Source organism: Mycolicibacterium sp. TUM20985 (genome assembly GCF_030295745.1).
Taxonomy (GTDB): domain Bacteria; phylum Actinomycetota; class Actinomycetes; order Mycobacteriales; family Mycobacteriaceae; genus Mycobacterium.
Genome location: NZ_AP027291.1, coordinates 3069239 through 3126909 on the forward strand (window position 1 = coordinate 3069239; position 57671 = coordinate 3126909).

Consider the following 57671-nt stretch of genomic DNA (forward strand, 5'->3'; position numbering starts at 1 on the left):
CCCACTGCCACGCCCGTCGGTACGCGCCGTCCACCCATGGTTCCTTGCCGTCCGCGTAGTCCGCGGTGGTGGGATGGCTTGCCGCTGCCTCCCGCTTGACCTCGAGATACTCCTCGCGGACAGCCGGCTCGGCGACGAGCCAGTCGCGGAACAGCAGGGCGAACTGCTGCCCGGGCCAGCCGTCGACGCGGAGATGGACGTTGGTGGGCCGACCCGGGTCAGCTGAGGCGTGAAAACGCTTGCGCCACATGGCCTGGTCCTCGGTGTGCGCGACATCCGTGGTGACGTCGGGAACCTCCGGATAGCCTGCGGTCAGAAGTGCGTCCCGCAGTTCGTCGGCTACGTCGAGCGAGGACACCGTCACCTGGACGTCGATGACGTCCTTGGCGTCCAAACCCGGGACGGCCGTCGAGCCGATGTGGTCGACGCGCACGGCCCGGTGCCCGCAGGCCGTCTTCAGACGGTTGACGATCCGGCTCGCTTGGGCGGGCCAGGACGGATCTGCGGCCACGACAACGGGTTTGGTCGCGGCTGGCGTACCGGCGTCGAGGTTGTGTGCGAACGGTAGGATCCGGTCGCGCCACAGTGCGAGGGCGCGTTCCTTGAGCTCGTCGGGGCTGCCCGAGTTCTCTAGCCAGACGTCGGCGACCAACCGACGATCAATCTCCTTGGCCTGCGCCGCGATCCGCGCCCTGGCGTCGGCTTCGGTGAATCCCCGGTATTCGATCAACCGCGCGATCCGGACGTCCTCGGCGGCATTCACGATGACGACCAGTGGGAACATGGAGGCCATTTGCGACTCCACCAGCAGCGGGATGTCCTCGATGATCACCGCGTCTGCGGGCGCGGCCTCGATCAGCTCGGCGCGCCTCGTGCCGACTAGCGGGTGCACGATGCCATTGAGGGTGGCCCGCTTCTCGTCATCGCTGAACGCGACCGCGGCCAACGCCGGGCGATTCAACGCACCGTCGGGTTGCAGGATCTCCGGGCCGAACGCCTCGACGAGCGCGGCCAAACCCTCCGTGCCGGGTTGGACGACCTCCCGGGAGATGACGTCGCCGTCGACGACGATGCCGCCGCATTCGGCGAACGCCGTGGACACCGTGGACTTGCCGGCGCCGATACCGCCGCTGAGGCCAATGCGAAGCACCGCCCCATCCTGTCAGGGGCCGCGCCGAGACGACGAACGCCCCGGCTCAGCGGCGGGTTCACACGGTCGTCGCAACACTCTCGATGTGAGAGGTTGCGGCGATCGTGTCGTTTTCGGAGGACTGTGGTGAGTTTGGGGATCGGCTAGCAAAGCTCGTTGATGCTGGTGTGCCGGTCGTGGATGCGGCGGGCGCGCTGGGGATCTCGCGGCAGCGGTGTTATGCGATTCTGCGTGCAACGGGCCGGCCGATGGGGCCGCCGCGGAGTCGGCCGACGGTGGATCCGCAGCAGCTGGTGGCGGTGTTCACGGCGACCGCGTCGGTCAATGCAGCGGCGAAGTCGTGCGGTGTCTCGCATTCCCTGGCCAGGCGCCTGCTGGTGGCCGAGGGCCTGGTAGGCGATGTGCGTCAGCCGGTGGGCAAGCCCGATGCCAAGAGCCGGTTCTTCGAGCTGCTGTCGACGGGCTGGTCAGCCAGTAGGGCTGCGCGCGAGGTCGGGGTCAACGAGCGCACGGCCCGCGATTGGCGCGATGGGATCCGCCGAGTGGGCAAGACACGTGTTCATCCCGATGGCACGGTCACCGATTACGCGACCGGCACGCGGTACACACGGCCGGTGAATAGCACCATGTCCCGCAGGATGGGCGAGGCCCACGCACCTGAAGTCGACGACCGGTACCTGTCGTTGCAGGACCGTCTCGCGATCGCCGACGGTCTCCAGGCCGCCCTGACGCTGACGGTGATCGCTGCCGGGATCGGCAAGCACACTTCGACGGTGTCGCGTGAAGTTCGTGGACGCAGCATCGGCGGGTTGTATCTGCCGTATCGAGCGCATAACGCCGCCGCGGTCGACCGGGCCCGACCCAAGCAGTCCAAACTGGTCACCAACCAGAAGCTGCGCCAGGCGGTGGACGATGGGCTCTCGCTGCGCCACTCGCCCGAGCAGATCTCCCACCGCCTCGTCAAGGACTTCCCGGACGACGAAAGCATGCGGGTGAGCCACGAAACGATCTACCAAGCGTTGTACTTCCAAGCCCGCGGTGGTCTGAAACGTGAAGTGGCTCAGGCACTTCGATCAGGCCGCACACGTCGCAAACCGCACCGCGCACCGGGTGCGCGTACCCACCGGTTCACCGACCCGATGATCATGATCTCCGAGCGGCCGGCCGAGATCGCCGACCGCGCCGTGCCGGGGCATTGGGAGGGAGATCTCATCGTCGGTGAACTGAACAAGACCGCGATCGCCACCCTCGTCGAGCGAGCGACTCGCTACACGCTGCTGGTGCACCTGCCCGACGGCCACGATGCCGAAGCCGTCCGCGACGGCCTGATCGCCACCATCTCGACGCTGCCAGCACATCTTCGAGGATCGCTGACCTGGGACCAGGGCGCAGAGATGGCTCGGCACAAGCAGTTCTCGATGGCCACCGACATGGCGGTCTACTTCTGTGATCCGGCCAGTCCCTGGCAGCGCGGTACCAACGAGAACACCAACGGCCTGCTGCGTCAGTACTTCCCCAAGGGCACCGACTTGAGCGTGTTCGGGCCCGAGGACCTCGAACACGTCAGCCAGCAACTCAACGGCCGCCCACGCAAAACGCTCGGCTGGGATACTCCAGCCGAGCGTCTGCGTGATCTACTAATGACCACTTAACCAGCAGTGTTGCGACGACCCCTAGAAAACGCCCGCGAGCCGGGGCGTCCTTCGGAACTACGTGCTAGGCGTTGCCCGCGAGCTTCTCGCGCAGCGCGGCCAGCTGAGCATCGCTGGCCAGCGTTCCGCCGGTGGAGGGCTCGCCCGAGCTGGACGAGGTCGACGAGGAGCCATTGGCGGTGGCGGGCCTGCTGGCCGCCTCCGCGTCGGCTGCCGCGAACTTCTCCATCTGAGCGGTGTGCATCTTGTGACGGCGCTCGGCCTCGGCGTACCGGGCCTCCCACTCGTCACGCTGCTTCTCGAACCCCTCGAGCCATTCGTTGGTCTCGGAGTCGAAGCCCTCGGGGAAGATGTAGTTGCCCGCCTCGTCGTAGCTGTCGGCCATGCCGTACTTCGACGGGTCGAACTCCTCGGTGTAGTCCTCGTTGGCCTGCTTGAGGCTCAGCGAGATGCGACGGCGATCGAGGTCGATGTCGATGACCTTGACCATCGCGTCGTCGCCGACCTGGACCACCTGGTCCGGGACCTCGACGTGGCGCTCGGACAGCTCCGAGATGTGCACCAGGCCCTCGATGCCCTCCTCGACGCGGACGAACGCACCGAAGGGCACCAGCTTGGTGACCTTGCCGGGCACGATCTGGCCGATCGCGTGGGTACGCGCGAAGTGGCGCCACGGATCTTCTTGAGTTGCCTTGAGCGACAACGAAACCCGCTCGCGATCCATGTCCACGTCGAGCACCTCGACGGTGACCTCGTCACCCACGGTGACGACCTCGGAGGGATGGTCGATGTGCTTCCAGGACAGCTCGGAGACGTGCACCAGGCCGTCGACGCCACCCAGGTCCACGAAGGCACCGAAGTTGACGATCGAGGAGACGACGCCCTTGCGGACGGCACCCTTCTGCAGCTGGTTGAGGAATTCGCTGCGCACCGCGGACTGCGTCTGCTCCAGCCAGGCACGGCGGCTCAGCACCACGTTGTTGCGGTTCTTGTCCAGCTCGATGATCTTGGCCTCGATGACCTGACCGATGTACGGCTGCAGATCGCGGACGCGTCGCATCTCGACAAGCGATGCGGGCAGGAAGCCACGCAGGCCGATGTCGAGGATCAGGCCGCCCTTGACGACCTCGATGACGGTGCCCTTGACGGCCTCGTCCTTCTCCTTGAGCTCCTCGATGGTGCCCCAGGCGCGCTCGTACTGGGCGCGCTTCTTGGACAGGATCAAGCGGCCTTCTTTGTCCTCCTTGGTGAGGACCAACGCTTCGACCTCGTCGCCGACGGACACAACCTCTGAGGGGTCGACGTCGTGCTTGATCGAGAGTTCGCGGGAGGGGATGACCCCTTCGGTCTTGTAACCGATGTCGAGCAAGACTTCGTCGCGGTCGACCTTGACGATGGTGCCTTCGACGATGTCGCCATCGTTGAAGTACTTGATGGTCTTGTCGATTGCGGCCATGAAGTCCTCGGCCGAGCCAATGTCGTTGATGGCTACTTGCGGCGAGGTGATGGACGGACTTGGCATGTGGTAGGTGGCTCCGGACAGGTTTATCGTAGGGACAGATGGGATTGTTGTGTACTAGCGATACACGCGATCGTGCGCGCACACGGGTACCCGATGAGACTACTCGACGGGGTACACGCTGGACAAACCCGGGTCTCGGGGGCTGAAGGCAGCCAACCGATACGCTGCCCTCGTGTCACACCCGTCCGCATTGCCACGGAAGGTCCGCCAGGTGGGCGCGCCACTCGGCGCGATCATCGCGATGGGCGTCGTCGCGGGGCTGTCGGTGATCTTGCTGACGGCGGTCAACCCGGTTGGTACCTCCATCGGATTCGTGCTCGCCACCGCGGCGGTGATCGTCGTGCTCCTGGCCTATCTGTGGCTGGATCGGTGGGAACCGGAGCCACCACGACTCTTGGTGCTTGCCTTCGCGTGGGGCGCGTCGGTCGCGATCGTCGTCTCGGTGATCTTCGAGGTGGTGTTCGGATCGCTGCTGGCCACCGGTGAGGCCGCGACCGACGAGTTCGTCACCCTCGCCATCGTGGCGCCAATCGTCGAAGAGGCCGCGAAGGGCGTCTTCCTGCTGTTGATGATGACCGGCCGACGCCGCAACGAGCTGAACTCACTCACCGATTGCCTGGTCTACGCCGGCCTCGTGGCCGCGGGCTTCGCCTGGCTGGAGAACATCGGCTACATCGGCGGCGGGGAGCCGCTGGGCGGGTCGCTCGTCACCGCCGGGCTGCGGTTGATCATGGGCCCCTTCGCCCATCCGCTGTTCACCACGATGACGGCGATCGGCGTCTACTTCGCGCTGCAGCGTCGCGGTCTGCTCGCGAAGACGGGCTGCGTCCTACTCGGGTACGTCGGCGCCGTACTCATGCACGCACTGTGGAACGGCTCGTCGTTCTTCGGCATCGAGACGTACTTCCTCGTCTACTTCCTCTGGATGGTTCCCGTCTTCGCACTGGCGATCGCGCTCGCCGTCGGCAGCCGGCGCCGCGAACAGCGGATCATCGCCGGGAAGCTACCGGGGATGATCGCGGCGGGTGTGGTGACGCCGAACGAGGCGACCTGGCTCGGGTCGATCCGCCATCGGAAGGCCGCCATCGCCGAGGCGAATCGGTTCGGCGGACGACCGGCTGCCAAGGGCGTCAAGGACTTCACCGCCGCGGTGATCGAGCTGGCGTTCGTCCGTGACCGCATCGACCGGGGCTTCGGTGACCCGAGGGTCCACGCGCTGCTGCAAGACGAGACCTACGCCGTGTACGCGACCCGCGCCGCGGCGCCGGTGTTGCAGGCGGTCGCCGCCTACCGCGCGCCAGGGAGCTAGTGCGCGAACCGTGGGTAAGACGGGATGCCGCGAACTAGAGTCGCTCGGCGTCGGCACTTCAAGATTGGAGCCCAAGATGCGGGTCGTAGCGTTTGCCCCGGCACTGAGCACGACGCAGGAGGATGCCGGCGGGGTGCTCGCCAAGGGGTTTCCGATGACTGCGTGCTACGTGCGTGACTTTCCAGATCAGATCGTCGTCCCCGTGGTGGTGGCCGTCGTGGCCCAGGGCGGCAGTGAGTACGACGTGCGCCGCTACATCGTGGCCACCGCGGCCGACGGAGAACGAGTGGGCGCCCTGGAATTTTCCTGGCACTGGCCCGACAACCCACCCGTACCAGTGAAGTTCAGGGTCTTCTCCCACAACCTGTCGATCCACGTGCCGTCCGCCGGTGTCTACACCCTGGGTCTCTACGAGACCCTCGACGGGACTGACACCGATCACCTGTTTCCGCTGCCGGTACTCAAGTTCAACCCCCTGACGCAGACCGCTTCCGGCTGACGCGGCGCATTGCGGCGGGCCGGCACCATTCACACCGGGTGCATGGGGCGAGGCGTATCGACGATGCTGTCAGTCGACGGGCGATGGACGTTGCATGTCGTCAGAAGCCAGGGAGCTAGTGCGCCGCCGCATCCCAGCTGCGGCCGTACCCGACCGACACCTCGAGTGGCACGTCGAGCGGATAGGCCCCGCCCATGTTGTCGCGCACCAGTTCGTCGAGTTTCTCGCGCTCGCCGTCGGCCACCTCGAACAGCAGTTCGTCGTGGACCTGCAGGAGCATCCGCGATTGCAGTCCCGAGTCGCGAATCGCGTTGTCGGTGTTGATCATCGCCACCTTGATGATGTCGGCGGCGCTGCCCTGAATGGGTGCGTTGAGCGCCGCCCGCTCGGCCGCCTCCCGGACGTTGCGGTTGCTGCTGTCCAGTTCCGGGAGATAGCGGCGCCTGCCCAGCACCGTCGACGTGTACCCGTCCTTGCGCGCCTGCTCCACCACCGACTGCAGGTAGTCCCGCACCCCGCCGAAGCGTGAGAAGTAGGCATCCATCTGCACCTTGGCCTCCTCGGTGGAGATCTTCAGTTGGGCCGCCAGGCCGTAGGCGCTCAGCCCGTACGCCAGCCCATAGGACATGGCCTTCACCCGGCGGCGCAACTCGGCGGTGACCTCGTCGATCGGCACGCCGAACGCCCTGGAGGCGACGAAGGAATGCAGGTCCTCCCCGGTGTTGAACGCCTCGATGAGTCCCGCGTCGCCGGACAGGTGCGCCATGATCCGCATCTCGATCTGGCTGTAGTCCGCCGTCATCAGCTCGGCGTAACCCTTGCTGACGACGAAACCCTCGCGGATCTGCCGGCCGGCTTCCGTCCGGATCGGGATGTTCTGCAGGTTCGGCTCCGTCGACGACAGCCGCCCCGTGGCCGCGATCGTCTGGTTGAACGTGGTGTGAATTCGCCCATCGGAGCCGACGGCGTTGAGGAGCCCGTCGACGGTGACCTTGAGCCTCGTCGCGTCGCGGTGGGCGAGCAGATGCTGCAGGAAGGGGTGCCCGGTCTTGTCGAACAGTCCCTGCAGGGCGTCGGCGTCGGTGGTGTAGCCGGTCTTGGTGCGCTTGGTCTTTGGCATCTCGAGCTCGTCGAACAGGACCACCTGCAGCTGCTTGGGCGAACCGAGGTTGATCTGCTTGCCGATCACGGCGTACGCGGCCTCGGCGGCGTCGCGAATGAGGTTCGCGAACCGGCTCTGCAGCTGGCCGAGCAGCTCGAGGTCGATGGCGATGCCCGTCGTCTCCAGCTGTGCGAGCACGCGTTGCACCGGCAACTCCATGTCGCCCAAAAGCGCCGAGGAGTCGATTCGCTCCAGTTCCTCATCGAGTGCGTCGGCGAGGTCGGCGACTGCCGACGCCCTCAGTAGCAGCGTCTGAACGGCCTGATCGTCGACGCCTTCGTCGTCGTCGAGTAACGAGAGCTGCTGCTGCTCAGGGTTTTCCGCCCGTAGCTCACGTTTGAGATACCGTACCGCGAGGTCGTCGAGCGCAAAGCTGCGCTGACCTGGCCGCACCAGGTATGCCGCCAGCGCGGTGTCCGAGGTGACGCCCTTCGTCTCCCAGCCACGGCCGGCGAGATCGTGCATCGCGAGCTTGGCCTCGTGCAGCGCCTTCGGCACCGCGGGGTCCGCCAGGAACGCAGCCAGTGCGGCCTCGTCCTCTTGGCTCAGCGACGAGGTGTCGAAGTAGCAGCCCTCGCCGTCGGCCGAGACGATCGCCACCGCGGTCGCATCGGAATCGAACGCAAGATGCGTGCCGACGACGGCGAGCCCGAATCTGCGACCGGCGCCGTGCTCGGCCAGCCACGACGCGAGTTGGCCGCGCTCCAGGACGCCGCCCCGCACGTCGAAGCCCTGCTCCACCTCGGGATCGGCCGACGCGAGCGTTTCGAAGAGCCGATCGCGAAGGACGCGGAACTCCAGGTCGTCGAAGAGTCGGTGGATCTGGTCGCGGTCCCACGGCATCATCCGTAGGGTGTCCGGTGTCTGAGCCAGCGGCACGTCCTTGACCAGCTCGGTGAGGTCGCGGTTGAGGATGACGTGGGAGAGGTTGGCGCGCAACGATTCTCCGACCTTGCCCTTGACGGTGTCGACCTGGTCGACGAGCGCCTGCAGTGAGCCGTATTCGATGATCCACTTGGACGCCGTCTTCTCCCCCACTCCGGGTATGCCGGGCAAGTTATCGCTCGGGTCCCCACGCAGCGCCGCGAAGTCCGGGTATTGAGCTGGCGTCAACCCGTACTTCTCGACCACCGCGTCCGGGGTGAAGCGGGTCAGCTCCGACACACCCTTGCGCGGATAGAGCACGGTGACATCGGGGCTGACGAGCTGCAGTGCGTCGCGGTCGCCGGTGACGATTAGGACGCGGTAGCCCTCGGCCTCGGCCTGCGTGGCCAAGGTCGCGATGATGTCGTCAGCCTCGAAACCGGCCTCGGCCAGCGCCGTAATGCCCAGTGCGACAAGCACTTCCTTGGTGATATCGATCTGACCGCGAAACTCGTCGGGGGTAGCGGACCGGCCTGCCTTGTACTCGGGATACTTCTCGGCGCGGAAGGTCTGCCGGGAGACGTCGAAGGCGGCGGCAATATGCGTGGGCTGCTCGTCGCGAAGCAAGTTGATCAACATGGCCGTGAAGCCGTAGACCGCGTTGGTGGTCAATCCGCCCTGAGTCTTGAAGTTCTCCGCGGGCAGCGCGTAGAACGCACGGAACGCCAGCGAGTTGCCGTCCAAAAGCATCAATGTGGGCTTGGTGTCGGTCTTGGCAGGGCTCACGCCCTCACTCTATTCACCCCCGCCGACATGCAGCAGGCGCCGTGCCATCTGCCCGAGCATGGCGCCGGCGGGGTTCATCGGTCCGGTGGACCAATAGGCCACGACCGCGACACCGAGCTTGGCAGGATCGCGACCCCTGCTCGATCTGGCTAGGCGCTCATGAAACTGCAACACGTTTCAGTTCAGGGGCCGACATCGTTTACGCTGACCCCGTGCCAGGATCTACGGACGCCCAAGCGCAACTACCGGCCATCGACGGATGGTTCGTCACCGACGACGCCGGAGTCGCGTCCCTGATCGCCGGTAAGTGCCCGCAGTGCGGCACCTACGTGTTCCCGCCGCGGGAGAACAACTGCCCCAACCCCGCCTGTGAAGGCAACGACTTGGAGCAGGTGCCGATGTCTCGGCGGGGGACGCTGTGGTCCTACACCGAGAATCACTACGCCCCCCCGCCCCCATACCCGTCGCCGGATCCGTTCGAGCCGTTCGCCGTGGCCGCGGTCGAGCTGGCCGCCGAGGGAATCATCGTGCTCGGCAAGGTCGTCGAGGGCACCCTGGCCGCCGACCTGAAGGTCGGGATGGAGATGGAGCTGACGACCATGCCGCTCTACACCGACGACGACGGCTTCGTCCGCACCGTCCACGCCTGGAGGATTGCATGAGCCCGGATACATCCCCCACGTCGCTGCGCTCCGGCCCGCCGGACCCTCTCTACATCCTTGGCGCCGGCATGCACCCCTGGGGTAAGTGGGGTCGCGACTTCACCGAGTACGGCGTCGTCGCCGCCCGCGCCGCGCTGGCCGAGGCCGGCCTGGACTGGCGCCAGATCCAACTGGTCGCCGGAGCGGACACCATCCGCAACGGCTACCCCGGCTTCGTCGCCGGCGGCACCTTCGCCCAAAAGCTCGGCTGGAACGGCGTTCCCGTCAGCTCGAGCTACGCCGCCTGCGCCTCGGGCTCCCAAGCACTGCAGTCCGCTCGCGCCCAGATCCTCGCCGGCTTTTGCGACGTCGCCCTGGTGATCGGCGCCGACACCACGCCCAAGGGCTTCTTCGCCCCCGTCGGCGGGGAGCGCCGCAACGATCCCGACTGGCAGCGCTTCCATCTGATCGGTGCGACCAACCCGGTGTACTTCGCGCTACTGGCGCGCCGGCGCATGGACCTCTACGGCGCCACCGTCGACGACTTCGCCCAGGTGAAGGTGAAGAACGCCCGCCACGGCCTGGCCAATCCCAACGCCCGCTTCCGCAAGGACGTCACCGCCGAGGACGTGCTGGCCTCCCCCGTCGTGTCCGATCCGCTGCGCCTGCTCGACATCTGCGCCACCTCCGATGGCGCCGCTGCGCTGATCGTGGCGTCGAAGTCGTTCGCCGAGAAGCATCTGGGTTCCCTCGCCGGCGTGCCGTCGGTACGGGCGGTCTCCACCGTCACCCCGCGCTATCCGCAGCACCTGCCCGAACTCCCCGACATCGCGACCGACTCCACCGCGGTGGTGCCGGCACCCGACCGGGTGTTCAAGGACCAGATCCTCGACGCCGCCTACGCCGAGGCGGGGCTCGGACCCGAAGACCTCTCCCTGGCGGAGGTGTACGACCTCTCGACCGCGCTCGAGCTGGATTGGTATGAACACCTGGGCCTGTGCGCCAAGGGTGAGGCCGAACAACTGCTGCGCAGTGGCGCCACCACCATCGGTGGCCGCATCCCGGTCAACCCGTCCGGCGGCCTGGCGAGCTTCGGTGAGGCCATCCCCGCCCAGGCCATCGCGCAGGTGTGCGAACTGCACTGGCAGCTCAAGGGGCAAGCCACCGGCCGCCAGGTCGAGGGTGCGACCGTCGGCATCACCGCCAACCAAGGACTCTTCGGCCACGGTTCGTCGGTCATCGTCGCCCGGTAGCCTTCCCGCGAGCGTGCGCGAACTCCGATTCGCGCACGGCGTGTCGCCCGCAGACGCGCACGCTCGCGGAGGTGAGGTGAGGTGAGGTGAGGCTAGGCGACGCCGAGGTAGGCGGCGCGAATGCTGTCGTCCGCCAACAGGTCTCGCGCATTGCCGGTCCGCGTGACCGAACCGGTCTCGAGGATGTAGGCGCGGTCGGAGCGACTCAGCGCCTGCTGCGCATTCTGCTCGACCAGGAGCACGGTGGTCCCCTGCTTATTGATCTCGGAGATGATCTTGAAGATCTGCGAGATCACCATCGGCGCCAGACCCATCGACGGTTCGTCGAGCAGGAGCACTTTGGGCCGGGCCATCAGGGCCCGACCGATGGCCAGCATCTGCTGCTCGCCGCCGGAGAGGGTGCCGCCGACCTGACTGCGCCGCTCGGCGAGCCGCGGAAATGTCTCCAACACCCAGTCGAACGTCTCGTTGTGTTCGGCCTTGGTCGGGAACTTCCGCCCATAGCAACCCATTTCGAGGTTCTCCACCACGGTCATACCTGGAAAGACACCCCGCCCCTCCGGAGCCTGGATGAGCCCGTCGGTGACCCGACGGTGTGCCTTCACCCGCGTGATGTCCTGGCCGTCGAACCACACCGAACCCGACGTCAACGGCCGCAGGCCGGAGATCGCGCGCATCATCGTGGTCTTGCCCGCGCCGTTGGATCCGAGCAGCGTGACGAGTTCACCCTCGTGCACGGTCAGCGAAATGCCGTGCAGCGCTTCGATTCGGCCGTAGTGCACGACGGCGTCGCGGACTTCCAGCAGAACGGGCCGTCCGTCAGAGCTCGTCATCGGGTACTCCCAGGTAGGCCGCGATGACCTTCGGGTCATCGCGGATCTCGGCGGGCAGACCATCGGCGATCTTGCGGCCGAACTCGAGCACCACGATTCGGTCGGTGACCCCCATGACGAGCCGCATGTCGTGCTCGATCAGCAGCACGGTGTAGCCGTCGTCGCGGATCGCCTGGATCAGCTCGATGAGCGCCGACTTCTCGCTCGGGTTGAACCCGGCGGCGGGTTCGTCGAGGCACAGGAGTTTCGGCTCCGTCGCCAATGCCCTGGCGATTTCCAACCGACGCTGATCACCGTAGGGCAGGTTCTTGGCCTTCTCCTCGGCGCGCTGCGAGATACCGACGAATTGCAGTAGGGCGACGGCCTTCTCGATCGCCGACTTCTCCTCGCGCCGATGCCTCGGCGTGCGAATCAGGGCCCCGGGTACCGACGTCTGGTGTCGGGCGTCGGTGCCGACCACCACATTCTCCAGCGCCGTCATCTCACCCCACAGCCGGATGTTCTGGAACGTCCTGGCGATGCCACGGCGAGTGATTTGATGCCGCTTGATCTTTCCCAGCGGCGCACCGTCGAAGGTCACCGTTCCCGAGGTCGGGCGATACACGCCGGTGATGGCGTTGAAGCAGGTGGTCTTGCCCGCACCGTTGGGGCCGATGAGTCCCAGGATCTCGCCGCGCTTGATGTCGAACGTGACCGAGTCGAGCGCGGTCAAACCGCCGAACTTCACCGTCAAGTCCGTGGTGTGCAGCAGCGTCTCGCCCTCGGCCACCTTCACGTCACGTTGCAGAGAGGCGAGGTCCTCGTTGATCACGGGCTCGTTGCTCGTCATGCCGCCGCCTTCGCATCGTCGGCCTTGCTCAACAACTTTCGTGCGGACTTGCCGTACGCGAGCAGCTGCTGCCGCACCGGGAAGAGGCCCTGCGGCCGGAAGATCATCAACACCACCAGAGCGAGGCCGAAGAACAGGTACTTGAGGTCGCCGAGATTGACACCGAACAGTTCCACGCCGAGCAGCCGGTTGGGTAGGTAGACGATGATGAACGCCCCGAAGATCACGCCCAGCTTGTTGCCCTGCCCACCGAGCACGACGGCCACCAGGAACAGCATCGAGTTGATGATGTTGAAGTTGGTCGGTGCAACGTATTGCACCTGACCGGCGTACAGCGCGCCCGAGAGACCGCCGATCCCGGCGCCGATGACGAACGCCCACAGCTTGAAGCGGAACGTGTCGACGCCCATCACCTCCGCGGCGTCCTCGTCCTCCCTGATGGCCACCCAGGCGCGGCCGACCCGGCTGCGCTCCAAATTGCCGACTAGCAGCAGGATCCCGATCATCAGCAGCAGCCCGAGCCAGAACCACCAGGTGCCGTAGTTGGCGTCACCCCCGGAGTTGCCGCTCGAGAAGACCCCGTTGGGCAACCGTTCGCTCTCGCCAATCCGCGGGTAGGCGATTTGGTTGAGGCCGCGCGACCCGTTGGTGACGTCGGAGAGATTGTCGGCGAGCAGGCGGATGATCTCGCCGAAGCCGAGCGTCACGATGGCGAGGTAGTCACCACGCAGACGCAGGGTCGGGGTGCCGAGGATCAGCCCAGCGAGGGCCGTGACCGCCATGGCGATGGGCACACAGGACAGCCACGCCCAGTCCTTGCTGAAGAAGCCGGTCGCTCCCATCTTGTTCCACGGACTGTCGGGGCTGGTGAGGAGCGCGACGGTATAGGCGCCGACGGCGTAGAAGCCCACGTAGCCGAGGTCGAGCAGACCCGCCTGACCAACGACGACGTTGAGGCCGATGGCGATGATCGCGATCATCACGAAGGCCGCCATCGTCCCGCCGAAGCTGATGCCCGGGGTGTCGATGAACCCGGGTGTGTACAACGGCAGCAGCGCCAGCAGGCCGAAGCCGATGACGCCGAAGATCCACTTCTGCGGTCTGCTCAGCCGGTCCCACCAATGCCGCAGACCGTCACCCGGGGCCAGGAGGCGCTGCGCCGACGTGCTGGCCTTGGGGTCCGGTTCCGCCTGATGACTCATGCGCGCGCCTTTCCGAGGCTCTCACCGAGTATCCCGGTCGGGCGGATGAGGAGGACGAGGACGAGGAGCACGAAGGCCACCACGTCGCGCCACTGGGTGCCGAAGAGCGCTTGGCCGTAGTTCTCCATCACCCCGAGGATCAGACCGCCCAGCAGGGCACCGCGAAGGTTGCCGATACCGCCGAGGACCGCCGCCGAGAACGCCTTGATGCCCAGCAGGAACCCACCCGAGTAGATGATGCCCTGCGGCACCTTGAGGGTGTAGAGCAGCGCAGCCGCACCCGCGAGCAGTCCACCGATGAGGAAGGTGGTCATGATGATGCGCTCACGGGACACGCCCATGAGGGTGGCCGTCGTCGAGTCCTGGGCGACGGCGCGGATGCCGCGGCCGAACTTGGTGCGGTTGATCGCGATGTCCGTCAGCAGGGCGAGCACCGTCGCGGCGACGATGATCACCAATGTCACGTTCGACACCGTGGCTCCGAACATCGTGAACTGAGTCTTCGGCTGTACCAGGATGATCGGCTGCTGGGCGTTGGATCCGCCGTAACCGTTGATGATCCGCGGCAGGATGAAGTGCACGAACTCCTGAAGCACGAACGACATGCCGATGGCGGTGATCAAGAACGTCAGGGGCCGCGCGTTGCGGCGGCGCAGCGGCCGGTAGGCGATGAACTCCAAACCGACTGCGGCCGAACCCGATACCAGCATCGCGAAGATCATCGCGATCGCGAGATAGAGAATCGTCAGCGCAACACCCTTGTTGTAGGCGTTTCCGCTGGGCGTGAACCCCAGGATTAGGTCCAGGCAGAAGTAGGTGCCGAACATGCCGAGCATGAAGATCTCGGAATGCGCGAAGTTGATCAGTCGTAGAACGCCGAAGACCAAGGTGTAGCCGACGGCCACCAGAGCGTAGATGGCACCCCACGACAGACCGTCGATCGTCAACTGCCAGAAGCCATTCAGCAGGCCATCGACGTTGAAGTTGATGTTGGCAGCCAATAACACTGGCGGCGGACTCCTTGCAGCTAAATGGAGACGAGGCGCGCCCGGACCCCTCGGCCTCGGACGCGCCTCGCCTCGTGGACTACTGGACCTTGAAGATCCAGATCAGGTTGGTGGTCAGCTCACCGGTGGGCGACCACTGGTAATTGCGGGCGTTGCCCTGACCGTTGTAGTTCTTCACGTAGTCCAGCAACGCGGGCCGTGTGATGGCACCCGAGTCGATGCCCTTGAGCATGATGGTCCCGAGGTCGTAGCCCTCGGTGCTGTAGGTACCGGGCTCCTGGCCGAACTTCTTGGTGTACTCATCGGCGAACGTTCCGGTGGCCGGACCACAGGGGCAGGACAGGATGGCGTCCTTGGATGCTTCGCCCGCCTGCTTGACGAACTCGGGGTCCTTCGTGCCGTCGGCGCTGACGAACGTGGCCTCGACTCCGCCGTCCTTGAGCTGCTGGACGAAGGGTGCCGCCTCGGAGTAGTAGCCGCTGTAGAAGACGGCGTCCGGGCTGACTCCCTTGATCTGCGTGACAGCCGCGGAGAAGTCCTTGTCACCCTTCTTGACCTGGATGTTGCAGGCCGAATCGGCGACGGGGCCGAGCGTTTCGCGCACGGGAACGGCCAGACCCAGACCGTAGTCGGTGCTGTCGTCGACGACGCAGATCTTCTTGTAGCCCAATGTGTTCTTGAGGTAGTTCGCCACCGAGGGACCCTGCACGCCGTCATTGGCGAGTCCGCGGAAGAAGGTCTTCCAGCCGTTCTCGCTGAGCGTTGGGTTGGTCGCCGAGGCCGTGACGGCCACGAGGCCGGCTTGATCGAACACCGTGCCGGTGGCCTTGGTCTCGCCGGAGAATGCCGGTCCGACCAGTCCGATCGTGTACTGGTCGTCGACGATCTGCGGAGCGACGGCCGTGGCCTTCTGCGGATCGCCCTCGGTGTCGAAGGGCTTCAGCTGCACCTGGCAACCCGGGTTCGCCGCGTTGTGCTTGTCGATGGCCAGCTGCACACCGTTCTTGATGTTGATGCCAAGGGCGGCGTCAGGGCCGTTGAGCGCACCCGCCATCGCGATCGACACGGGCGGGCAGGTCGCCTTCCCATCACCGGTGGGGTCGGCGGGCGTCACACCCTCGGCCGGCTTCACCTCGCCACCGTTCTCGTCGATCTGTACCTGCTCGACGATCTTCAGGTCAGACTGCGACGAGCTCTCCTCCGGTGTCGACTGGTTGCAACCAGCCATTCCCAGCACGAGCAAGCCCGCGCTCCCGAGAGCAAATGCATTACGTGCCATGCGACCGCGCACGTTCACCTCCGTGTCAACGTTGTCATTGGCGCCGGCGACGCGGGTTGCGTTGCCCGGGGCCGCCGATGCTTCGGGTAGAACATAGCCAACACATGGCGCCGGTGCGTCGTGTTGACCAACGCGGACTGAGTGTCGCCGGTACGAACGGGCGAAACAGCGCGCGCGGAAACGCAGTTGTTACGTCTCCGGCGCGTCGAGGGTCTCGACGACGACCTCCGCGACCCGCCTCATCGTGGTGCGGCGGTCCATCGCCGCGCGCTGGATCCACTTGAACGCCTCGGGCTCGGTCATCTTCTGCTTGGCCTGCAGCAAACCCTTTGCGCGTTCGACGAGCTTGCGCGTCTCGAGCCGGTCGGCCAACGTCGCGACTTCCTGCTCCAGCGCGGCGATCTCGCCGAAGCGACTGACGGCCAGCTCGATCGCAGGAATGAGGTCGGTGATCGAGAACGGCTTGACCAGATACGCCATGGCGCCCGCGTCGCGCGCCCGCTCGACGAGCTCGCGCTGTGAGAACGCGGTGAGGATCAAGATCGGGGCGATGCGCTTGCTGGCGATCTCGGCGGCCGCGTCGATGCCGTCTCGTCGCGGCATCTTCACGTCCATGATGACGAGGTCGGGCCGAAGGCTCTCCGCGAGCTCCACCGCCTCCTGGCCGTCGCCGGCCTCACCGACCACCTCATAACCCTCTTCGCGGAGCATCTCGGCGAGATCCATCCGAATGAGCGCCTCGTCCTCCGCGATGAGGACACGGTGCGGCTTGGCGGCATCTGTCAGTGACCCGGTCATGAGCTCATTGTCCCGTGAGAACCGCAGAACAGCGACCGCGGGGCCATGACCGCTCCCCGTGCCCATCCTCTATGGTGGGTAACCGCGCAGCGAACGCCCTCGTATCCCAATTGGCAGAGGAAACGGATTCAAAACCCGTGCAGTGTGAGTTCGAGTCTCACCGAGGGCACCAGTAGATTGCAGGTCAGACGCGGTTCTGGTCTGTGGCAACCCTTTTCAACGGGGTAACCGTCCGCAGTAGCCACGGCGGCCGCGTCGAACGCGTCCGCGATCTTCCCCAGGTCGTCCGGGAACAGGTGGCCGTACCGGTCCAGCGTCAGCGTGGCGGTCTTGTGACCGAGCAGCGTTTGCAGCACCTTCACGTTGGCGCCCGCCGCAATGGCCAAGCTGGCGCAGGTGTGCCTCAGTTCGTGAGGCGTCAGCCCGGCCTCGTCGATTGCCGTCGCCGCCGGGTCGAACACCCAGCGGACCTCACCAATGGTCAAATAGTCGCCATCGTTGCCGGAGGGAAACAGCCGCTCTGAACAATCCCGCTCCCCTATTTCCGTCTTGAGCAGTGGGATAAGGAACTTCGGGATCGGCACCGAGCGAGACGTGTGATTCTTCGTCCCGCCCTCCACCAGGCCCGTGCCCGTGACATAGGTGACCGACCGGGAGACGCGGATACGACGGGTCTCAAGGTTGACGTCGCCGATTCTCAACGCCGTCGCCTCACCGAAGCGCAAACCGCAGTAGCCGAGCACCAGGACGAAGGTCCTGAAGCGGCCAGCCGCGACGGCCAGACGGTGCAGTTGCTCATGGCTCAGGTACCGCTGTTCGACGTCGCTCTTGCGCGGCAGCTCCAGGCCGTCGGCGGGGCTCGCGGGTAGGTGCTTCGCGCGCACCGCGTACCGCAGCGCCTGTGCGACGACCTGGTGGGCCTGGATCACGCGTGAAGCGCTCAATCCCTTGCCTTCGAAGCGGGTGGACCCGTTCACCGACAGGCCCGTCACCCACTCCTGCAATCCATCGAAGGTCACTTCACGGAGTGGAACGTCCCGCCACCGAGGCAGGACGACGACCTCCAGCAGTGACCGGTAGCCCGCGACGGTCTTGGGCGCCCTGGTCGCCTTCGTCGCCAGCCACCGTTCGGCCATCATCCCGAACGTGACGCCCGACAGCTTGGGGTCCGTCCACGTCCCCGTCACCTGGTCGCTGACTTGCTTGTTCAGCCACGCTTGAGCGTCGGACTTCCGCCCGGACCCCTTGGCGTGCTCTTGGCCGTTCTCGTCGACATACCTTGCGCGCCAACGACTGCCCTTGCCGTAGTTGGTGCTCTGTTCGGTGCTGGTGTTGCCGTTCGCGTCCCTGACGGATCGGTGCCAACGGTCCTCGACCCCGGCGCGCCTGTTGCGCTTGTTCACGACGGTCACTGCTCCCCCTCGTCGAGTGTCGCGATGAACTCCTTGTTCGCCGCGCGGGTGATCTTGTCGACGAATTGTTTGGTGTCGGTGCTCACGCCGGTGATGGTCGTCCACGTCTCCTCCTCTTCTGGAGGACGGATGGTTGCCTCCGCAGGCAGGTCGAACCCCGCGATCCGTCCGAGGGCCAAGCTCGCATGGTGCAGGGTCTTAGCCACCTGCTCGCCATCACCGAGCAGTGAGTCACGACCCCTGAAGTCGAGTTCCTTGGCGTCGTCCATGCGTTCGGCGAGCGCGGCGGCGACGGCCGTCACCTGCCCCTCGGCCTGCCGCGCGGAGTCCTTCAGCAGCCGGAGCGGGTACAGCCCCCGATCGTCCTTCCCCTGGCGACCGAGGAGGGAATCGACAGACACCTCGAAGAGATCGGCGATGACGACGGCCTCGTCGATCTTGACCGACCTGTCGCCTTTCTCGATCTTGGCGATCGTCGTCCAATGCATCCCTATCCCGACGCCCTGGTCGGTGATCATCTTCGCCAACTCGGTCTGCGTCCAGCCGCGTTGGACGACGATGTGATTTGGGCCATCTCGCAATTGCACTCGCTGGTCGTGATCCGCGAGGACGTAGAGACCGAAGTCAGCGACCAGGTCTACTTCACCTCCGATCGCGTCGCCGTGAAGACGACCATGCGCGTTGGGTGGGGATGGCCGCACCCGGGCGCTGTCGTGAAAATCAACGTCAGTGAAGGTTCGTAGGGGACCGCCTTGGGCACCAACTAGGCGTGCTGCGCTAAATGTGCACTCCATCTTTCAAGACCCTTTGGCCATCGCTCTGCACCATGAAGCGGTGCGTGTGCGCGCGAAACAGCCCACCGCCGTTTACCCTTACCGAGCAATCCAGGCCCTCCGAGGAGGGTTCCGCGCGGGTCCGTGCCCCGCATCCAGCTCTGACGTTGGCTGGCGACCGGGGCCGGTCTGACACGAAGGGTAAGCAAGCGTGGCTTCCTCAAGTCCGTGGTTCCCCATCGTGGTTACCGCTATCGGAGCACCGATCCTGGCGCTTACATTGCTGTTTCTTGTTCCGTTAGCGGGGTGGTTGCGCAGTCCTCCTTGGTGGTTTCGCGACGTAGTTATTGCTGGTTTGATCGCCACCGTCCTTCTTTTTAGCCAGAAGGCCGTCGATGACGAGCGGGCCATTCGTGATCGCGATATCGCAGCGACCCAAGCGAGCCAAGCAGAGCGTCTCGAGAATCTGAGGTTCGTTCGCGACCGATCATCAGGACAAGATCAAGCGGGGTTTCGTGCCTTCGGAGGGTTTGACCTGACGGACATGAACTTGTCCGGGCTGATCCTGCGGGGCGCAGACTTCAGCGCAGCGGACCTGGAGGGCTCGAATCTAAGCGGGACGGACTTGAGTTGGCCCAGATTGGACCTAACCGGCGAAAGTCGGTTCCTGAACTTCGGTACACGATCAGACTTGACGGGCGCCAATCTTTGCCATGCAAAACTCTCACGCGCAACCTTCGACTTCGCACTTCTCACGCGAGCAAATATGACGGGGGCGGACGTTCGAGGAACTGTTCTGGACTGGGCCGACTTGTCCGGCGCAGACCTGAGCGGAGCGAATCTCGACGGTGCTTCGATGAAGGGCGTTTACTACGACACAACGACTGTCTGGCCGAAGGGATTTCGGCCGCCCGAGCTGCCTCGCTACCACGACCGCGCTTACGCACAATACGATCAAACGCGGTCTAGCAATCTCGCAGGTCTGCGCAACGACCTTCAACGTCCCCGATGCCGCCAGGGCGGCTAGGGGTGGGTGGGGAATGTCCCCCGCCCATACTTAGCTGCGCGAGCGCAAGCTCGCTCGCTGCCGTTTTGTACGGGTCTGGGGCTTGGGGCCCTGAGGCTACTTAGCTGCTGCCACCTAAGGGCTGTACAGCGCCCAGATCGGCTGCGGCGGGTCGTTGACCGTCACCTTGCCGGGTAGCAGCAGATGCGTGCCCTCGGCGCACCAGATCATGTAGTCATCGGTGGACCTGGCGAACGTAAACAGGGGCACGCCAGGGCACGCTGAACCAGCGTCGTGGACGCCACCCGGCATCGGTCCGGCGGGAATCCAGTAAAAGATTTCGGCGGGCGAGGTGTTGGCACCGCAGACCTGTTCCTCACCAGTCGCGGGGTCGGTGCGCAATTTCATCCAGTCGTAGCAGACCTCGCTGGGGGTAGCGGCAGGTGCGGGTGCCGTGGTAGCTGACGGCACTGGTGCAGGCGCCGGGGTGTTGGGGGCGGGCACGAACGGGGCGGCGGGGACGTACCCGCCTCCCGAACCCGTCTCGCAGGCCACGCCGTCACCGTCACGGTCCAAGTTCTGTGAGTAGCCAGGCTGACCCGCGTACAGCGGCGCAGCACCAGCCGCCCGCGCCTGGGCGCAGCTGGTGTATGCGTTGGCGGCGGGAGCGGCGATCAAAAGGCCCCCAACGCCAACTCCGGTTGCCGCCAACGTTGCGCATGCTTTAGCTGCTCGTCGAAACATCACTAACCCCCAGATTGTTCACGGTCCCCCGACTATCAGCTGCGAGCATAGCGATTTGCTAGCAGCGACCTGCCAGGCGGTCAGCAGCAAGCGCGCCTATGCCCGTAGTGGGAGGCACCTTCGTGAGCGGGAACGTCACCCCGGCGTGCTCCCATAGAGCGCCGCCCAGTTGGAGATCGTCGGTCGCAGGCTGTCCGGGTGAAGCTGCTGACGGCTGGTCGGTGCGCCCTGTCGCTGAGCCTGCGCTTCGTACAGCGCGACAGCGCACTCGGCCATACCAACCGCTGCACCCAGACCATCAGCGACCATGGCGAACGAATCTAGCTCGCGCTTCACATAGTCCATCGCCCATTTGTAGCCATGAACAAAGCCAGAACCGAGCGTGTAGAACCGGTCCACGGCCGATGCAAAACCGTCTCGGAACAACCCGCCATGGTCATGGACCGGCGGGTGCGAATCGACCCATTTCCCGGCGCTGGTCACAAAGCCCGACGAGTTCGGAGCTTTATCCCGTCGCTGTCGGTTCATCAGCGCGATTCGTTCGTCAAATAGCCGAACGTGCTCGACGAATTTCGGGTAGGTCGGGTCCTGCTCGTATCCCGGCTGAGAGTGAAAGCGCTTGCGCTCGGCTGCGTGGAATCCGCGCTGTGCGTCTAGTTCTGAGTAGGTGAAGCCGATGCAACGGGCTTGCCTGTCGGCGCGGTCGGTTGGCGAGAGTAACCAGATTGTCTTGGCCGCCGACTCCAACGCTGTCCGGCATAGCGTCGACAGGGAGGAGATGTGAGCGTTCTTAGAGGTGGGACGAAACTCGATGAGGTCAGCCACGGCCGCGAGGTTGTCGGTGGCGTTCATAATCGGGAATAGCGCTGTTACGTTCACCAGCCCGCCAATGTCGACCATGAACCCGTCGTCGTCGAGCGCAAGGCTGCTGCCGGGGTCATACGGCTGCGGTCGCAAACCCCAGTCTTTGAGGGCGCGTCCGCGCCTGGCCCGGGCGTAAGTGCGCTCCAATACCGCGAGCCTCGGATCAACCACTTCCCACCCACCGCTTCTCTGCGTTGAACACGTCGCAAGTATGGCGGCCGTCCGCAGGCCGTCCGCAGTTGGTTTTGACGGTGGCGCGAAGCTGATCGAAACTAGAGCCGCTGACCTGCGTGTTCCTTGGCGTACCAACGGGGCTTGTCGGAACAAACACCAGGTAGGACGGATTCAAAACCCGTGCAGTGTGAGTTCGAGTCTCACCGAGGGCACCAGAACAGCAGGCCTCTCAAACGACCACCGCCGCGAGCCTGCGGAAGCAGGCGTCGCGGCGGTTGGCCGGATAGCGGGTGATTGGCGGCTACCCCTCGGATCCGCCGCCGCCATCCGATCCTCCCCCAGATGAAGTGCTCGAACTGCTCGAACCGTCCGAGTCGTTGCTGCCTCCGCCGGCGGCAGAGGCCGTCGTCTTCGGCGTCGTCTTGTTCGTCGACGTGTCGTTGTCGCCCTTGGTCTTTGACGTGGGGGTATCCGAGTCCTCGGAGTCCTTCTTGTCGGACGTGGAGGACTTCTCGTCGCTGGCGTCCTTGGTCGTGCTGGAGCTGGTGGTGTCGGACTCCTTGGCGGGGGTCGTCGCTTCCGTCACCTCGGGCGTCTTGGTGACCACCGGCTCCGCTTCGGGTTCGACCACTTCGACGACGGCTTCGACTACGGGTGCCTTCTCCACTTCCGGCACCACGGCGGCGTCGCCGGCCGGAGCAGCCTCCGCCGCCGGCGTCACGGCCTCAGCCGGGGCGTCGACCGCGGAACTCGTCTCTGCGGCCGGGACGACGTCGACGGCCGGTGCGGCCTCCGCGGTGCCCTTGGTGTCCGACGTCACGGCGGTCTCGACCGTGGCGGAGGCCGAGTCATCGACCTCGGTAGAGGTGTCCGAGGCAGCGGCCGATGCGACCCTCAGTGACAACGGTGCCGCCGAGTTGACGGCGGGCCCGCCCAGCGAACCGAAGAGGTTGGCGATCGCTTGAACGAAGGCGGTGAAGAACGTTTGCGCCTGAGCAATGAAATTGGAGATCTGCGCGACGATGGCCGCGAACAGTGCCTGCAACGGGTTCTGTGATGCGCCCGGTGTGCCCGGACTCGTTGGGCCGGTGGCACCTTGGGGATGGTCGATGAACCACTGGGCGAGGAAGGCGGCGATCAGCTTGGGGGCGCCGTTCTGATCCCAGATTCCGTAGTTGTTGTCGGCGCCGGGAGCGCCCGTGGCGACGTCGCGGCCGTTGTACAAGAAGATCGGCCCGGCCTGGGTGAAGTTCTGCCAGGTCTGGACCAGGTCCTTGATCAACGCGTTCTGCTGCGTTTGCGTGACGGTCACGGTCTGGATGACGCCGTTCATGTCGGTGTAGGTGTAGCTGTAGGTCGGAACGCCGAACTCGGTGAGCCACACCTTCTTGGTGGGAAACAGCGCCATCAGGTCCTTGACCTGGTTGTAGGCGGTGTCCGAGGCGAAGTACGACGAGTTGGCGGGCACGTTGCCCGCACTGAACGCCATGGTCTCGTCGTACGGGTGGTAGGACAGCGCGTCGAAGTAGTTGCCGATGGTCGGGTCGGCGGCGATCATCGCCTGAACGAAGTCGACGGGGTCCATGGTCAGGTTGCCGAAGTTGATGACGTGCCCCACGGCGCCGGCGATCACGGTGGCGGTCGGGTCGGACGGCTTCGTCGGATCGGTTGGCTTGATGGCCAGGTAAGCCGCCTTCACCAACGCGGCGTAGGCGGCGGGATCGACGGGGTTGGAGAACAAGACGGCGTTTGGTTCGTTCCAGATCTCGTAGGCCGACACGACGTCGCCATACTTGGCCACGAAGTCGGAGACGAACGCCGCGTACGCCGCGATGTTGGGCGATGAGGTGCCGGAAAAGGACGTACTTCCGTCTGCAGCACCCCAATACGGCGTGCTGTTGATTTCGGCGAGGACGCCCATGTTGCGTTCCTTGGCGGCCGTCATCACGGTGTCGAGCAGATTCCAGTAGTACTGATTCGGGCCGCCCGGTGTCACGTCACTGATCTCGATGAGCCCCCACGGCACGAAGACGCGGATGTTCTCCACACCGAGTGCCTGCATCTCGTCGAGCTGGGCATCGATCTGCGCCTTGGTCTGCCCATACAGCGTCGATGCGGCGATGCCGACCGTGGACGGCGTGGTGGTGATCTCAGCGACCTGTTGATACTCGTAGGCCGCTATGCGCGGCGGCACGGGAACGAACAGGTTGCTGGCGTAGGCACTTGCCATGGCGACCGGTATCGCGACGACGATGCCCCGCATCGCGATGGCCTTGAACACTCCCTGGCCGTACTTCTTCATGCTGCCTGCTCTCGAATGAAATTGTCCACACCGTCAACGATCATGAAGTTACGCGCTTTATGGCAAACCGCACAATGAATCGAAGGAAACTCGAAAACATACCAATTGCCGGAAGAATGGGCCGGTGAGAATGTGCGCGAATTTGTAATTTACGCAAATATTGATTTGATTATAAAACACAGCCTGAGCAGCGAGTTATGTTCCCGTGATGGGTGCCAGCGATGATTCACTCGCGCGCACCGGCACTCCATTGTCGCGAAGAATTCATTTGACGGTTTTAAACAAGTCAAGACTCCCGGCAGCTACGTGTTGGGTGAAGGCCTCGACCATCGAGCAGACTCTGAACGCACGGACCGCCGCGACTCCTGAACGAGCAGGAGTCGCGACGGTCAGGCGCATCAAGACTGAGGTGGAACTACCCCGTCGTAGCCCCAGCGCCCACGGCACCGGCTGCAGCTGCGGATGGCGCCGGATCGCCCTTCGGAGCGCCTTCTGAGGCAGAACCCTTGTCGCCCTTGTCCTTCGAGGGTCGCGTCCCTTGTTCGGACTTGCGTACGCCCGACGTGTCCTTGCCCGCCGCGGCCGAACCCGATTGGGCGGATGCGGGTTTGTCCCTATCGTCCGGCTTCGGGGCGCTTGCCTTGTCATCGTCACGGGTCTCGGAGGGGCTCGAGCCGCCGCCCTCGACCCCGGCCGAGGTGCCCGTGTCACTGGGTGTCGACGCCGGCTTGGTCGCCTCGGGCGTTGCGACCTCCGACTTGGTGACCTCGGGCTTTGCCGCCTCCGGCGGGGTGACCACCGGCGCGGTGCTCGGTGCGGGTTCGGCGGCCGCGGATTCTGGAACCACGGCTTCGACGACGGCGGCGGTGGTTGCTTCCGGCTTCGTCGCCATGGGCTCGGCGTCCGGAGCGATCGCCTCGGCTGCCACCGGAGTGGTGGCGTCCGCGGTCACCGCCGTCTTTGCCGGAGTGGTCGCATTCGTGTCAGCCGCCTCAGTTGACTCCACCGACGCAACGCGCAGTGAAAGCGGTGCGGCGGTGGTCACCGGTTGGGGTTGGCCCAGGCTGGCCAACCCGTTCGCGATCGCCGTGACGACGGCATTCGCGATCTGCTGCGCCAACGTCTGCGCGAAGGCCTGAGCCACGGCCTGCGCAATGGCCTGCGCGATCTGCTGCGCCAGGACCTGGAAGGCGGCAGCGAGTGCCGCCGCCGCATCCGTCGGAGTACCCCCGCCCCCGGTCCCTGGATCCGTTGGGCCGCCGGTGCCGGGATTTTGTGGGTGCGCAGCGAAGTAGGTCGTGAGGAAGTCGATGACCGCCTTCGGCGCTCCGGTCGTCGTCCACAGCCCGTAGTTGTCGTCGGCGACGCCGTCACCCGTGAGGGTGTCGCGGCCGGTGTACAAGAAGATCGGACCGGCCTGGCCGAGCGAGCCCCACGACTCGATCAGGTCCTTGATCAACGCCGCCTGCTGCGCCTGGGTGACCGTCTGGATGGCACCGTTCGCGTCGACGTAACTGTATGTCGGTACGCCGAATTCGCTGATCCACACCTTCTTGGTCGGGAAGAGCGCCATCAGGTCCTTCACCTGGTTATAGGCCGTGTCGGAGGCGAACCCACCGGCGTTGGGATCGACGTTCCCGGCGGAGAACGGGAGGCCCTCGTCATACGGGTGATAGGAGAGCGCGTCGAAGTACTGCCCAATGGTGGGATCTGCCGCGATCATGGCCTGAACGAACTCGACGGGATCCATGGTGAACCCAGTGGTGAAGACGTGACCGACGGCACCTGCCACGACGGTGGCCGTCGGATCGGCTGACTTGATGACCGGGTAGGCGGCTTTCAGCAGTGCGGCATAGGCGGCCGGATCGATCGGATTCGAGAACTGAATCGAGTTCGGCTCGTTCCAGATCTCGTAGGCCGACACTTCATTTCCATACTGGGCGACGAACTTCGACATGAACGTCGCGAAGGGTGCGGGGTCTGGCGTGCCCGAACCGGGGAAGCCCGCTGTCACGGCATAGGGCGGCGTGCTGTTGATCTCCGCCATCACACCCATGTCACGTTCCTTCGCCGACTGCATGACCAGGTCCAGTTGCGCCCAGGTGGCACTTCCGGCTGCCGAGGGACCGGCGAAGTCGAGCAGCGCCCAGGGAACGAACACGCGGATGTTCTCGACGCCGAGGGCTTGCATCTGATCGAGCTGAGCATCGATCTGCGCCTTCGTCTGGCCGTACAGCGGTGACGCCGCGATCCCGACCGTGTCGGGTGAGACCGTGATCTCGGCAACCTGCTGGTACGCGTACTCGGCCATCCGCGGTGGTGTCGGAACGAGCAGATTGCCCGCATACGCGCCGACCATGGCGACGGGTATGGCTGCCACGACAGTCCGGGTGGCAAGCGTCCGAAGCATCCCCTTTGCGGTCTTCCTCATGGGCGATTTCCTACTTTCAGCTTTTGCGAATCGTCGTCACCGTCAAGGCGGTTCACCTCATTTACTCATGCGCCAGCAAATTTGTCCCAACTAATTGAAGAACAGAAACTTAAGTTTGCGGAGAAACGATCAGACGCGGTTCTGACCTGCGGTTTCTTGTACCTAAAGTAGAGGTTTTAGCAAACACTTAGGGGTAGCCGCGCTGTTAACCAGGCCAAACGCGGCACCGATACTTGATCATGATTAGCCGCACTTGGGGAGGTGAAAACGCTTGTTTTCACTCCCAAGACGTCAATTGCGGTCATAGCGAGTTTTCCACCGTCGACAGCTACAGGAAATACATTTGGGCTCCTGGCAACCATTTTGACTGTGCCAGACACATTTAATTATCAAGATCGACAATATTCTCAGCAAGCGACCTTGGATGCCGGGTTAGGCTCATCCCGTGGCAATTGACGAGCGGGACGGCGCACCGCGACGCGCCGGGCTGCCCGTACGACGGTCCAACTGTGTGCCCAGCGTCGTCATCGAAGCGCACCTCCAGGGCCGCGACCACCATCGGGAGCAGAACACCGCACGGCAGATGCGCGTCCTCTCGGTGGCGACCAGGATCGCTGCTGCCGTCACGCTGTTCTTCGGAATCGAACAATTCGTGATCACCACGGACGCGTGGTGGCTCGGGTACATGAACCTCGTCAGCGCTGTCGTGTTCCTGCTCATTCCGCGCCTCTATCGCTTCGGGGACCTACTCCCGCCCGTGATGTTCTACGTGGTGGCCTACGCCACGATCACGGCCTCGTCGCTATACGTCGGGAGTGGCGTTGGCTTGCACTTCTACTTCCTCGTCGCCGCAGCCATCGCCGTGCTGGTGCTCGGTATCGACCACATCGCCCTGGCAGCCTTTCTGGCCGTGCTCGGGGCCGGCGCGGTCATCGCGCTCGAATGGCTGGTCCCCCACGACACCGGTAGACAGCCCGAATGGGCCTTCGCGCTGGGTTTCGTCGTCAATACCGTTGCCGCGTGGGTGTTGGTCCTCGCCACGGTCTGGTTCGCCCTCCGTGAGACTGCGCGGGCCGAGGCCGCGATGGAGTCGGAATACCGCCGGTCCGAGTCGCTGCTCACCAACATCCTGCCCGTCTCGATTGCCGACCGACTAAAGGATCCGGCGCACCGCATCATCGCCGACAAGTACGACGACGCGTCGATTCTGTTCGCAGACATCGGCGGTTACACCAAGCGCGCCAGCGATACCTCGCCATCGGAACTGGTGCGCTTCCTCGACGCCCTGTACACGGATCTCGATGCCCTGGTGGACCGCCACGGCCTCGAGAAGATCAAGACCAGCGGAGACTCCTACATGGTGGTCAGCGGCGTGCCGGAACCGCGCACCGACCATCTCGAAGCCCTTGCCTCGCTGGCCCTGGACATGGCCGAGGCGGTCGCCGGTCTGGTCGATGCGCAGGGCCGTGCGGTCCCGCTGCGCATCGGGCTCGCCAGCGGCCCCGTCGTGGCAGGCGTCGTCGGGGCCCGCAAGTTCTTCTACGACGTGTGGGGGGACGCGGTCAACGTCGCCTCACGGATGGAGTCGACCGACGTCGAGGGACGCATCCAGGTGCCCGACGACGCCTACGAGCGCCTGAAGGGCGGGTTCACCTTCGCGGAGCGCGGTGAGATCGACGTCAAGGGCAAGGGCCTGATGCGAACGTGGTTCCTGGTCGGCCGACGGGCCTAAGGCTGTACCTCGCGGTCATCCTGCTGCGCCAGCAGCCGGGCATAGCCCGCCCCCATACCCAACAGCGCCAGACCCACGACGATGAAGACGACGACTCGGAAGATGCCGTCCAGTGTCCCGAGGTCGAACAGAAACAACTTGACCACGGCAGCCGCGACGATTGCCATCCCGCCGCCGATCGGCAGTGAACGTTGCGCCCGCGGCGCCCGCGCGGCATGACGAAATACTGCTGCCGCCAACGCAATCCAGCAGGTCGTCGCCACGACGTGCCCGGCGAAGAAACCGTCCGCCGCGCCGCCGATCAGTACGCCGGCCGTCACCGAGAACGTGGTGATCCCGTACAGCGCGACCGCCGCCGCGATCACCCATGACCAGTCCGTGCGCCACGAGAATCCGACTACGACGGCGCAGGCCGTCATCAGCACGCCGCCGACGAGCGTCGACACCGCGATCGAGGACGCCGGCACGGTGGCCGTGACCAGTGTCGACGGGGGCGCGTAGGCCAGATGGCACAGCCCGCCCACGACGCCGAACCCCAGCGCACACCAACGAGCGGCTGTGTCACGGCGACCCCCCACTGCCACGACGACCGCCATTGCCAGCAGGACGGGTGCCGCCACCGGACCGTCGAAGGCGACCGTCACCGCGATGAGGCTCGCCACAGCGGCCAGTACGGACCAGACGATCCGCACCCCTGCAGCGACCAAAGGCAGCCGGGATCCGGCGAACACGATCCCGAGCAGGACCGTTGCCAGCGCGGCCGCCATCAGGGAAGCCGTCACCCGGTCGACGACGAGGGCAGCCGCCAACACCGGCGTGGTCCCCGCCGCACTCAGCAGCGCCATCGCCGTCGCGTTGGTCGCCGTCGGCAGCAGGAGCAACGTGCTCCCCAACGCAAGCGCACCGGCCAGCACACACGCAATCGCAAGCAACGGTGATCGCGCGGAATCGAAACTGGTCGAGACCAGGGCGACGCCCAGCGGCAGCGTGGCCACGGCCATCCGCGCCGCGTGTAGGCCAAGCCAGTCCCTGCCCACCTGAATCGGCACCGCGGCGGCGCTCAGCGCCAGCATGAATCCCACCAGCAGCGGGGTGACGCCATCGGCGACCACAGGGCCAAGGCCGAGCATCGGGACGAGCACCAGAAGACCGAAGTGCTCGGAGTCCCACCGGCGTGCCAACAGGAGACCGGAGACCGCGACGATCGCCGCGATCACCAACCCGGCGGGCGGTGACACCCACCGATAGATGGTCGTGACCGCGATGACGTCGATGTAGGCGGCGGCAACACCCGTGGCGGCCAACGCAATCGAGCCCACCCGGCCACCCGGCCGACGCCGAAGTCGCCATGCCGCTGCCACCAATCCGCCGGCCAGAGCCGCGCCCGCCAGCACCCGGAATTCCGGGCGCAGCAGGCCGGCCTGGGCGGCGAGGACCAGCAGAAGGGCGACGCCGACGAGGGTGACCAACACCCCGGCGACCGCGAGTGCCTTGCCGATCCAGCCCTCGGACCGCGGCGGCTGGGGCGGGGGCTGGAACTGAGGCTGAGGCTGGAACTGAGACTGGGGCAGGAACATCGGCTGGGGCAGTCGCTCCCCCACGCTCAGTTCGAGCTGCTGCAAGTCGGCAGACGCCCTCGCCACATACGCCGTGATGGCGGCCAAGTCGGAGGACATTCTGGCGATGAGGGCCTGATCCGCATCGGTCATGGCGCCATCGTGACACCATCCGGGCACGAACGGATGAGTAGTACTACCCGTTCACTGCTGTTCGTCGAGGCCGTGTTCGATCGCGTACCGCGTCAATTCGACGCGGTTGGCCACCTGCAACTTTCGGAAGGTCGCCTGCACGTGGTTCTCTACGGTGCGGTGACTTAGGGACAATCGCTCGGCGATCTGCTTGGCGGTGAGACCCTTGGCGACGTATCGAAGGATCTCGGTCTCGCGCTCGGTGAGGCTGGGGACGGTGTCGCCCCCCGGCACCCTCGCGATGCGCCGGTACTCCCCGAGGACCAGACCCGCAAGCCCGGGTGTGAACACCGCGCGGCCCTCACCGGTCGATCGAACGGCTTCGGCCAGTTCACCTTTCGATGCGCTCTTCACGAGATAACCCGTAGCGCCCGCCTTCACGGCCTCCAATACGTCGTCACGCTCGTCGGATGCCGAGAGCACCAGGACGCGCGAACGCGGCGACACCGTGAGCACCTCGGCGGTGGCCTCTGCGCCGCCGCCGTCGGCCAGTCGCATGTCCATGACGACCACGTCGGGTTCGACCACCGCGGCGCGGCGCCGTGCCGAGCCGACCCCGTCAGCCGTCGCGACGACGGTGAAACCCTCCTCGGCGAGGTCACGGGCGACGGCGTCGCGCCAGATGGGATGGTCGTCCACGACCATCACGGTGAACGCGGAATGGTCAGCTCCCACTCGGTCCCCCTTCCCGCATCAGTGCTCAGCCGAGCGCTGCCGCCCAGCCAGTTCATCCGTCCCACAATCGATTTCGACACCCCTACCCGGCCCTCCCTGGCGGCTTCGTCGAGCCGACCGGTCGCGATTCCCGATCCGTCGTCGCGCACGCTGACCACCACCGCGTGGTCCAGGTCCTCGACCAGGACGAAGGCCCGCGCGTCCGCGCCGGCATGGGCGACGACGTTGTCGAGGGCGTTGGCCACCGCCGCGTCGACTTCGCGTGCCACGTCGGCGGGGAGCAGGACCGGTTCGGGCGGCAAGCTGATCGAAACCCGATCCGTTGCGCGATTGCGCAACATCGGCCCGAGATCGGCCTCGGGGCCCTGCGGCACGGGTGTGCCCGCAGCGCTGACCCACCGCCTGAGCACACGCTCCTGCTGCCCCGCCAGATCCGCGAGTTCGCTTGTTGCCCCACCAATTTCATGCCCCCGCCGCGCGACCAGCGCCAACACCTGGATGGCGCCGTCGTGCACCTCCCTGGACAGCCGCTCGCGCTCCTCGAGCGACGCCGCCAGCCGGGCCGCCCGTTGCAGCTCGGCATGGGCGCGCCGAGCCGTTTGCGCGGCCATGCCGATGGCCAAGCCGACGGCGAGCTCGATCACGACGGTCGCGTTGCGTCCGACGTCGATGCTGAGGTAGCCCTTCAACACCGCACTGGCCGCCACCACCACCAGCCCGATCACCATGCCGCCCACGGGCCCAAGCAGGATCGCCGCCGAGATCGTCGCGTTGGTCGCCCACAGCGTGGTCGGCCAGGACTGGTTGTCCAGCGCCCAATGGTCGGAGGCGACGACCGTGGTCGACAACATCAGGGCGACGACCACTACGACTTCCGCGGCCACCCACGCGAGCCGCCTGCCATAGCCCTGGAGGTAGGCCGCCGCACAGGCGATACTCCACGCGATCAGCACCGCGAAGAGGGCCCAGCCGATGGCGGGGCGCTCGAGGTCGTCGTTGACGGCGATCTGAAAACCGAAGGCGTAGAGACAACTCAGCAGCCGGTACACCTGCGCCGCCCGCCAGAGTGGCGCGGCCGGATCGGGTGGCGGTGCGAGGGGCATGCCGCTCCTACATCACCTTGGACAGGAATGCCTTCGTGCGCTCTTCTTGGGGATTGGTCAGGACGTCACGAGGGTTGCCGCGCTCGACGATCACGCCGGCATCCATGAACACCAACTGATCGGCGACTTCACGGGCGAAGCCCATCTCATGGGTCACCACGACCATCGTCATACCCTCGCTGGCGAGCTTCTTCATGACGCCGAGGACCTCCCCGACGAGCTCGGGGTCGAGCGCCGAGGTGGGCTCGTCGAAGAGCATCAACTTTGGATTCATCGCCAGCGCCCGCGCAATCGCGACGCGCTGCTGCTGACCGCCGGACAGTTGAGCCGGATACGCGGTCGCCTTCTCGGAGAGCCCGACCTGTTCGAGTAGATCCCTGGCACGCTCGAGTGCCTCGGCCTTCTTCACGCCCTTCACCTGGATCGGAGCCTCGATGACGTTGGCCAGCGCCGTGCGATGCGGGAACAGGTTGAAGTGCTGGAACACCATCCCAATGTCGCGGCGTTGCTTGGCCGCCTCCCGCGGAGGCATCTCGTAGAGCTTGTCCCCCTTCTCGCGGTACCCGATCAGGTCGCCGTCGACGTATAGGCGACCACCGTTGACCTGCTCGAGGTGGTTGATGCACCGCAGGAAGGTCGACTTGCCCGATCCCGACGGCCCGACGAGCACCAACACCTGACCGCGGCCGATCTCGAGGGTCACGCCCTTGAGGACCTTGAGGGCACCGAAGTTCTTGCAGACGCCCTCCGCCTTGACCATCGGCGTCGTGCTCGCATCGGAAACTGCCGTCATGTGTGTCCCACCTCTCCCAGCGTCTGCGCGTCGGCCAGTGCCTCGAGCTGTTTGGTGGTCAGCTTGCGCGAGACCCCGCGGGAGAAGTACCGCTCCAGGTAGAACTGCCCCACCATCAGGATGCTGGTGATGAGCAGGTACCACGCGGCGGCTACGAGCAGCAGCGGGATCGGTTGAAACAGCACCGCCGAGATGTCGCGCTGACGCCCGAACAGGTCGAAGGTGAAGGGCACTGCGGCCACCAGTGAGGTGGTCTTGAGCTGGCCGATGAACTCATTGCCGGTCGGCGGGATGATCACCCGCATCGCCTGGGGCAACACGGTGCGCCGCATGGTCATGATCCACGACATGCCCAGCGCGGTGGAGGCCTCCGACTGTCCTTCCGGAACCGAGCTGATGCCGGCCCGGATGATCTCCGCAAGATATGCCGCCTCGTTCAAACCCAGCCCGATGACGGCCAGGAGGAAGTACAGCGACAGGTTCTGGATGTTGAAGGTGAAGAACGTCGGCCCGAACGGAATGCCCAGCTGAATGTTTCGGTAGATGGTCGGAAACAAGCCCCAGAACACCAGTTGGACGTAGACCGGGGTGCCTCGAAAGATCCACAGGTACACCCACGACACCGAGCGGAAGATCGGATTGGGTGACAGTCGCATGACCGCCAACAGCACGGCCAGCACGATGGCCAGGATCATCGACAACACGGTCAATTCGAGGGTGACCACCACCCCCGAGAAGATCCGTTCGTCGAAGACGTACTTGCCGAAGGTGCCCCAGCCGTACGCCTCGTTCGTCGCCGCGCCGTAGAGGAACAGCGCGACGAGAATGACGATGACGATCGCCGTCACCCACCGCCAAGGGTGCCGCATCGGGACGGCATCGATGACGGCTGAGCTATCGGGTGGCTTCAGCTGAACGCGAACGTCATCAGTCATTGCTGATTCCGACTATCAGCTCGTTGCACCATTGATGACGGGCTTGTCGATCATGCCCGCCTCGACACCCCAGTTCGTGGCGATGGTCTTGTAGTCACCGGTCTCGATCAGATGCTCGAGGGCCTTCTGCAGCGATGCCGCCAGCGGGGAACCCTTCGCCACGGGCCAACCGTAGGGCGCCGAGTCGAAGGTTTCACCGGCCTGCTCGAGCTTGCCGTTGCTCTGCTTGATCGCATACAGCGTCACCGGGGAGTCTGCCGACATGGCGTCTGCCTGGCCGAGGACGACGGCGTTGGTGGCTTGGTCCTGGCCGTCGAACTTGACGATGTCGATCGCGGGCTTGCCCGCGTCGGTGCAGGCCTTGCTCTTGGCGGGAAGTTCGTCGACTTCCTGGGTGGTCGTGGACTGCACCGCGACCTTCTTGCCGCAGGCATCGTTGGGGTCGATGTCCGAACCTTGCGGCTTGGCCCACAGCGAGCCGGCCGAGAAGTACGTGACGAAGTCGACGGTCTGCTCACGTTCCTTGGTGTCGGTGAACGATGACATGCCCACGTTGAACGTGCCGCCCTGAATCGACGGGATGATCTTGGAGAAGTCCGCCTCGCGGTACTCGGCCGTCAGTCCGAGGGTGGACGCGATCGCGTTCATGAGGTCCACGTCGAACCCGATGATCTTGCCGCTCGAATCCTTGAACTCGTTGGGCGTGTAGGGCACGTTGACGCCGACGATCAGCTTGCCGGAGGACTTGATCTCCTCGGGCACGGTGTTGGCGATGTCGTCGACCTTGGCGGCCTTGGCCGCAGTGGTCTCCGTCGTTGGGCTCGCGGAATCATCGTTCTTGGCGCAGCCGGAAAGCATCAGCGCGCCCGATACGGCCACCACGGCAGCGCCACGCCACCAGCTTCGGCTCGATCGTCGGCCTTGGAGTTCAGTTACCACGTTGTTTCTTCTTTCTGCATCGGGTCGCCTTCATTCACCACGGGCGACGACGTGAGGAACCTTAGCGGGGTGAACGGGCTGTAGTAGGTGAAACTTAACGCCGGTCGTCGATCTGTGCTGTCCGAAGCGACAACGCGGTGAATCGGGCCTCCACCACGGGTCCTTGTGCGACACTTCCCGCGTGACCGCGCCAGCTCGCCCAACGCTCTTGCCACACCTTTGGAAGACCGCCGCCGTGTCAGGCGTGCTGGCCGTCGTCCTCGGGGTCGCCATCGTGGCGTGGCCCGCGATCTCGATTGCCGTCGCTGCCATCTTCTTTGGCGCCGGACTGTTGCTGACCGGGATTCAGCAGGTCTTCTTCGCGTTCAGCCTCGACGTGTCCGCGGGCGGGCGTGTGCTGCTGTTCATCAGCGGTGCCGCGTCACTCATCTTGGCAATCATGGCCTTCCGTCACCTGTACGACGCAGTGTTGTTGCTCGCCATCTGGATCGGGGTCGGCTTCATCTTCCGCGGGGTAGCCACCACGGTGTCCGCGATCAGCGATCCGACCCTCCCGGGTCGTGGCTGGAACATCTTCGTGGGTGTCATCAGTTTGATTGCCGGCGTGGTGGTTCTGGCCTCCCCGTTCGACTCGATCGGAACGCTGGCGTTCGTCGTGGGGATCTGGCTGATCGTCATCGGCGTGATGGAGGTCGTCTCCGCGATCGCCATTCGGCGGGCCACCAGTCGACTGCACGAGGCCCTTACGCCCAGCACCCACGAGTCCATCGAGCCCACCCCGGAGCCGAGGAAGACCGAAGAACCGAGTTCCTGATCACGTCGTCGACCTGCAGGGCTGATATCTACTACACTATGTCGTAGAACATCCGGCAGCCCCGGGGAGATGGTGGACATGGACGCACTCGACGTTTCACGGTGGCAATTCGGGATCACCACCGTCTACCACTTCATCTTCGTGCCGTTGACCATCGGACTAGCGCCCCTGATCGCCGTCATGCAGACCGTGTGGGTGGTCACCGGCAACGACGCGTGGTACCGCCTGACCAAGTTCTTCGGCAAGCTGTTCTTGATCAACTTCGCCCTTGGCGTCGCCACCGGGATCGTCCAGGAATTCCAGTTCGGGATGAACTGGAGCGAGTACTCCCGGTTCGTCGGCGACGTCTTCGGTGCTCCATTGGCGATGGAGGGTCTGGTCGCCTTCTTCTTCGAGTCGACGTTCATCGGCCTGTGGATCTTCGGCTGGACTCGGTTGCCCCGGTTGGTCCACCTGGCGTGCATCTGGATCGTCGCCATCGCCGTCAACGCCTCGGCGTTCTTCATCATCGCGGCCAACTCGTGGATGCAGCACCCGGTGGGTGCCCGCTACAACCCGGAGACCGGACGCGCCGAGCTGACGAGCATCGTCGCGCTCTTCACCAACAACACTGCGACCGCGGCGTTCTCACACGCGGTGTTCGGCGCCTTCCTCACCGCGGGCACCTTCGTCGCGGGAGTCTGCTCGTGGTGGTTGGTGCGGACACGCGATGACGAGGCGCGCACGATGTACCGGCCCGCGACCATCCTCGGTTGCCTCGTCACGCTTGCCGCGGCGGGCGGACTCATCCTCACCGGTGACGCCCAGGGCAAGTTGATGTTCCAGCAACAGCCGATGAAGATGGCCTCGGCGGAATCGCTGTGCCACACCGAGACTGATCCCGACTTCTCCATCCTGACGGTTGGCACGCACAACAACTGCGATGCCGTGAACCACCTCATCGAGGTGCCCTACGTCCTGCCGTTCCTCGCCGAAGGACGGTTCGACGGGGTGACGTTGCAGGGAGTGAAGGACCTTCAGACGTCGTACGAGGCCACGTTCGGCCCTGGCGACTACCGGCCCAACCTGTTCGTCACCTACTGGTCGTTCCGGGCGATGATCGGATTGCTCGCAATCCCAGTGCTGTTCGCAATGGTCGCGCTGTGGATGACCCGACGTGGACGCCTTCCCGATCAGCGTTGGTTCAGCTGGTTCGCGCTGGTGACCCTTCCGACGCCGTTCCTGGCCAACAGCGCGGGATGGGTCTTCACCGAGATGGGCCGGCAGCCCTGGGTGGTGGTACCCAATCCCACTGGCGACCAGCTGATCCGCCTCAACGTCGCCGACGGCGTCTCCCATCACTCCGCGGGCATGGTGCTGACGTCGCTGATCGTCTTCACCGCCCTCTACGCCGCGCTCGCCTGCATCTGGTTCTGGCTGATGCGGCGCTACGTCGTCGAGGGCCCGCTGGAGCACGATGCCGAGCCTGCGCCGCCGACACCACCCGGAAGCGACGACGTCGCACCACTGTCGTTCGCGTACTGAGGAGGGCGACATGGCATTACAGGACTTCTGGTTCATCGCACTGGCGGCGTTATTCGTCGGCTTCTTGGTCCTCGAAGGCTTCGACTTCGGCGTCGGCATGCTCATGAAGTTCTTCGGGCGACGCGCACCCGCGGGCCAGCGTGAACAACACGAACGCGCCGTGCTGAACACCATCGGTCCCGTGTGGGACGGCAACGAGGTCTGGTTGATCACCGCCGGTGGCGCCATGTTCGCGGCGTTCCCCGAGATGTACGCGACCCTGTTCTCGGGGCTGTACCTGCCGTTGCTGGCCATCCTGGTCGCCATGATCGTCCGCATCTGCGCCATCGAGTGGCGCGGGAAGATCGACGATCCGAAGTGGCGTGCCTGGGCCGACGGCGCGATCGCGGTCGGATCGTGGCTGCCTGCCGTGCTGTGGGGCGTCACGTTCGCCGCGCTGGTGCACGGGTTACCGGTCAACGCCGACAAGCAAATCGAGCTTTCGATCACCGATCTGCTCGACGCCTACGTCCTCCTCGGCGGAATAGCTACCGCCGGGCTCTTCGCCTTCCACGGCGCTGTCTTCATCGCCCTGAAGACCGAGGGTGTCGTCCATGACGATGCCGCGTCGTTTGCGGCACACCTCGCGGTGCCGGTGACGATCGTGGTTGCAGGCTTCGGCGTCTGGACCCAACTCACGTACGGCAAGGACTGGACGTGGCTGGTGCTGGGCGTAGCCGTCGTCGCGCAGATAACGGCCGTGATGCTGGTGTGGAGCCGCGGCGGTGAGGGCTTGGCCTTCGGCTGCACCGCGACCGTGGTCGCCGCAGTCGTGGTCCTGCTCTTCGGCTCGCTGTACCCGGATCTGATTCCGTCGACGCTGAACCCGGACTGGAGTCTGACCGTCCGCAACGCGTCGTCGTCGCCGTACACCCTGAAGATCATGTCGTGGGCCGCGTTGATCTTCACGCCGCTGGTGATCGGCTACCAGGCCTGGACCTATTGGGTGTTCCGGCAACGCATCTCGGCTGATCGGATTCCCCCGCCGATCGGCCTCTCACCCAGATGATGCGGCGCCACCTCGCGGCGACGGCCTGCTGCGGCGTGGTCATCACGGGCGCAGCCATCGCCGGCGCCGTCCTGCTGGCGCACCTGTTGGCGGGCATCATCACCGAACCCGACTCGCGCACGCTGGCCAACTGGTCCGCGACGCTGTGGAGTCTGTTGGCAATATGGACCGTTCGCGTCCTCGCACAATGGGCACAGGCCCGGTTGAGTCAGCGCGCCGCCACCGCCGCGATAGCGGAGCTCGACCGGCGACTGCTCGCCCGTGTCTCCGCACTGCCGCCGCGCGAGCTCGCGGCGCGTCGCGACGGGGCCGCGGTGCTCGTCACACGAGGCCTCGACGGCTTGCGTCCCTACTACACTCGCTATCTGCCCACTGCGCTCCAAGCGGCCGTCCTGACCCCCGCCGCGTGGGTAGTGATGGCGTGCTACGACGTGCAGGCAGCCGTCATCGTCCTCGTCGCGCTGCCCCTGGTTCCGCTGTTCATGGTGCTCATCGGCCTCGTCACCGCCGAACGTTCCGCGGCGTCGCTGGCAGCAATGACCACGCTGCTGTCGAGACTGCTCGACCTGATCTCCGGGATTCCAACGCTCCGTGCGCTCGGCCGTGCCGAAGGACCGGAACACCGCATCGCGGAAATCGCTGAGGCGCATCGTCGTTCGACCATGGCGACGTTGCGGATCAGCTTCCTGTCCTCACTGGTGCTCGAACTACTCGCCACCCTCGGCGTCGCGCTGGTGGCCGTCAGCGTCGGGCTTCGGTTGGTGTACGGCGAGATAGGCCTGTCATCGGGCCTCACCGCGCTACTGCTGGCCCCCGAGGTCTTCTGGCCACTGCGCCGCGTCGGGGCGGAGTTCCACGCGGCCCAAGACGGCAAGACGGCCTTGAAGACGGCCACCGCCCTGCTCGACGACGCCGCCGCGCTTCCCGACGGAACCCTGACCGCCACCGGCGCCTCCATCCATCTCGACGGCGTCAGCGTGTCCAGTCGCCACGGCGATGCGCCCCACCGGTTGTGCGCCTCGGTCGAACCCGGCACGGTGACCGTCCTCACCGGTCCCAACGGCGCAGGCAAGTCCACGGCAATGCACGCCGTCCTGGGCCTCGTCGCGCCCACCTCCGGCCGCGTGACGATCGGCGGGGTCGACGTCCTGGACCTCGAGCGCGAACGGTGGTGGGAACGAATCGCCTGGCTGCCCCAGCGGCCCGCCTTCGTCCCGGGCACCGTTCGCGAGAACCTCGAACTGCTGGACCCCCTCGACGACCTCGAGAGCGCCTGTCGCCAAGCCGGTTTCGACGAAGTCCTCGCCGCGCTCCCCGACGGCCTGGACACCGTGCTCGGGCGGAACGGCAGCGGTCTGTCGCTGGGCCAACTGCAGCGGCTGGCCCTCACCCGCGTCCTCGGCTCCGGGCGGCCGATCATGCTGCTCGACGAACCGACGGCCCATCTGGACGAGGTGCGAGAAGCATTGGTGTTGCAGTCCATCCGGGACGTTGCGCAGCAGGGAGCTGCGGTGCTCGTCGTCGGTCATCGCGCGGCGGTCCGCGCCATCGGCGATCACATCGTCGAGGTCGGGGGTGAGGTCGCTGTCAGCCTCTGAGCGTCGCGCCGGGCCACTGATCGCCGGTCTGACCCTGTTGCGTCCCCGCCTGCCCAGGCTGGCCATCGCCGTGGCGTTCGGCGTATTGGCCCTCGGCAGCGCACTGACCCTCGCGGGTGTGTCGGCGTGGCTGATCGCCAAGGCGTGGCAGATGCCCCCGATACTCGACCTCAGCGTCGCGGTCGTGGCCGTGCGTGCCCTCGGCATCTCGCGGGGTGTGCTCGGCTACTGCGAACGGCTCGCCTCACACGACACCGCACTGCGCGCGGCGGGGGCGACGCGGGCGCGGCTGTACCGGACCCTCGCCCAAGCGCCCGCCGACGTCGTGATGCGATTGTCGCAGGGGGACATCGCCTCCCGCGTCGGCGCCTCGGTCGACGAGTTGTCCGACGTGCTGGTGCGTGCCGTGCTGCCCGTCGCCGTGGCCGCCATTCTGTCGACGGCAGCCGTCGCCGTGATCGCCGTCATCTCTCCCCCCGCCGCCGCCATCCTCGCGCTGTGCCTGTTCATCGCCGGCGTGGTGGCACCATGGTTGGCCGCCCGTGCCGCCGCCGCTGCCGAAGAAGTTGCGGCCGTGCATCATTCGGCGAGGGACTCGTCGGCCCTGCTCGCGCTCGAGCATGCGTCGGAGCTGCGCGTGGCGGGACGTCTCGACGAGGTCATCGCCGTCGCCGCACGGAGACAACACGAGTGGGGAGCCGCCGCCGACCGCGCCGCCCGGCCCGCGGCGTTCGGTGCCGCCACCCCGGTGGCGGCGATGGGCGCCGCCGTACTCGGCACCGTGATCGTCGGGATCGCACTGGCGCCGGTGGTCACACCGACCACGCTGGCGATCCTGGTCCTTTTGCCACTGGCGGCGTTCGAGGCCACCACCGCACTTCCCGCGGCCGCGCTCCAGCTCGTCCGAGGACGGATCGCCACGCTGCAGCTGCTCGCCCTGACCGCGCCGGCGCCGGAGTCCCGACTCCGCCCCCGGGTGGAGGTGCCCGTCGTCGCCGAGGGCGGGCGGCTCGCCATCGTCGGTGACAGCGGATGCGGCAAGACGACGACGCTGATGGCACTGGCCGCCGATCACCAAGACCCCCTGAGCGCAGGCTTCTTCCCCGAGGACGCGCACCTGTTCGACACCACGGTGCGCGACAACCTGCTCGTCGCCCGCGGGGACGCCGACGATCGCGAGCTCGTGGCCGCCCTGCACGCCGTCGGGCTCGGCGACTGGCTGGACGATCTGCCCGACGGGTTGGCCACCATGCTCACCGGCGGCGCCGCGGCGGTCTCCGCGGGGCAGCGACGCCGGCTGTTGCTCGCCCGCGCCGTCCTCTGCGACCTTCCCGTCCTGCTGCTCGACGAGCCGACCGAACACCTCGACGCCGCCGATGCCGAGCGCATCTTGCGTGACGTCCTGACACCCGGCGCGCTCTTCCCCGCCGGGCGCACCGTCGTCGTCGCCACCCATCACCTGCCCCGCGGTGTGACCTGCCCCGTGATCTACCCTCGGCAGACATGACCAGCCTCAGGAACGGAACGGGCACCGCGGCGCTCGTCGTCGCGATCGCCGGTCTCGGCCTGTGCTGGTCGGTGATCGCCGGCATCATCTGCGGTGTGGTGGCGGTAGTCCTGGGTGTCCTGGGCCGCGGGCGCGCAGCTCGCGGTGAGGCGAACAACGGCGCAATCGCCACGGCTGGAACGGCATTGGGGCTCGTGGCGATCGCCGCGTCGGTGGCGTTCGCCGTAGTCTGGGCGTTCGTCTGGCGCGATTCTGGCGGCGACCAATACCTAGACTGCGCGGTGAAGGCGGGAAACGATCAGCGCGCCGTGCAGGCCTGCACCGATACGTGGATGGACGACATCCAGGACCGTTTCGGCTTCAGCCCCCCGCGTCCGACGCGGGAAAGTGCTTGACGATCCCCTCCTGAACGACGGTGGCCAGTACCAGGCCATCGCGGTCGAAGAAGTGTCCGTGGCCCAACCCGCGTGACTCGGCGGCCGCCGGTGACGTCGTCGAGTACAGCACCCAGTCATCGAATCGGATGGGGCGGTGAAACCACACCGAGTGGTTCATCGTCACGGCGAAGATGCGGTCGAAGCCCCACGACAGACCGTGGGTGGTGATGATCGAGTCGAGCACGGTCGTGTCCGAGGAGTACACCAGCGCCGCGGCGTGGATCACCGGATCGTCGGGCATCTGTCCCCTGGCCGTCAGCCACACCCGGTTGTGGGTCAGTCGTTCGCCCTTGTCCCGCATCACCCACGCCGGATCGTTGGTGTAGCGCCACTCGATCGGCTTGAGCGCCGCCACGAACAGCGGCACCGTCTCCTCGTAGCCGATCAAGAGATCTTCGATGCGCGGCACCGAAAGTGGTTCGGGAACGTCGGGTGCCGTGACGCCGTGTTCGAGCCCGCGACCCCCCGCCAGGTGCGACACCAGAGCCGTCGCCAGCAGGACGTCACCCTGCCTGACGTCGACCCGCCGGTTGGCGAACCGACGTTCGTCGCGCAGTCGCACCACGTGGAACTCGAGATCGCGATCGGGATCACCGCCGGCGATGAAGTGCACCGACAACGCGCTCGGCGGCAATTGGTGCCGCAAGGTCCGACTCGCCGCAACGAAGGCCTGGGCCATCATCTGCCCACCGAACGTCCGGATCGGATTCTTGCTCGGGTGCGATCCGGTGAAGGTGTCGTCGTCGACGCGACTGAGGTCGAGTATCCCCAGTAGCTCCTCGAGGTCCGAGGAGCTCAGTGGTCGTCCTCGCCGATCCGATGCACGTGAATCATGTTCGTCGTGCCGACGGTGCCCGGAGGTGCGCCCGCGACGATGACCACCAAGTCACCGCGCTTGTACCGCCCGAGCGCCAACAGCGACTCGTCGACTTGGCGGATCATTCCGTCGGTCGTCTCCATGAAGGGGACGATGAACGTCTCCGTACCCCAGGTCAGCGCGAGCTGGCTTCGGACCTCCGGCAGCGGCGTGAACGCCAGCAGCGGCAGCGGGGTGTGCAGCCGGGCGAGGCGCTTGAGCGTGTCACCGGACTGGGTGAAGGCGACCAGCGCCTTGGCGTCCAGCCGCTCACCGATGTCGCGGGCGGCGTAGGAGATGACCCCTCGCTTGGTCCGCGGCACGTGGGTCAGCGGCGGGGCGGCCGTCGAGTTCTCCTCGACCGCGGTGATGATGCGGGCCATCGTCTTCACCGCCTCGAGCGGATACTTGCCCACCGAGGTCTCACCCGACAACATGACCGCGTCGGCGCCGTCCAGCACCGCGTTGGCGACGTCGGAGGCCTCGGCGCGGGTCGGTCGGGAGTTCTCGATCATCGACTCGAGCATCTGCGTAGCGACGATGACCGGCTTCGCATTCTCCCGAGCCATCTGAATGGCACGCTTCTGCACCAGCGGCACTTCTTCCAGCGGAAGCTCGACGCCGAGGTCGCCGCGGGCCACCATGATCGCGTCGAACGCCAGCACGATGGCCTCGAGGTTCTCGACCGCCTCGGGCTTCTCCAGCTTGGCGATCACGGGGACTCGGCGACCCATCTCGTCCATCACGTCGTGGACGAGCTCGATATCGGCGGGCGAGCGCACGAACGACAGCGCGATCAGGTCGACGCCCAGGCTCATGGCGAACCGGAGGTCCTCGATGTCCTTCTCGGACATCGCGGGCACCGAGACGTTCATCCCGGGCAGCGAGAGACCCTTGTTGTTGCTGACCTTGCCGCCCTCGGTGACGATGCAGACGACGTCGTTGCCGTCGATCTCGCTGACCGTGAGACCGATGTTGCCGTCGTCGACGAGGAGGCGGTCGCCCACGGCCGCGTCCTTGGCCAGCTCCTTGTACGTCGTCGACACCCGATCGTGAGTGCCCTCGATGTCGTCGACGGTGATGCGCACCGTCTCACCCGCGGTCCAGTAGGTGGGTCCGTCCGCAAACCGGCCGAGCCGGATCTTGGGTCCCTGCAGATCGGCGAGGATGCCGACGGCGCGCCCCGTCTGATCGGAGGCCGCGCGGACCCTCTTGTAAGCGATTTCGTGGTCAGCGTGGTCGCCGTGGCTGAAATTCAGCCGCGCGACGTCCATGCCCACTTCGACGAGCGACCTGATCTGCTCGTCCGAGGACGAGGCCGGGCCCAACGTACAGACGATCTTTCCGCGTCTAGTCACGTTGACTCAGCATAGTCGTGATCGATTCAGATGACGATTCAGACGGCGGCCAGCGGCAGGGCACCCGGCCTGACCGGCGCGGGAAGATCGGACTCGCCCATCAGGAAGACGTCGACGGCGTGCGCTGCGCTGCGCCCCTCCGCGATCGCCCACACGATCAACGACGCCCCACGGTGCGCGTCGCCACAGACGAAGACGCCCGGCGAGTCGGTCTGCCAGTCCGACCCGCAGGCCAGCGCACCGCGCCCGTTGAGCTGCAGTCCGAGCCCGCCGAGCAGGGGCATGTGCTCGACCCCCTCGAACCCGATCGCCAGCAGGGCCAGGTCACACGGCAACTCGATCTCGTCACCCACCGGGGTGATCTGCCGTCGGCCGTCGGCGCCCCTCTCCACCTTGACCTCGGCGACCACCATCGCCGTGAGGTGGCCCTTGTCGTCACCGACGAACCGCTGCACCGCCACCTCGTACCGGCGCGCTCCACCTTCGGCGTGCGCCGGCGACGTGCGCAGGACCAAGGGCCACGTGGGCCACGGCGAGCGCGACTCGTCGCGTTGCCCGGGCGGTTCCGGGTTGTAGTCCAGCTGGGTGACCGACGCCGCACCTTGACGGTGCGCGGTACCCAGGCAGTCGGCGCCGGTGTCACCGCCCCCGACGATGACCACGTGCTTGCCTGCCGCGGAGATCGGCGACGGGCCGTCCCCCTCGCACTCCTTGTTCGCGGGCACCAGGTGTTCCATGGCGAGGTGCACGCCCTCGAGTTCGCGTCCCTCGACCTGGTTGTCACGTGACCGCAGCGCACCGACCGCCAGCACCACGGCGTCGTGCTGACGCCGCAACTGCTCGATCGACAGATCGACGCCGACCTCGCAGTCGGTGACGAACCGCGTTCCCTCGGCCCGCATCTGCGCCAACCTCTGGTCGAGCGTCGCCTTCTCCAGCTTGTACTCGGGGATGCCGTAGCGCATCAGGCCGCCGATCCGGTCATCACGCTCGTAAACCGTCACGTGATGTCCGGCGCGGGTGAGCTGTTGAGCTGCAGCCAATCCTGCCGGCCCCGATCCGACGACGGCCACCCCCTTGCCCGTCGAAATGGCCGCGGGTTGCGGTTCGATGATGCCGTCCATCCACGCCTCGTCGGCGATCGACTGCTCGATCCGCTTGATCGTGACGGCTCCGCCCGTCTCCTCCTCGGCGATCGACAGCACGCACGCCGTCTCGCACGGCGCCGGACACAACCGACCCGTGAACTCCGGGAAGTTGTTGGTGGCGTGGAGGCGATCGCTCGCCGCATCCCAACGGCCGCGGCGGACGAGGTCGTTCCACTCCGGGATCAGGTTACCCAGCGGACACCCCGCAGACCCCGAGTGGCAGAACGGGATACCGCAGTCCATGCAGCGTCGCGCCTGCTGGCACACCTCGCCGGCACGTTCGTGCGGGTCCTGGCGTTCGTACACCTCGCGCCAGTCGCCGACCCGTTCGTCGACCGGCCTCTTGGCGGCATCGACCTTCGCGACCTTCAAGAATCCAAAGGGATCAGCCACGGGTGGCCTCCATGATCGCGGTGTCCACGTCACGCCCCTCGGCCTTGGCCATCCGGGTGGCGTGCAGCACCTTCTCGTAGTCGGTGGGCATGATCTTCGTGAATTGCGCACTGCGCCTTGGCCAGTCAGACAATAGCGAGCGCGCCACCGTGCTACCCGTGTACCGACCGTGCCGCGTGACGACGTCGTGCAACCAGGCCAGGTCCTCCGGTTCGAGGCGCTGCAACCCGACCATGTCGGGATTGACCTTCGCCGGGTCCAGGCCCAGCACGTAGGCAATTCCGCCGGACATACCGGCCGCCATGTTGCGACCGGTCGGTCCCAGCACCACGACGCGCCCGCCGGTCATGTACTCGCACGCATGATCTCCGACGCCCTCGACGACGGCCAACGCGCCGGAGTTGCGCGCACCGAACCGTTCGCCGACCGTGCCGCGCAGGAAGACCTCACCGGACGTCGCACCGAACAGCAGGGTGTTACCCGCGATGACGTTGTCCTCGGGAAGAAACAGCACGTCGTCGTGAGGTCGCACGATCACCCGACCACCCGAAAGCCCCTTGCCCACGTAGTCATTGGCATCCCCGATGAGGTCGAGCGTGATTCCCGGCGGGAGGAACGCCCCGATCGACTGACCCGCCGACCCCGTCAGCGTGATGTGGATGGTGTCGTCGGGGAGACCCTGCGCACCGTAGCGACGGGTCACCTCGGCCCCGAGCAGGGTGCCGACCGTCCGGTTGACGTTGCGCACCGGTAACTCCAGACGCACGGGGTGTGCATCCTCGAGTGCGCCCTCCGCGAGCGCGATGATCGTCTGGTCCAGCGCATGATCCAGTGCATGGTCCTGGTCGCGGACCCTGCGTCGCTGCGTCAGCTCGGCGCCGTGCGCGTCCCTGGGGACGGCGAAGATCGGCGTGAGGTCGAGACCCTGACTCTTCCAGTGGGCGACACCCGGTGCGGTGTCGAGCATCTCGACCCGACCGACCGCCTCGTCGATGCTACGGAAACCCATCCGCGCCAAATACTTTCGGACGTCCTCGGCGATGAACGTGAAGAAGTTCTCCACGAACTCGGGCTTGCCGTTGAATCGGGCGCGCAGTTCCGGGTTCTGCGTGGCCACGCCGACGGGACAGGTGTCGAGGTGACACACCCGCATCATGATGCAACCCGCCACCACCAGCGGTGCCGTCGCGAAGCCGTACTCCTCGGCGCCCAGCAGCATGGCCACCATGACGTCTCGCGCCGTGCGCATCCCGCCGTCGCACTGGACGGTGATGCGGTCCCGAAGACCGTTGAGCACCAGCGTCTGCTGCGTGTCGGCTAGGCCGATCTCCCATGGCGCCCCGGCATGCTTCAGCGACGTCAGCGGCGCGGCGCCGGTGCCCCCGTCGTATCCGGAGATCAACACGACGTCTGCGTGCGCCTTGGATACCCCCGCCGCGACGGTGCCCACCCCGACCGAGCTGACCAGCTTGACGTGGATGCGGGCCGACGAGTTGGCGTTCTTCAAATCGTGGATCAGCTGCGCCAGGTCCTCGATGGAGTAGATGTCGTGATGGGGCGGCGGTGAGATCAGCCCGACGCCGGGCGTCGAGTGGCGTGTCTTGGCGATGTTCGGATAGACCTTGTAGCCCGGAAGCTGGCCGCCCTCACCCGGTTTGGCGCCCTGGGCCATCTTGATCTGAATGTCCGTCGCATTGACGAGGTAGTCGCTGGTGACCCCGAAGCGGCCGGACGCCACCTGCTTGACCGCGCTACGCCGCCGCGGGTCGTAGAGCCGGTCCACGTCTTCGCCACCCTCGCCACTATTCGACCGGCCGCCGAGCGCGTTCATCGCGATCGCCATCGTCTCGTGGGCCTCGGCGGAGATGGAGCCGTAGCTCATCGCGCCGGTGTTGAAGCGCGTGACGATCGACTCGACTGATTCGACCTCGTCCAGCGGAACCGGTTCGCGCACGCCCGACTTGAACTCGAACAGGCCACGCAGCGCACCGCCGTCGCGCGCCAGTCGGTTCACTTCCTCGGAGTACTGCTCGAACACCTCGTACCGACCGGTACGCGTCGCATGTTGAAGCAGGAAAACGACTTCCGGCGTGAAGAGGTGCAGTTCACCCTCGCGCCGGAACGCATACTCGCCACCGACCTCGAGGCGACGGTGGACGCGCTCGGTGGGATTCTCGGGATAGGCGCGCCGGTGGCGGAGTTTGACTTCTTCGGCGATGACGTCGAGTCCGATGCCGCCGAGTTGGCTCGGGGTGCCGGTGAGGTATTCGTCCACGACGTCGCGATTGAGCCCGATCGCCTCGAACGCCTGGGCCCCGGTATAGGAGGCGACGGTCGAGATGCCCATCTTGCTCATCACCTTCATGACGCCCTTCCCGAGCGCCTTGAGATAGTTGCGCACCGCCGTCGATGGCTCGACACCCGTGAGCTCACCCTCGCGGATCAAGTCCTCGATCGACTCGAAGGCCAAATACGGGTTGACCGCGGCCGCACCGAAACCGATCAGCATGGCGATGTGGTGGACCTCGCGGGCATCGCCGCTTTCCACCACCAGGGCGACCGTCGTGCGCTCCTTGGTGCGAACGAGGTGATGGTGCACCGCCGACACTGCCAGCAGCGACGGGATCGGCGCCTTGGTGTGGTCGGAGTCCCGGTCGGAGATGACGAGCGTGCGGTACCCCTTCGCGATCGCCTCGCAGGCGCGCAGGCGCAGCTCCTCCAGCGCGTCGGCCAGACCCTCGCCGCCGCGCTCGACGTCGTAGAGGGCGCGCAGGACCTTGGTCTTCAGTCCCGGCTGCTCACCGTCGGCGTTGACGTGAACGATCTTGTTGAGTTCGTCGTTGTCGAGGACCGGCCACTTCAAGCCGATCTGCCGACAGGACGCCGCAGTCGGCTCCAGCAGGTTGTGTTCGGGACCCATGACCCGCGACATGGAGGTGACGACTTCCTCGCGGATGGCGTCGAGCGGCGGGTTGGTCACCTGCGCGAAGAGCTCGACGAAGTAGTCATAGAGCAGCCGTGATCGTTGCGACAGAACCGCGGGTGGGGTGTCGGTTCCCATGGAGCCCAACGGCTCTGCGCCGGAAGCCGCCATCGGCGCGAGCATGATCCGCAGCTCTTCCTCGGTGTAGCCGAACGAGATCTGCCGTCGTACGACGGAGTCGTGGTTGGGCTGCACGCGCGCCCGGTCCGGGAGGGTGGCGAGGTCGAGCAGACCCGAGTGCAGCCATTCGCCGTACGCCTCGGCTGCCGATAGTTCTGCCTTGATCTCGTCGTCGGAGACGATGCGGCCTTCGACGGTGTCGATCAGGAACATCTTGCCGGGTTCGAGCCGCCCCTTGGCAACGATCTCCGACGACGGCACGTCCAGCACCCCGCTCTCGCTGGCGAGGATGATCCGGTCGTCGATGGTGCGCCACCAGCGACCCGGCCGTAAACCGTTGCGGTCCAACACCGCACCGACGACGCTGCCGTCGGTGAACGTCACGCATGCGGGACCGTCCCACGGCTCCATCAACGAGGCGTGGAACTGCCAGAACGCCCGCCGCGCCGGGTCCATGTCGACGTTGTTCTCCCACGCCTCGGGGATCATCATCAGGACTGCGTGCGGGAGGCTGCGACCGCCGAGGTGCAGCAGTTCGAGGACCTGGTCGAAGGAGGCCGAGTCGGACGCCTCGGCGGTACAGATCGGTGACAGTCGCGCCAGATCGCCGGGGATCTGGGCGCTCCCGAGCATCGCCTCGCGGGCGTGCATCCGGTTGCGGTTGCCGCGGACGGTGTTGATCTCGCCGTTGTGGGCAACGAAGCGAAACGGGTGCGCCAAGGACCATGACGGGAAGGTGTTGGTCGAGAACCGGCTGTGCACGATGGCGATGGCGCTGGCGCATCGTTCGTCGCGCAGATCCGAGAAGAATTGCGGCAGTTGCATCGTCGTGAGCATGCCCTTGTAGGCGATGGTGCGGCTCGACAGCGAGGCGAAGTACACCTGGGTCTCTTCGGGACCCTGCTCGGCCAGCTTGCGCACGGGGTAGACGCGACGGTCGAGGTCGATTCCGCCGGGCCTGTTGCCGTTGCGTTCCGGGGCGGCGAGGAACAACTGCGCCATGTAGGGCATGCAGTTGACGGCGGTGACGCCGATGCCGGCGCCGACGGGGTCGACCGGGACCTGGCGCCAGCCGAGCACCTCCAGACCCTCTTCGGCCGCGATCGACTCGATGCGCTGGCACGCCGCCTCACGGGCTGACGATTCCTGCGGCAGGAAGCAGATGCCGACCGCGAAGGTGTTGGCGCCCTGCGGAGTTGGCGTCGGCAGCTCGAAGTCGACGACCTCGCGCAGCAGCTCGACCGGCAACTGCAAGAGGATGCCTGCGCCGTCGCCACTGTTCGGTTCGGCACCCGCCGCCCCACGATGCTCGAGGTGCTCCAGCGCGGTCAGGCCGTCGGCGACGATGGCGTGGGATCGGCGTCCCTTGATGTCGGTGACCATGGCCACGCCACAGGAATCCGCTTCGTTCTCGGGGTCGTAGAGACCCTGAGCTTCTGGCATCGCCGAGAACAACACTCGCAGCACCTCCGCAGTCCGGAAAACGTGTCTCCGGGACTGCAGCGGCCCGAAGCGCAAGTGTATCAGCGGAGCCGCGGAGCTACCCGCCGATAAGCGTCGGGACCAGCGGAAACCCGGGCAGATTGCGGACCACAGTCCACATGACGGCCGCGACGATCACCAGGAAGATGGCGGGTTTGGGCATCAACGTGCGGCCGCCCCGCCAGCGGATGATCATCCATAGAGCGAGAAGCGGGAGACCGACGAGCAGGAATGCGTTGTCCACGATGGCTGCACCGATGTCGCCGTGGAGCAGATCATGAGTCATGCGCAGGCCGCCGCAGCCGGGGCAGTTCCAACCGGTGAGCAGACGGAACGGGCATGGCGGAAAACCGAATCCCGGCGCGTGCGGATCCCGCAGGCCGATGTAGGCCAGGGCGCCAACGAAGATGCCCGCCGTCCCGAGGGTGGCGTAACGGGGTCCCTGATGGCGGGTGGTCTCATCGGGTGTCATCGCGCCATCCAGCATGCCAGACGGCCAGCCGTTAGAAGGGTGGCGGCGGCTGGTCGTCTCGTGCCTCTTGTTCTGCACGAATTCGCGCCTGCTCGCTGAGCCGGTCCGCGTTGCGCTGCCGCTCGTCTGCAAGACGTCGAGCCGTCTCCTCGGCGCGTGTGCGCTGCCGCCTGGGCATCATCTCGGAGCGCCCGGGGTGCGGCAGGATGATCGTGGGCGGGTCCGGCAGCTCCCCGGTCGGCTGCGACAGCGCAGGAAAGTACAGCTGCCCACCCGGCTTGGTGACGTAGACGTGCCCCGTGGGAGCGACCCATTCGACGGTGCCGTCGGGCAGTTGCCTCTCGAACCATCCGCCGGGGCCTACGTAGAACGTCTTCAGCAAGTGATGTTTTCGGCATTCGCACTTCATGTTCGAGGCATGCGTCAATCCGCCCAGCACATAGGGAACCGTGTGGTCGATGTCGCAGAGCGTCGCTGGGACGTCGCAGCCGGGGAACCGGCAGAAGAGGTCGCGGGAGCGCACGAACTCGGCCAGCGCGGTGGATGGTCGGTAACCACACTCGGCGGGAAGGCCGGTCGGAATGACGAGCGGCTTGCGGCGGGCCGTTCTCGCTAGGTCCCGCACCGTGTCAGCGGCGATCGGTCCGAATCCGTCGACGTAGCCGGGCGCCTCGCCGTCGCCATCGACCGTGGACGACTCGGCAATGACGTGAATGACGACCTTCTGGTCCGCGGTGGACTTCTCGGCGGTGCAGTCGTCGCTGCCACACAGGCAGGTCATGAAGTCTTGGCGGTTGGCCAGCGGGCGGACGGCGTCAGCCCGGAGTTGAGCCTTGGTCCGGGGGTCTTTGGGGCAGACGGTGGCCGTCAGTACGTCGATGCGTCCGTCGAATTCGATGGCGTCATTGACGTTGAGGTTGCCCCAGATGCCTGCCATGCCTTGACTCGACGACCTCACGTCGAGATAGCGGTCCTCGGTGGGCTTCTTCGGTTCTCTCACCCACACGGGATCGAAGCGGCCAACCCATGAGTCGATGTATTCGGCGATCTTCTTCCGCGAGTACTTCGTCCAACCGGGCGCTCGGCGGGCCAATTCGGCGTCGATTCTGGCCACGGCATCGTCGTCGTCGATCAACTCCGTGCGGTAGACGATCGCGAATACCATCGCGAGGTCGATGTCACCACGAGCAAAGACGGCGGCTACCCGAGGCAGGCGGTCGCGCAGCGCCTCCCCCACCCTGATTAGGCCCGACGCGCGGGCGGACGTGACGCCGACCGCGGCAGCGATCTCGGCCGCGACGGCTTCCCGGGTATCGATGAAGAAGTACTCGCGTTCACCATCGTCGGCCTGTTGCTTGCGGCGATCCCAGAGCTCGCCGACGGCGCTGAGCCGCCTCGCCTGAACTGCGGACTCGAGCTTCGACGTCGCGATGATGGCATCGACCAGCCCGGCGTCGTCGAGACCACGGACGACCTCGGGCTCGGGCAGATCAATCTCGAACATGTGTTCGATGATGCCGCGTCTCATGCAGCGCCGAAAGCGCCACAGCTCAATCTGTGGATGAACTCGCGTCTGTGGATGAACGCGAGGATCTTCTAGCCGCGACGCCACCAACGACGCCGTGAAGCCTGCCGCGGAGCGGGAGCGGGTGGCGTCACGGTTGGCGCTGCGACGCTAGGAGCTGCGTCAGGCTCGGCCGCGACGTCCTCGGCGACGGCTTCGGCCTCATCGGCACCTTCGACGGCGGCCTCGTGGACCTCGGCGGCGTCGCCTTGCGCAGCCTCCACCTCGCCACCATCAACGGAGCCAAGGCCTTCTTCGGGCGCGGGCTCTTCCGCCGCGACGTCGGCGGCCGCATCAGGCTCGGCGGCCGTGGCTTCGGCATCGTCGGCACCCTCGACGGAAGCTTCGCGGACCTCGGCTGCATCGGCTTGTTCAGCCTCAACCTCGCCACCATCAACGGAGCCAAGACCCGCTTCCGGCGCGGGCTCTTCCGCCGCCACCTCGGCGGCCGCATCAGGCTCGGCGGCCATGGCGTCCTCGGCCGTGGACTGGGCGGCATCGGCACCCACGACGGCAGCCTCGTGAACCTCCGCGGCATCGCCCTGCGCAGCCTCCACCTCGCCACCATCAACGGAGCCAAGACCGGCTTCGGGCGCAGGCTCTTCCGCCGCCACGTCCTCAGCGGCAGCCTCATGAACCTCGGCTGCATCGGCTTGCGCAGCCTCAACCTCGCCACCATCAACGGAGCCGAGGTCGGCTTCCGGCGCGGGCTCTTCCGCCGCCACGTCGGCGGCCGCATCAGGCTCGGCGGCCATGGCCTCGGCATCATCGGCACCCCCGACGGCAGCCTCGTGAACCTCGGCGGCGTCGGCTTGCGCAGCCTCTTCCGCCGCCACCTCGGCGACTGCATCAGGCTCGGCAGCGACGTCTTCAGCGACCGACTCGGCCTCGTCGGCACCCTCGACGGCGGCCTCGTGGACCACGGCGGCGTCTTCTTGCGCAGCTTCAACCTCGCCACCGTCAACGGAACCAAGGCCGGCTTCGGGCGCGGGCGTTTCGGCGACGACCTCGGCGGCCGCATCAGGCTCGGCCGCGACGTCCTCGGCCGCGGCTTCGGCATCGTCGACACCCTCGACCGCGGCCTCGTGGACCTCGGCCGCGTCAGCTTGCGCCGCCTCGACCTCGCTGCCATCGACGGACCCAAGCCCGGCTTCCGGCGCGGCGGTTGAATCTTCGGCCGCGACCTCGTCTGCCACGGTCTCGGCCTCGGCAGCCGCTTCCACGGCCGCCTCGTGCGCTTCGGGTGCGGCGACCTCCGCAGCGCGAGCGTCCTCACCCTCGACAGCGCCGAGACCTGCTTCCGGCTGGTCAGCTGCGTCACCTGCGGCGGCGAACGCCTCCGCCTCGGCGATGTCCTCCGACGGGGCCGTCTCGACCTGCTCGGTCAGATCCTCCGCCTCCGCAGCAGCCTCCGACGCGGTGCCGGGCGGCGCCTCTGCCCGGTCCTCGTCCCCGGCGACCTTGGCCGCCGCAACCACGCCCGACGTCGCTGTAACGGCGACCAACTCAGCACCCAACTCGTCGAGCAGCGTCTCGTCGGGTGCGTTGCCGCGCAAGGTTGCCGGATCTTCGCGGCCCTTGGGCGCCACCATGATGTAGATGACCGCACCGATGAACACGAACGTCGAGGTGAAGGTGTTCACCCGGATGCCCGCGATGAGCGTGGCAGTGTCGCTGCGCATCAACTCGACCCAGAACCGGCCGACGCAGTATCCCGCCACGTAAAGCGCGAACAGGCGGCCGTGACCAAGCTTGAAACGGCGGTCGGCCCAGAGCAGAACGGCGAAGATGAGCACGTTCCATAGGAGCTCGTACAGGAACGTGGGATGCACGACCGCGTACACCTGGCCCGTCGACACCCCATCGAGGGAGTGCGGGCTGACCACGCCCGACGGGTCCAACCGGTCATAGATCGTCAGACCCCAGGGCAGATCCGTCTCGCGGCCGTAGAGCTCCTGGTTGAAGTAGTTGCCCAGCCGCCCGAGGGCCTGCGCCAAGATGATGCCCGGCGCAACTGCATCGCCGAAGGCGGGCAACGGGATTCCCCGGTGCCGGCAAGCGATCCACGCGCCGACGGCGCCCAGGGCCACGGCGCCCCAGATGCCCAGGCCGCCATCCCAAATCCGCAGGGCCGCTGCGAAACCCGCACCGTCGGGGCCAAAGTACTTCGGCCAGTCCGTCATGACGTGGTACAGCCGACCGCCGATCAGACCGAACGGCACCGCCCACAACGCCACGTCGTAGATGACGCCACGTTCGCCACCACGCGCCTCCCACCGACGATCGCCGATGACCAGGGCCGCCACGATGCCAGCGATGATGCACAGGGCGTAGGCCCGGATCGGAACGAACCCGAGGTGCCACACCCCCTGCGACGGACTCGGGATGAGGGCCAAAACGGTTGTCGTCACTCAGAAATCCTCTGTCGCACACCCTCGGCGAGTTCTTCGGTCAGTGCCCTCAGTGCTGGTAAGCCGTCAGTCAGTGCCGTCACCAGTGCGGATCCGACGATCACGCCATCGGCGTAAGAGCCGATCTGCGCCGCCTGCTCGCGCGACCGCACGCCAAGCCCGACGCCCACAGGGATATCCGAGACCTCGCGGACGCGCCGCACCAACTCCGGCGCGAGGTCCGACACGGCATCACGGGCACCCGTCACGCCCATCGTGGAAGCGGCGTAGACGAATCCGTGCGACGCCGACACCGTCGCGGACAGACGTTCCGGCGTCGATGACGGCGCCACCAGGAAGATTCGGTCCAGACCATGTTCGTCGGACGCGTGAATCCATTCGTCGGCTTCGTCTGGGATGAGGTCCGGGGTGATCAGACCCAGGCCGCCGGCCGACGCGAGATCGCGCGCGAAGGCATCGATCCCCCAGCGCAGGACCGGGTTCCAGTACGTCATGACGACCGCGCTTCCACCCGCATTGCTGATGGCCTCCACGGCCGACAGCGCATCCCGCACCCGCACGCCACCCTGCAGCGCCACCTGCGTCGCCGCGGCGATGGTCGGGCCGTCCATCCCAGGATCGGAATACGCGACGCCGACTTCGATGATGTCGCAACCAGATTCGACCATCGCCGTCATCGCCGCAATGGAGGTTTCGACGTCCGGGAAGCCGGTGGGGAGGTAGCCGATGAGCGCGGACCGCTGCTCAGCCCGGCACTCCGCGAATACCGTCGACAGCCCGCCGGCCGTCACGGCGTCCCCTGATCGTCGAAGAGGCCGAACCACTTGGCGGCGGTCTCGACGTCCTTGTCACCGCGGCCGGACAGGTTGATCAGGATGATCGAACCGGGGCCGAGTTCCACGCCGAGTTCGAGGGCACCCGCCACGGCGTGTGCGGACTCGATCGCCGGGATGATCCCCTCGGTCCGAGACAACAGCGAGAACGCGTCCATCGCCTGGGTGTCGGTGATCGGACGGTACTCGGCGCGACCGGCGTCCTTCAGGAAGGCGTGCTCCGGGCCGACGCCTGGGTAGTCGAGACCGGCTGAGATGGAATGAGATTCGACGGTCTGGCCGTCCTCGTCCTGCAACAGGTAGGAGAACGAGCCCTGGAACGCGCCGGGCGTGCCACCGGCAAAGGTGGCGGCGTGCCGGCCCGTCTCTACGCCGTCACCCGCAGCCTCGTATCCGATCAGCCGGACGCCGGGATCGTCGAGGAAGGCATGGAAGACGCCGATGGCGTTGGATCCCCCGCCGATGCACGCGGTCACCGCGTCGGGGAGCCGGCCCGCCTGGTCGAGGATCTGAACCCGAGCCTCCATGCCGATCACGCGCTGGAAGTCGCGCACCATGGTGGGGAACGGGTGCGGGCCCGCCGCGGTACCGAAGCAGTAGTACGTGTCGTCGGCGTTGGCGACCCAGTCCCGGAAGGTCTCGTTGATCGCGTCCTTCAGCGTCTTCGAACCAGATTCGACGGCCACCACCTCGGCACCGAGCAGTCGCATCCGGGCGACGTTGAGGGCTTGACGCGCGGTGTCGACGGCGCCCATGTAGATCACGCACCTCAGGCCCAGCAGTGCGCAGGCCGTGGCGGAGGCCACGCCGTGCTGACCGGCGCCCGTCTCGGCGATGATGCGGGTCTTGCCCATCTGCTTGGCGAGGAGCGCCTGGCCGAGCACGTTGTTGATCTTGTGAGAACCCGTGTGGTTCAGATCTTCCCGTTTCAGGAAGATCCGTGCGCCACCGGCGTACTCACTGAGCCGCTCCGCCTCGTAGAGCGGGGACGGGCGTCCCGTGTAATGCCGCTGCAGTCGGTCGAGTTCGTCGAGGAACGTCTGGTCGGTCCTGGCCTTCTCGTAAGCCGCGGTCACCTCTTCGATGACCGCCATGAGCGCCTCGGGAACCAGCCGCCCGCCATAGGGACCGAAGTGCCCCTTGGCGTCGGGGTCGTGCGTCGTTGGTTCGGCGATGGCTGCGCTGGAACGCGGCAGCTCCGGGCCTACGAATTCGGCCACTGTGTCAGCGCGACGGTTTCGGGCAGGACGGGTGCGTGCCTGCGGTGACGAGATCGGCCACGGCGCTGCGGGGATCACCACTGGTGACCAGTCCCTCACCGACGAGAACGGCGTCGGCCCCGGCTCCTGCATACGCGAGCAGGTCGGCGGTGCCCCGAACGCCGGACTCGGCGATCCGGATGACGTTGGAGGGCAGGCCCGGGGCGATGCGGGCGAAGCAGTCCCGATCCACCTCGAGAGTCTTGAGATCGCGTGCGTTGACACCGATCACGCGGGCGCCTGCCTGCAGAGCACGGTCGGCTTCCTCCTCGGTGTGGACCTCGACGAGAGCGGTCATCCCCAGCGATTCCGTGCGATCGATCATCGACACCAGCGCCGACTGCTCGAGTGCCGCCACGATCAACAGCAGCATGTCGGCACCGTGGGCGCGGGCCTCGTGAATCTGGTAGGGGCCGACGATGAAGTCCTTGCGCAGCACGGGGATCGTCACCGCGGCACGGACGGCGTCGAGATCGTCGAGCGAGCCGTTGAAACGGCGTTGCTCGGTCAGGACGCTGATGACCCTGGCTCCGCCGTCCTGGTACGCGCGTGCCAACTTGGCCGGGTCCGAGATGGTGGCGAGCTCACCGCGCGACGGGCTGGCGCGCTTCACCTCGGCGATGACACCGATGCCGTCGGCCCGCAGCGCCGCCATCACGTCGAGGGCAGCGCGGGCGTCCTTGGCCTTTTGCTTGACCTCGACCAAGGTCACGAGCGCCTCACGAGCGGCTACGTCGGCCCGAACTCCCTCGATGATGGAGTCGAGCACGGTCCCCGAACTCATCAGCCGTCGCTCCCGATTCTTGCCCTCTGGAAGTCCCAGGTGAACTCCTCCGGAAAGGGTAGTCGCCAGCGCCACACGGGCTGTCACCGCCCCTCGTTGTCCGAATTCGTCGGGTCGCGGCCCTCGTCGAGCGCATCCCAGATCATCCGTTCGGACATGTCGTCGTCGGCGCTCTCCTGCCGCGCAGCCTCCCGCTTCACCGCCGGCGCCGCGTACTTCCCGGACGTCATCGCGGTGTCCGTGCCGCTCCTGGCCGCCGACCGCATTAGCAGTACGGAGCCGATCAGGGCGCACACCGCGGCCGCCAGCGTCACCACCGCGCCCCCGTGGTGGCGTTGGGTGCCGATCAGCGCGGTGATCGGGATCTGCGCCAGGTCCGCCGCCCGCGGGGCGACGTCGCGGACGACCCATAGACCGACTCCCAGATAGCCCATGCCGATCGTCGCGACCGCGACGAGCGCGCCCACGAGTCGCAATATCCACCCGTGTACCGCGAGCGCGGCGACGGCGGCGGCGAGGGTGACCAAGGCCAGGGGCACCAGGGCGGTGGACCAGGACGCGCCGTTCAGCGTCGTCGACTTCGGCTGCCCGAGGCCGTCGAACGACGTCACGTCTACCCACGTCATCCGCGAGGCCACCCACAGCGCCAGCGCGGACAGCACG

At 66.3% G+C, this 57671-nt stretch carries 44 protein-coding genes, 1 tRNA gene and 1 pseudogene (2 of these 46 running past the window's edge); 14 read left to right on the forward strand and 32 right to left on the reverse strand.

The window, feature by feature from the left end; genetic code table 11:
- Positions 1 to 1150 carry the 5' portion of a dephospho-CoA kinase gene (gene coaE, locus QUE68_RS15085; RefSeq protein ID WP_284226851.1) on the reverse strand. It extends 26 nt beyond the left edge of the window, so the window shows 1150 of its 1176 coding nt (coding positions 1-1150); the start codon lies at positions 1148 to 1150; its stop codon lies beyond the left edge, outside the window.
- Positions 1151 to 1602: 452 nt separating this feature from the next.
- Here coaE and QUE68_RS15090 point away from each other — a divergent pair, with 452 nt between their 5' ends.
- Positions 1603 to 2802, forward strand: coding sequence for an IS30 family transposase (locus tag QUE68_RS15090; RefSeq protein WP_454786388.1), 1200 nt, complete (start codon positions 1603 to 1605; stop codon positions 2800 to 2802).
- Between the two features lie 64 nt (positions 2803 to 2866).
- Here the strand turns inward: QUE68_RS15090 and rpsA are convergent, their stop codons facing one another.
- Complete coding sequence (rpsA, locus tag QUE68_RS15095; RefSeq protein ID WP_284226852.1) at positions 2867 to 4324, reverse strand: 30S ribosomal protein S1; 1458 nt, start codon at positions 4322 to 4324, stop codon at positions 2867 to 2869.
- A 172-nt stretch (positions 4325 to 4496) separates the two neighbouring features.
- On the opposite strand from rpsA, the gene QUE68_RS15100 reads away from it, so the two are divergent.
- Both QUE68_RS15100 and QUE68_RS15105 read left to right on the forward strand, forming a co-directional pair.
- Positions 4497 to 5633: a PrsW family intramembrane metalloprotease gene (locus QUE68_RS15100; protein WP_286274091.1), complete on the forward strand. Its 1137-nt coding sequence runs from the start codon at positions 4497 to 4499 to the stop codon at positions 5631 to 5633.
- A 76-nt stretch (positions 5634 to 5709) separates the two neighbouring features.
- Entirely contained in the window at positions 5710 to 6132 is a 423-nt protein-coding gene (locus QUE68_RS15105) for a hypothetical protein (protein ID WP_286274092.1), read from the forward strand.
- Positions 6133 to 6247: 115 nt separating this feature from the next.
- Here QUE68_RS15105 and polA read toward each other — a convergent pair whose 3' ends face one another.
- Positions 6248 to 8908, reverse strand: a complete 2661-nt coding sequence (gene polA / locus QUE68_RS15110) for a DNA polymerase I (protein ID WP_286275832.1) — start codon at positions 8906 to 8908, stop codon at positions 6248 to 6250.
- A 248-nt stretch (positions 8909 to 9156) separates the two neighbouring features.
- Here polA and QUE68_RS15115 point away from each other — a divergent pair, with 248 nt between their 5' ends.
- Positions 9157 to 9606: a Zn-ribbon domain-containing OB-fold protein gene (locus QUE68_RS15115; RefSeq protein WP_286274093.1), complete on the forward strand. Its 450-nt coding sequence runs from the start codon at positions 9157 to 9159 to the stop codon at positions 9604 to 9606.
- Entirely contained in the window at positions 9603 to 10838 is a 1236-nt protein-coding gene (locus tag QUE68_RS15120) for a lipid-transfer protein (protein WP_284226856.1), read from the forward strand. The genes QUE68_RS15115 and QUE68_RS15120 overlap by 4 nt, the downstream gene beginning before the upstream one ends.
- Before the next feature lie 92 nt (positions 10839 to 10930).
- Here the strand turns inward: QUE68_RS15120 and QUE68_RS15125 are convergent, their stop codons facing one another.
- The 6 genes from QUE68_RS15125 to QUE68_RS15150 all read right to left on the reverse strand — a co-directional run bounded on the left by QUE68_RS15125 (position 10931) and on the right by QUE68_RS15150 (position 16786).
- Positions 10931 to 11671, reverse strand: a complete 741-nt coding sequence (locus QUE68_RS15125; RefSeq protein ID WP_284226857.1) for an ABC transporter ATP-binding protein — start codon at positions 11669 to 11671, stop codon at positions 10931 to 10933.
- On the reverse strand, positions 11658 to 12500 hold the full coding sequence (locus tag QUE68_RS15130; RefSeq protein ID WP_454786262.1) for an ABC transporter ATP-binding protein: 843 nt from the start codon (positions 12498 to 12500) through the stop codon (positions 11658 to 11660). Before QUE68_RS15130 ends, QUE68_RS15125 begins: the two co-directional genes overlap by 14 nt.
- On the reverse strand, positions 12497 to 13702 hold the full coding sequence (locus QUE68_RS15135) for a branched-chain amino acid ABC transporter permease (protein ID WP_284226858.1): 1206 nt from the start codon (positions 13700 to 13702) through the stop codon (positions 12497 to 12499). Before QUE68_RS15135 ends, QUE68_RS15130 begins: the two co-directional genes overlap by 4 nt.
- A complete protein-coding gene (locus QUE68_RS15140) occupies positions 13699 to 14709 on the reverse strand; it encodes a branched-chain amino acid ABC transporter permease (RefSeq protein WP_286274094.1) in 1011 nt (336 codons plus the stop codon). The genes QUE68_RS15135 and QUE68_RS15140 overlap by 4 nt, the downstream gene beginning before the upstream one ends.
- Before the next feature lie 79 nt (positions 14710 to 14788).
- Entirely contained in the window at positions 14789 to 16000 is a 1212-nt protein-coding gene (locus QUE68_RS15145) for a branched-chain amino acid ABC transporter substrate-binding protein (RefSeq protein ID WP_284226861.1), read from the reverse strand.
- Positions 16001 to 16177: 177 nt separating this feature from the next.
- Entirely contained in the window at positions 16178 to 16786 is a 609-nt protein-coding gene (locus QUE68_RS15150) for an ANTAR domain-containing response regulator (RefSeq protein WP_284226862.1), read from the reverse strand.
- 95 nt (positions 16787 to 16881) lie between these two features.
- On the opposite strand from QUE68_RS15150, the gene QUE68_RS15155 reads away from it, so the two are divergent.
- Positions 16882 to 16958, forward strand: a tRNA-Leu gene (locus tag QUE68_RS15155).
- On the opposite strand, the gene QUE68_RS15160 is transcribed toward QUE68_RS15155, so the two are convergent.
- Positions 16915 to 17925: a tyrosine-type recombinase/integrase gene (locus QUE68_RS15160; RefSeq protein ID WP_353507032.1), complete on the reverse strand. Its 1011-nt coding sequence runs from the start codon at positions 17923 to 17925 to the stop codon at positions 16915 to 16917. The two genes, QUE68_RS15155 and QUE68_RS15160, sit on opposite strands and share 44 nt — an antisense overlap.
- Positions 17926 to 18194: 269 nt before the next feature.
- Complete coding sequence (locus tag QUE68_RS15165; RefSeq protein ID WP_286274095.1) at positions 18195 to 18899, reverse strand: helix-turn-helix transcriptional regulator; 705 nt, start codon at positions 18897 to 18899, stop codon at positions 18195 to 18197.
- A gap of 313 nt (positions 18900 to 19212) precedes the next feature.
- Here QUE68_RS15165 and QUE68_RS15170 point away from each other — a divergent pair, with 313 nt between their 5' ends.
- On the forward strand, positions 19213 to 19998 hold the full coding sequence (locus tag QUE68_RS15170) for a pentapeptide repeat-containing protein (protein WP_286274096.1): 786 nt from the start codon (positions 19213 to 19215) through the stop codon (positions 19996 to 19998).
- Between the two features lie 522 nt (positions 19999 to 20520).
- Here QUE68_RS15170 and QUE68_RS29645 read toward each other — a convergent pair.
- The 4 genes and pseudogenes from QUE68_RS29645 to QUE68_RS15190 form a co-directional block, all read right to left on the reverse strand.
- Positions 20521 to 20628, reverse strand: a pseudogene (locus tag QUE68_RS29645) (excalibur calcium-binding domain-containing protein); the annotation flags it as partial.
- Between the two features lie 228 nt (positions 20629 to 20856).
- The gene (locus tag QUE68_RS15180; RefSeq protein ID WP_286274098.1) at positions 20857 to 21756 is read right to left on the reverse strand and encodes a hypothetical protein; all 900 of its coding nucleotides are present in this window, start codon (positions 21754 to 21756) and stop codon (positions 20857 to 20859) included.
- A 304-nt stretch (positions 21757 to 22060) separates the two neighbouring features.
- Positions 22061 to 24061 (reverse strand): cellulase family glycosylhydrolase, encoded by a 2001-nt coding sequence (locus QUE68_RS15185; RefSeq protein ID WP_286274099.1) that lies wholly within the window; start codon positions 24059 to 24061, stop codon positions 22061 to 22063.
- A gap of 415 nt (positions 24062 to 24476) precedes the next feature.
- On the reverse strand, positions 24477 to 26492 hold the full coding sequence (locus QUE68_RS15190; RefSeq protein WP_286274100.1) for a cellulase family glycosylhydrolase: 2016 nt from the start codon (positions 26490 to 26492) through the stop codon (positions 24477 to 24479).
- 445 nt (positions 26493 to 26937) lie between these two features.
- Here QUE68_RS15190 and QUE68_RS15195 point away from each other — a divergent pair, with 445 nt between their 5' ends.
- The gene (locus QUE68_RS15195) at positions 26938 to 28224 is read left to right on the forward strand and encodes an adenylate/guanylate cyclase domain-containing protein (protein WP_454786263.1); all 1287 of its coding nucleotides are present in this window, start codon (positions 26938 to 26940) and stop codon (positions 28222 to 28224) included.
- On the opposite strand, the gene QUE68_RS15200 is transcribed toward QUE68_RS15195, so the two are convergent.
- From QUE68_RS15200 to QUE68_RS15225, 6 genes are read right to left on the reverse strand one after another with little or no spacing between them, the layout of a single operon-like run.
- A complete protein-coding gene (locus QUE68_RS15200) occupies positions 28221 to 29933 on the reverse strand; it encodes a DUF2339 domain-containing protein (RefSeq protein WP_286274101.1) in 1713 nt (570 codons plus the stop codon). The two genes, QUE68_RS15195 and QUE68_RS15200, sit on opposite strands and share 4 nt — an antisense overlap.
- Before the next feature lie 51 nt (positions 29934 to 29984).
- Positions 29985 to 30617 carry a LuxR C-terminal-related transcriptional regulator gene (locus tag QUE68_RS15205; protein ID WP_284230956.1) on the reverse strand — a complete coding sequence of 211 codons (633 nt, stop codon included), beginning with the start codon at positions 30615 to 30617 and terminating at the stop codon, positions 29985 to 29987.
- Positions 30617 to 31750 (reverse strand): MacS family sensor histidine kinase, encoded by a 1134-nt coding sequence (gene macS, locus QUE68_RS15210; RefSeq protein WP_284235926.1) that lies wholly within the window; start codon positions 31748 to 31750, stop codon positions 30617 to 30619. The genes QUE68_RS15205 and macS overlap by 1 nt, the downstream gene beginning before the upstream one ends.
- A 7-nt stretch (positions 31751 to 31757) precedes the next feature.
- Complete coding sequence (locus QUE68_RS15215; RefSeq protein ID WP_284226887.1) at positions 31758 to 32543, reverse strand: amino acid ABC transporter ATP-binding protein; 786 nt, start codon at positions 32541 to 32543, stop codon at positions 31758 to 31760.
- Positions 32540 to 33478 carry an amino acid ABC transporter permease gene (locus QUE68_RS15220; RefSeq protein WP_284226888.1) on the reverse strand — a complete coding sequence of 313 codons (939 nt, stop codon included), beginning with the start codon at positions 33476 to 33478 and terminating at the stop codon, positions 32540 to 32542. The genes QUE68_RS15215 and QUE68_RS15220 overlap by 4 nt, the downstream gene beginning before the upstream one ends.
- A 15-nt stretch (positions 33479 to 33493) precedes the next feature.
- Entirely contained in the window at positions 33494 to 34336 is an 843-nt protein-coding gene (locus tag QUE68_RS15225) for an ABC transporter substrate-binding protein (protein ID WP_284230958.1), read from the reverse strand.
- 262 nt (positions 34337 to 34598) lie between these two features.
- On the opposite strand from QUE68_RS15225, the gene QUE68_RS15230 reads away from it, so the two are divergent.
- The 6 genes from QUE68_RS15230 (at position 34599) to QUE68_RS15255 (ending at position 41303) form a co-directional block, all read left to right on the forward strand.
- Positions 34599 to 35231: an HdeD family acid-resistance protein gene (locus QUE68_RS15230; protein WP_454786264.1), complete on the forward strand. Its 633-nt coding sequence runs from the start codon at positions 34599 to 34601 to the stop codon at positions 35229 to 35231.
- A gap of 78 nt (positions 35232 to 35309) precedes the next feature.
- Positions 35310 to 36755, forward strand: coding sequence for a cytochrome ubiquinol oxidase subunit I (locus tag QUE68_RS15235; protein WP_286274102.1), 1446 nt, complete (start codon positions 35310 to 35312; stop codon positions 36753 to 36755).
- Positions 36756 to 36765: 10 nt separating this feature from the next.
- Complete coding sequence (gene cydB / locus QUE68_RS15240) at positions 36766 to 37803, forward strand: cytochrome d ubiquinol oxidase subunit II (protein WP_286274103.1); 1038 nt, start codon at positions 36766 to 36768, stop codon at positions 37801 to 37803.
- Complete coding sequence (cydD, locus tag QUE68_RS15245; RefSeq protein ID WP_286275835.1) at positions 37803 to 39401, forward strand: thiol reductant ABC exporter subunit CydD; 1599 nt, start codon at positions 37803 to 37805, stop codon at positions 39399 to 39401. Before cydB ends, cydD begins: the two co-directional genes overlap by 1 nt.
- Complete coding sequence (locus QUE68_RS15250) at positions 39379 to 40908, forward strand: ATP-binding cassette domain-containing protein (RefSeq protein WP_286274105.1); 1530 nt, start codon at positions 39379 to 39381, stop codon at positions 40906 to 40908. The genes cydD and QUE68_RS15250 overlap by 23 nt, the downstream gene beginning before the upstream one ends.
- Complete coding sequence (locus QUE68_RS15255; RefSeq protein ID WP_284226893.1) at positions 40905 to 41303, forward strand: DUF4190 domain-containing protein; 399 nt, start codon at positions 40905 to 40907, stop codon at positions 41301 to 41303. Before QUE68_RS15250 ends, QUE68_RS15255 begins: the two co-directional genes overlap by 4 nt.
- Here the strand turns inward: QUE68_RS15255 and QUE68_RS15260 are convergent.
- The 11 genes from QUE68_RS15260 to QUE68_RS15310 form a co-directional block, all read right to left on the reverse strand.
- The gene (locus QUE68_RS15260; protein ID WP_286275836.1) at positions 41269 to 42144 is read right to left on the reverse strand and encodes an acyl-CoA thioesterase II; all 876 of its coding nucleotides are present in this window, start codon (positions 42142 to 42144) and stop codon (positions 41269 to 41271) included. The two genes, QUE68_RS15255 and QUE68_RS15260, sit on opposite strands and share 35 nt — an antisense overlap.
- A complete protein-coding gene (gene pyk / locus QUE68_RS15265; protein WP_284226894.1) occupies positions 42141 to 43559 on the reverse strand; it encodes a pyruvate kinase in 1419 nt (472 codons plus the stop codon). The genes QUE68_RS15260 and pyk overlap by 4 nt, the downstream gene beginning before the upstream one ends.
- A 38-nt stretch (positions 43560 to 43597) precedes the next feature.
- Positions 43598 to 45100: a glutamate synthase subunit beta gene (locus QUE68_RS15270; RefSeq protein ID WP_286274106.1), complete on the reverse strand. Its 1503-nt coding sequence runs from the start codon at positions 45098 to 45100 to the stop codon at positions 43598 to 43600.
- On the reverse strand, positions 45093 to 49661 hold the full coding sequence (gene gltB, locus QUE68_RS15275; RefSeq protein WP_286274107.1) for a glutamate synthase large subunit: 4569 nt from the start codon (positions 49659 to 49661) through the stop codon (positions 45093 to 45095). Before gltB ends, QUE68_RS15270 begins: the two co-directional genes overlap by 8 nt.
- 82 nt (positions 49662 to 49743) lie before the next feature.
- Positions 49744 to 50157, reverse strand: coding sequence for a DUF2752 domain-containing protein (locus QUE68_RS15280; RefSeq protein WP_286274108.1), 414 nt, complete (start codon positions 50155 to 50157; stop codon positions 49744 to 49746).
- 31 nt (positions 50158 to 50188) lie between these two features.
- A complete protein-coding gene (locus QUE68_RS15285; protein WP_286274109.1) occupies positions 50189 to 51661 on the reverse strand; it encodes an HNH endonuclease signature motif containing protein in 1473 nt (490 codons plus the stop codon).
- Between the two features lie 92 nt (positions 51662 to 51753).
- Positions 51754 to 54132, reverse strand: coding sequence for a prolipoprotein diacylglyceryl transferase (gene lgt, locus QUE68_RS15290; RefSeq protein WP_286274111.1), 2379 nt, complete (start codon positions 54130 to 54132; stop codon positions 51754 to 51756).
- Positions 54129 to 54923 (reverse strand): tryptophan synthase subunit alpha, encoded by a 795-nt coding sequence (gene trpA / locus QUE68_RS15295; protein ID WP_286274112.1) that lies wholly within the window; start codon positions 54921 to 54923, stop codon positions 54129 to 54131. The genes lgt and trpA overlap by 4 nt, the downstream gene beginning before the upstream one ends.
- Positions 54920 to 56185: a tryptophan synthase subunit beta gene (gene trpB / locus QUE68_RS15300; RefSeq protein ID WP_284226906.1), complete on the reverse strand. Its 1266-nt coding sequence runs from the start codon at positions 56183 to 56185 to the stop codon at positions 54920 to 54922. The genes trpA and trpB overlap by 4 nt, the downstream gene beginning before the upstream one ends.
- A gap of 4 nt (positions 56186 to 56189) precedes the next feature.
- Positions 56190 to 57008, reverse strand: coding sequence for an indole-3-glycerol phosphate synthase TrpC (trpC, locus tag QUE68_RS15305; protein WP_284226908.1), 819 nt, complete (start codon positions 57006 to 57008; stop codon positions 56190 to 56192).
- Positions 57009 to 57091: 83 nt separating this feature from the next.
- Positions 57092 to 57671, reverse strand: the 3' portion of a protein-coding gene (locus QUE68_RS15310) for a TIGR02234 family membrane protein (RefSeq protein ID WP_286274113.1). It continues 26 nt past the right edge of the window; the window shows 580 of its 606 coding nt (coding positions 27-606); its start codon lies off the right edge, out of view; the stop codon is at positions 57092 to 57094.

Excerpts from the sequence above, each read along its gene's own strand:
- rpsA (WP_284226852.1), bottom strand. The coding sequence starts at position 4,324 with ATGCCAAGTCCGTCCATCACCTCGCCGCAAGTAGCCATCAACGACATT.
- QUE68_RS15105 (WP_286274092.1), top strand. The coding sequence starts at position 5,710 with ATGCGGGTCGTAGCGTTTGCCCCGGCACTGAGCACGACGCAGGAGGAT.
- polA (WP_286275832.1), bottom strand. The coding sequence starts at position 8,908 with ATGCTTTTGGACGGCAACTCGCTGGCGTTCCGTGCGTTCTACGCGCTG.
- QUE68_RS15120 (WP_284226856.1), top strand. The coding sequence starts at position 9,603 with ATGAGCCCGGATACATCCCCCACGTCGCTGCGCTCCGGCCCGCCGGAC.
- QUE68_RS15125 (WP_284226857.1), bottom strand. The coding sequence starts at position 11,671 with ATGACGAGCTCTGACGGACGGCCCGTTCTGCTGGAAGTCCGCGACGCC.
- QUE68_RS15130 (WP_454786262.1), bottom strand. The coding sequence starts at position 12,500 with ATGACGAGCAACGAGCCCGTGATCAACGAGGACCTCGCCTCTCTGCAA.
- QUE68_RS15135 (WP_284226858.1), bottom strand. The coding sequence starts at position 13,702 with ATGAGTCATCAGGCGGAACCGGACCCCAAGGCCAGCACGTCGGCGCAG.
- QUE68_RS15150 (WP_284226862.1), bottom strand. The coding sequence starts at position 16,786 with ATGACCGGGTCACTGACAGATGCCGCCAAGCCGCACCGTGTCCTCATC.
- QUE68_RS15160 (WP_353507032.1), bottom strand. The coding sequence starts at position 17,925 with ATGATGGCCGAACGGTGGCTGGCGACGAAGGCGACCAGGGCGCCCAAG.
- QUE68_RS15185 (WP_286274099.1), bottom strand. The coding sequence starts at position 24,061 with ATGAAGAAGTACGGCCAGGGAGTGTTCAAGGCCATCGCGATGCGGGGC.
- QUE68_RS15190 (WP_286274100.1), bottom strand. The coding sequence starts at position 26,492 with ATGAGGAAGACCGCAAAGGGGATGCTTCGGACGCTTGCCACCCGGACT.
- QUE68_RS15200 (WP_286274101.1), bottom strand. The coding sequence starts at position 29,933 with ATGACCGATGCGGATCAGGCCCTCATCGCCAGAATGTCCTCCGACTTG.
- QUE68_RS15205 (WP_284230956.1), bottom strand. The coding sequence starts at position 30,617 with ATGGTCGTGGACGACCATCCCATCTGGCGCGACGCCGTCGCCCGTGAC.
- macS (WP_284235926.1), bottom strand. The coding sequence starts at position 31,750 with ATGCCCCTCGCACCGCCACCCGATCCGGCCGCGCCACTCTGGCGGGCG.
- QUE68_RS15215 (WP_284226887.1), bottom strand. The coding sequence starts at position 32,543 with ATGACGGCAGTTTCCGATGCGAGCACGACGCCGATGGTCAAGGCGGAG.
- QUE68_RS15220 (WP_284226888.1), bottom strand. The coding sequence starts at position 33,478 with ATGACTGATGACGTTCGCGTTCAGCTGAAGCCACCCGATAGCTCAGCC.
- QUE68_RS15225 (WP_284230958.1), bottom strand. The coding sequence starts at position 34,336 with ATGCTTTCCGGCTGCGCCAAGAACGATGATTCCGCGAGCCCAACGACG.
- QUE68_RS15235 (WP_286274102.1), top strand. The coding sequence starts at position 35,310 with ATGGACGCACTCGACGTTTCACGGTGGCAATTCGGGATCACCACCGTC.
- cydB (WP_286274103.1), top strand. The coding sequence starts at position 36,766 with ATGGCATTACAGGACTTCTGGTTCATCGCACTGGCGGCGTTATTCGTC.
- cydD (WP_286275835.1), top strand. The coding sequence starts at position 37,803 with ATGCGGCGCCACCTCGCGGCGACGGCCTGCTGCGGCGTGGTCATCACG.
- QUE68_RS15255 (WP_284226893.1), top strand. The coding sequence starts at position 40,905 with ATGACCAGCCTCAGGAACGGAACGGGCACCGCGGCGCTCGTCGTCGCG.
- QUE68_RS15280 (WP_286274108.1), bottom strand. The coding sequence starts at position 50,157 with ATGACACCCGATGAGACCACCCGCCATCAGGGACCCCGTTACGCCACC.
- QUE68_RS15285 (WP_286274109.1), bottom strand. The coding sequence starts at position 51,661 with ATGTTCGAGATTGATCTGCCCGAGCCCGAGGTCGTCCGTGGTCTCGAC.
- trpC (WP_284226908.1), bottom strand. The coding sequence starts at position 57,008 with ATGAGTTCGGGGACCGTGCTCGACTCCATCATCGAGGGAGTTCGGGCC.